General features: G+C 72.3%; 54 protein-coding genes and 1 pseudogene (2 of these 55 running past the window's edge). 29 read left to right on the top strand and 26 right to left on the bottom strand.

Annotation, left to right across the window (positions count from 1 at the left end):
- From ACGFRB_RS14380 to ACGFRB_RS14320, 13 genes are all read left to right on the top strand, one after another.
- Window positions 1-237 carry the 3' portion of a GAF domain-containing protein gene (locus tag ACGFRB_RS14380; protein WP_393242980.1) on the top strand. It extends 1,074 nt beyond the left edge of the window, so the window shows 237 of its 1,311 coding nt (coding positions 1,075-1,311); the start codon falls outside the window, past its left edge; it ends in the stop codon at window positions 235-237.
- A 218-nt stretch (window positions 238-455) separates the two neighbouring features.
- Window positions 456-1,025, top strand: coding sequence for a GNAT family N-acetyltransferase (locus tag ACGFRB_RS14375; RefSeq protein WP_393242978.1), 570 nt, complete (start codon window positions 456-458; stop codon window positions 1,023-1,025).
- Window positions 1,026-1,216: 191 nt separating this feature from the next.
- On the top strand, window positions 1,217-1,300 hold the full coding sequence (locus ACGFRB_RS14370) for a putative leader peptide (RefSeq protein ID WP_361224472.1): 84 nt from the start codon (window positions 1,217-1,219) through the stop codon (window positions 1,298-1,300).
- Between the two features lie 127 nt (window positions 1,301-1,427).
- Window positions 1,428-3,128 (top strand): nitrite/sulfite reductase, encoded by a 1,701-nt coding sequence (locus tag ACGFRB_RS14365; RefSeq protein ID WP_393242976.1) that lies wholly within the window; start codon window positions 1,428-1,430, stop codon window positions 3,126-3,128.
- Window positions 3,125-3,358, top strand: a complete 234-nt coding sequence (locus ACGFRB_RS14360; RefSeq protein ID WP_393243131.1) for a hypothetical protein — start codon at window positions 3,125-3,127, stop codon at window positions 3,356-3,358. Before ACGFRB_RS14365 ends, ACGFRB_RS14360 begins: the two co-directional genes overlap by 4 nt.
- A complete protein-coding gene (locus ACGFRB_RS14355; protein ID WP_393242974.1) occupies window positions 3,355-4,062 on the top strand; it encodes a phosphoadenylyl-sulfate reductase in 708 nt (235 codons plus the stop codon). Before ACGFRB_RS14360 ends, ACGFRB_RS14355 begins: the two co-directional genes overlap by 4 nt.
- Complete coding sequence (cysC, locus tag ACGFRB_RS14350; RefSeq protein WP_393242972.1) at window positions 4,059-4,658, top strand: adenylyl-sulfate kinase; 600 nt, start codon at window positions 4,059-4,061, stop codon at window positions 4,656-4,658. Before ACGFRB_RS14355 ends, cysC begins: the two co-directional genes overlap by 4 nt.
- A complete protein-coding gene (gene cysD, locus ACGFRB_RS14345; RefSeq protein ID WP_393242970.1) occupies window positions 4,655-5,590 on the top strand; it encodes a sulfate adenylyltransferase subunit CysD in 936 nt (311 codons plus the stop codon). Before cysC ends, cysD begins: the two co-directional genes overlap by 4 nt.
- 2 nt (window positions 5,591-5,592) lie before the next feature.
- Window positions 5,593-6,960, top strand: coding sequence for a GTP-binding protein (locus ACGFRB_RS14340; protein ID WP_363007506.1), 1,368 nt, complete (start codon window positions 5,593-5,595; stop codon window positions 6,958-6,960).
- A gap of 228 nt (window positions 6,961-7,188) precedes the next feature.
- On the top strand, window positions 7,189-8,352 hold the full coding sequence (locus ACGFRB_RS14335) for an aliphatic sulfonate ABC transporter substrate-binding protein (protein WP_393242967.1): 1,164 nt from the start codon (window positions 7,189-7,191) through the stop codon (window positions 8,350-8,352).
- 57 nt (window positions 8,353-8,409) lie between these two features.
- Window positions 8,410-9,210 (top strand): ABC transporter ATP-binding protein, encoded by an 801-nt coding sequence (locus ACGFRB_RS14330; protein ID WP_393242965.1) that lies wholly within the window; start codon window positions 8,410-8,412, stop codon window positions 9,208-9,210.
- Entirely contained in the window at window positions 9,197-10,261 is a 1,065-nt protein-coding gene (locus tag ACGFRB_RS14325) for an ABC transporter permease (RefSeq protein ID WP_393242963.1), read from the top strand. The genes ACGFRB_RS14330 and ACGFRB_RS14325 overlap by 14 nt, the downstream gene beginning before the upstream one ends.
- A 14-nt stretch (window positions 10,262-10,275) precedes the next feature.
- A complete protein-coding gene (locus ACGFRB_RS14320; RefSeq protein WP_393243124.1) occupies window positions 10,276-11,064 on the top strand; it encodes a sirohydrochlorin chelatase in 789 nt (262 codons plus the stop codon).
- Between the two features lie 183 nt (window positions 11,065-11,247).
- Here the strand turns inward: ACGFRB_RS14320 and ACGFRB_RS14315 are convergent, their stop codons facing one another.
- The 4 genes from ACGFRB_RS14315 to ACGFRB_RS14300 all read right to left on the bottom strand — a co-directional run bounded on the left by ACGFRB_RS14315 (window position 11,248) and on the right by ACGFRB_RS14300 (window position 13,704).
- The gene (locus tag ACGFRB_RS14315; protein ID WP_363007514.1) at window positions 11,248-11,808 is read right to left on the bottom strand and encodes a DinB family protein; all 561 of its coding nucleotides are present in this window, start codon (window positions 11,806-11,808) and stop codon (window positions 11,248-11,250) included.
- A gap of 73 nt (window positions 11,809-11,881) precedes the next feature.
- On the bottom strand, window positions 11,882-12,451 hold the full coding sequence (locus ACGFRB_RS14310) for a TIGR03086 family metal-binding protein (RefSeq protein WP_393242961.1): 570 nt from the start codon (window positions 12,449-12,451) through the stop codon (window positions 11,882-11,884).
- A gap of 132 nt (window positions 12,452-12,583) precedes the next feature.
- Window positions 12,584-13,189, bottom strand: coding sequence for a DsbA family protein (locus tag ACGFRB_RS14305; protein WP_363007518.1), 606 nt, complete (start codon window positions 13,187-13,189; stop codon window positions 12,584-12,586).
- Window positions 13,190-13,311: 122 nt separating this feature from the next.
- Complete coding sequence (locus ACGFRB_RS14300; protein WP_363007520.1) at window positions 13,312-13,704, bottom strand: nuclear transport factor 2 family protein; 393 nt, start codon at window positions 13,702-13,704, stop codon at window positions 13,312-13,314.
- Window positions 13,705-13,843: 139 nt separating this feature from the next.
- Here ACGFRB_RS14300 and ACGFRB_RS14295 point away from each other — a divergent pair, with 139 nt between their 5' ends.
- Complete coding sequence (locus ACGFRB_RS14295) at window positions 13,844-14,734, top strand: LysR family transcriptional regulator (RefSeq protein ID WP_393242959.1); 891 nt, start codon at window positions 13,844-13,846, stop codon at window positions 14,732-14,734.
- A gap of 97 nt (window positions 14,735-14,831) precedes the next feature.
- Here ACGFRB_RS14295 and ACGFRB_RS14290 read toward each other — a convergent pair whose 3' ends face one another.
- Both ACGFRB_RS14290 and ACGFRB_RS14285 read right to left on the bottom strand, forming a co-directional pair.
- Window positions 14,832-15,404, bottom strand: coding sequence for a TetR/AcrR family transcriptional regulator (locus ACGFRB_RS14290; protein WP_393242957.1), 573 nt, complete (start codon window positions 15,402-15,404; stop codon window positions 14,832-14,834).
- Entirely contained in the window at window positions 15,397-16,242 is an 846-nt protein-coding gene (locus ACGFRB_RS14285; protein WP_393242955.1) for an alpha/beta fold hydrolase, read from the bottom strand. Before ACGFRB_RS14285 ends, ACGFRB_RS14290 begins: the two co-directional genes overlap by 8 nt.
- 220 nt (window positions 16,243-16,462) lie before the next feature.
- On the opposite strand from ACGFRB_RS14285, the gene ACGFRB_RS14280 reads away from it, so the two are divergent.
- Window positions 16,463-16,750 (top strand): hypothetical protein, encoded by a 288-nt coding sequence (locus ACGFRB_RS14280; protein WP_393242953.1) that lies wholly within the window; start codon window positions 16,463-16,465, stop codon window positions 16,748-16,750.
- A gap of 69 nt (window positions 16,751-16,819) precedes the next feature.
- Here the strand turns inward: ACGFRB_RS14280 and ACGFRB_RS14275 are convergent, their stop codons facing one another.
- Window positions 16,820-17,419, bottom strand: a complete 600-nt coding sequence (locus ACGFRB_RS14275; protein WP_393242951.1) for a DUF1697 domain-containing protein — start codon at window positions 17,417-17,419, stop codon at window positions 16,820-16,822.
- A gap of 181 nt (window positions 17,420-17,600) precedes the next feature.
- Window positions 17,601-18,815, bottom strand: a complete 1,215-nt coding sequence (locus ACGFRB_RS14270; RefSeq protein WP_393242949.1) for a S8 family serine peptidase — start codon at window positions 18,813-18,815, stop codon at window positions 17,601-17,603.
- Between the two features lie 457 nt (window positions 18,816-19,272).
- On the opposite strand from ACGFRB_RS14270, the gene ACGFRB_RS14265 reads away from it, so the two are divergent.
- Both ACGFRB_RS14265 and ACGFRB_RS14260 read left to right on the top strand, forming a co-directional pair.
- Window positions 19,273-20,130 (top strand): aminoglycoside phosphotransferase family protein, encoded by an 858-nt coding sequence (locus tag ACGFRB_RS14265; protein WP_363007534.1) that lies wholly within the window; start codon window positions 19,273-19,275, stop codon window positions 20,128-20,130.
- 48 nt (window positions 20,131-20,178) lie between these two features.
- A complete protein-coding gene (locus ACGFRB_RS14260; protein WP_363007536.1) occupies window positions 20,179-21,009 on the top strand; it encodes an alpha/beta fold hydrolase in 831 nt (276 codons plus the stop codon).
- An 85-nt stretch (window positions 21,010-21,094) separates the two neighbouring features.
- On the opposite strand, the gene ACGFRB_RS14255 is transcribed toward ACGFRB_RS14260, so the two are convergent.
- Both ACGFRB_RS14255 and ACGFRB_RS14250 read right to left on the bottom strand, forming a co-directional pair.
- On the bottom strand, window positions 21,095-21,853 hold the full coding sequence (locus ACGFRB_RS14255) for a 3'-5' exonuclease (RefSeq protein ID WP_363007538.1): 759 nt from the start codon (window positions 21,851-21,853) through the stop codon (window positions 21,095-21,097).
- Window positions 21,854-22,044: 191 nt separating this feature from the next.
- A complete protein-coding gene (locus tag ACGFRB_RS14250) occupies window positions 22,045-23,298 on the bottom strand; it encodes an SAV2148 family HEPN domain-containing protein (RefSeq protein ID WP_393242946.1) in 1,254 nt (417 codons plus the stop codon).
- Between the two features lie 590 nt (window positions 23,299-23,888).
- Here ACGFRB_RS14250 and glgX point away from each other — a divergent pair.
- A complete protein-coding gene (glgX, locus tag ACGFRB_RS14245; RefSeq protein ID WP_393242944.1) occupies window positions 23,889-26,009 on the top strand; it encodes a glycogen debranching protein GlgX in 2,121 nt (706 codons plus the stop codon).
- A gap of 169 nt (window positions 26,010-26,178) precedes the next feature.
- Entirely contained in the window at window positions 26,179-28,545 is a 2,367-nt protein-coding gene (gene treY, locus ACGFRB_RS14240) for a malto-oligosyltrehalose synthase (protein WP_393242942.1), read from the top strand.
- Between the two features lie 103 nt (window positions 28,546-28,648).
- On the opposite strand, the gene ACGFRB_RS14235 is transcribed toward treY, so the two are convergent.
- Window positions 28,649-30,856, bottom strand: a complete 2,208-nt coding sequence (locus ACGFRB_RS14235) for a hypothetical protein (protein WP_393243122.1) — start codon at window positions 30,854-30,856, stop codon at window positions 28,649-28,651.
- Window positions 30,857-30,954: 98 nt separating this feature from the next.
- A complete protein-coding gene (locus tag ACGFRB_RS14230) occupies window positions 30,955-32,109 on the bottom strand; it encodes a cytochrome P450 (RefSeq protein WP_393242940.1) in 1,155 nt (384 codons plus the stop codon).
- A 333-nt stretch (window positions 32,110-32,442) separates the two neighbouring features.
- On the opposite strand from ACGFRB_RS14230, the gene ACGFRB_RS14225 reads away from it, so the two are divergent.
- Window positions 32,443-33,342 (top strand): GNAT family N-acetyltransferase, encoded by a 900-nt coding sequence (locus ACGFRB_RS14225; protein ID WP_393242938.1) that lies wholly within the window; start codon window positions 32,443-32,445, stop codon window positions 33,340-33,342.
- Window positions 33,343-33,502: 160 nt separating this feature from the next.
- Here ACGFRB_RS14225 and ACGFRB_RS14220 read toward each other — a convergent pair whose 3' ends face one another.
- The gene (locus ACGFRB_RS14220) at window positions 33,503-34,069 is read right to left on the bottom strand and encodes a DUF1707 and FHA domain-containing protein (protein ID WP_361224341.1); all 567 of its coding nucleotides are present in this window, start codon (window positions 34,067-34,069) and stop codon (window positions 33,503-33,505) included.
- 195 nt (window positions 34,070-34,264) lie between these two features.
- On the opposite strand from ACGFRB_RS14220, the gene ACGFRB_RS14215 reads away from it, so the two are divergent.
- Together ACGFRB_RS14215 and treZ are read left to right on the top strand one after the other, a co-directional pair.
- The gene (locus ACGFRB_RS14215; protein WP_393242936.1) at window positions 34,265-35,338 is read left to right on the top strand and encodes a GNAT family N-acetyltransferase; all 1,074 of its coding nucleotides are present in this window, start codon (window positions 34,265-34,267) and stop codon (window positions 35,336-35,338) included.
- 209 nt (window positions 35,339-35,547) lie between these two features.
- The gene (treZ, locus tag ACGFRB_RS14210) at window positions 35,548-37,299 is read left to right on the top strand and encodes a malto-oligosyltrehalose trehalohydrolase (protein WP_393242934.1); all 1,752 of its coding nucleotides are present in this window, start codon (window positions 35,548-35,550) and stop codon (window positions 37,297-37,299) included.
- Between the two features lie 62 nt (window positions 37,300-37,361).
- Here the strand turns inward: treZ and ACGFRB_RS14205 are convergent, their stop codons facing one another.
- From ACGFRB_RS14205 to ACGFRB_RS14185, 5 genes and pseudogenes are all read right to left on the bottom strand, one after another.
- Window positions 37,362-38,531 (bottom strand): M24 family metallopeptidase, encoded by a 1,170-nt coding sequence (locus ACGFRB_RS14205; protein ID WP_393242932.1) that lies wholly within the window; start codon window positions 38,529-38,531, stop codon window positions 37,362-37,364.
- Between the two features lie 187 nt (window positions 38,532-38,718).
- Window positions 38,719-39,204, bottom strand: a complete 486-nt coding sequence (locus tag ACGFRB_RS14200) for a DUF6924 domain-containing protein (RefSeq protein WP_393242930.1) — start codon at window positions 39,202-39,204, stop codon at window positions 38,719-38,721.
- Between the two features lie 128 nt (window positions 39,205-39,332).
- Window positions 39,333-39,908, bottom strand: a complete 576-nt coding sequence (locus ACGFRB_RS14195; protein WP_393242928.1) for a GNAT family N-acetyltransferase — start codon at window positions 39,906-39,908, stop codon at window positions 39,333-39,335.
- A gap of 55 nt (window positions 39,909-39,963) precedes the next feature.
- A complete protein-coding gene (locus tag ACGFRB_RS14190) occupies window positions 39,964-40,917 on the bottom strand; it encodes a hypothetical protein (RefSeq protein ID WP_363007562.1) in 954 nt (317 codons plus the stop codon).
- A gap of 338 nt (window positions 40,918-41,255) precedes the next feature.
- Window positions 41,256-41,434, bottom strand: a pseudogene (locus ACGFRB_RS14185) (cysteine hydrolase); the annotation flags it as partial.
- A 32-nt stretch (window positions 41,435-41,466) separates the two neighbouring features.
- Between ACGFRB_RS14185 and ACGFRB_RS14180 the strand changes: the two are divergent.
- Entirely contained in the window at window positions 41,467-41,973 is a 507-nt protein-coding gene (locus tag ACGFRB_RS14180) for a hypothetical protein (RefSeq protein WP_393242926.1), read from the top strand.
- 137 nt (window positions 41,974-42,110) lie between these two features.
- Here ACGFRB_RS14180 and ACGFRB_RS14175 read toward each other — a convergent pair whose 3' ends face one another.
- From ACGFRB_RS14175 to ACGFRB_RS14165, 3 genes are all read right to left on the bottom strand, one after another.
- Complete coding sequence (locus ACGFRB_RS14175; protein ID WP_363007566.1) at window positions 42,111-42,488, bottom strand: nuclear transport factor 2 family protein; 378 nt, start codon at window positions 42,486-42,488, stop codon at window positions 42,111-42,113.
- A gap of 224 nt (window positions 42,489-42,712) precedes the next feature.
- Window positions 42,713-43,240 carry a DUF3710 domain-containing protein gene (locus tag ACGFRB_RS14170; RefSeq protein WP_393242924.1) on the bottom strand — a complete coding sequence of 176 codons (528 nt, stop codon included), beginning with the start codon at window positions 43,238-43,240 and terminating at the stop codon, window positions 42,713-42,715.
- Between the two features lie 289 nt (window positions 43,241-43,529).
- Complete coding sequence (locus ACGFRB_RS14165; RefSeq protein ID WP_363007570.1) at window positions 43,530-44,021, bottom strand: helix-turn-helix domain-containing protein; 492 nt, start codon at window positions 44,019-44,021, stop codon at window positions 43,530-43,532.
- 86 nt (window positions 44,022-44,107) lie between these two features.
- Between ACGFRB_RS14165 and ACGFRB_RS14160 the strand changes: the two genes are divergently transcribed.
- The gene (locus ACGFRB_RS14160) at window positions 44,108-44,947 is read left to right on the top strand and encodes an NmrA family NAD(P)-binding protein (RefSeq protein WP_393242922.1); all 840 of its coding nucleotides are present in this window, start codon (window positions 44,108-44,110) and stop codon (window positions 44,945-44,947) included.
- Here the strand turns inward: ACGFRB_RS14160 and ACGFRB_RS14155 are convergent, their stop codons facing one another.
- Both ACGFRB_RS14155 and ACGFRB_RS14150 read right to left on the bottom strand, forming a co-directional pair.
- Window positions 44,948-46,057 carry a hypothetical protein gene (locus tag ACGFRB_RS14155; protein WP_393242920.1) on the bottom strand — a complete coding sequence of 370 codons (1,110 nt, stop codon included), beginning with the start codon at window positions 46,055-46,057 and terminating at the stop codon, window positions 44,948-44,950.
- 214 nt (window positions 46,058-46,271) lie between these two features.
- Window positions 46,272-46,895, bottom strand: a complete 624-nt coding sequence (locus tag ACGFRB_RS14150; protein ID WP_393242918.1) for a nucleoside/nucleotide kinase family protein — start codon at window positions 46,893-46,895, stop codon at window positions 46,272-46,274.
- Window positions 46,896-47,115: 220 nt separating this feature from the next.
- Between ACGFRB_RS14150 and ACGFRB_RS14145 the strand changes: the two genes are divergently transcribed.
- Together ACGFRB_RS14145 and ACGFRB_RS14140 are read left to right on the top strand one after the other, a co-directional pair.
- Complete coding sequence (locus ACGFRB_RS14145) at window positions 47,116-47,475, top strand: hypothetical protein (RefSeq protein ID WP_393243120.1); 360 nt, start codon at window positions 47,116-47,118, stop codon at window positions 47,473-47,475.
- A 174-nt stretch (window positions 47,476-47,649) separates the two neighbouring features.
- Window positions 47,650-47,952 carry a hypothetical protein gene (locus ACGFRB_RS14140; RefSeq protein ID WP_393242916.1) on the top strand — a complete coding sequence of 101 codons (303 nt, stop codon included), beginning with the start codon at window positions 47,650-47,652 and terminating at the stop codon, window positions 47,950-47,952.
- 39 nt (window positions 47,953-47,991) lie between these two features.
- Here the strand turns inward: ACGFRB_RS14140 and ACGFRB_RS14135 are convergent, their stop codons facing one another.
- Both ACGFRB_RS14135 and ACGFRB_RS14130 read right to left on the bottom strand, forming a co-directional pair.
- Window positions 47,992-48,375, bottom strand: coding sequence for a VOC family protein (locus ACGFRB_RS14135; protein ID WP_363007580.1), 384 nt, complete (start codon window positions 48,373-48,375; stop codon window positions 47,992-47,994).
- Window positions 48,376-48,598: 223 nt separating this feature from the next.
- Window positions 48,599-49,996 carry an acyltransferase gene (locus tag ACGFRB_RS14130; RefSeq protein WP_393242914.1) on the bottom strand — a complete coding sequence of 466 codons (1,398 nt, stop codon included), beginning with the start codon at window positions 49,994-49,996 and terminating at the stop codon, window positions 48,599-48,601.
- Window positions 49,997-50,325: 329 nt separating this feature from the next.
- Here ACGFRB_RS14130 and ACGFRB_RS14125 point away from each other — a divergent pair, with 329 nt between their 5' ends.
- Together ACGFRB_RS14125 and ACGFRB_RS14120 are read left to right on the top strand one after the other, a co-directional pair.
- The gene (locus ACGFRB_RS14125; RefSeq protein ID WP_393242912.1) at window positions 50,326-52,113 is read left to right on the top strand and encodes an AMP-dependent synthetase/ligase; all 1,788 of its coding nucleotides are present in this window, start codon (window positions 50,326-50,328) and stop codon (window positions 52,111-52,113) included.
- 176 nt (window positions 52,114-52,289) lie between these two features.
- On the top strand, window positions 52,290-53,411 hold the full coding sequence (locus ACGFRB_RS14120; RefSeq protein ID WP_393242910.1) for an acyltransferase: 1,122 nt from the start codon (window positions 52,290-52,292) through the stop codon (window positions 53,409-53,411).
- A 183-nt stretch (window positions 53,412-53,594) separates the two neighbouring features.
- On the opposite strand, the gene ACGFRB_RS14115 is transcribed toward ACGFRB_RS14120, so the two are convergent.
- Window positions 53,595-54,107 carry a DinB family protein gene (locus ACGFRB_RS14115; RefSeq protein ID WP_393242908.1) on the bottom strand — a complete coding sequence of 171 codons (513 nt, stop codon included), beginning with the start codon at window positions 54,105-54,107 and terminating at the stop codon, window positions 53,595-53,597.
- A 225-nt stretch (window positions 54,108-54,332) separates the two neighbouring features.
- On the opposite strand from ACGFRB_RS14115, the gene ACGFRB_RS14110 reads away from it, so the two are divergent.
- A protein-coding gene (locus tag ACGFRB_RS14110; RefSeq protein ID WP_393242906.1) for a LamG domain-containing protein crosses the window boundary here: on the top strand, window positions 54,333-55,415 show its 5' portion. It continues 1,014 nt past the right edge of the window; only the first 1,083 of its 2,097 coding nucleotides appear in the window; its start codon is at window positions 54,333-54,335; its stop codon lies beyond the right edge, outside the window.

The following is a 55,415-nucleotide window of genomic DNA, read 5'->3' as shown; positions in this document are numbered from 1 at the left end:
GGGCGGACGGCGGCGGAGCTGGCGCGGGACGTGTTCGGCGACCCGGCCCGGACGGTGACGGTACGGGCGGAGCTCTCCCGGATCCGGCGCACCCTCGCGGGGGTCCTCGCCCACCGGCCGTACCGCTTCGGCGAGGAGGTGGAGGTCGAACTGCGCGGCCCTGCCGACCCGGCGGACCTGCTGCCCCGGTCGACCGCCCCGGCGGTCCGCGCGGCCCGCGACCAACCGCCGGATTGAACGGAGGGGCGGCCGGGAGCAAAGAGGGCAGGTACGAGCGGAGGAGCGGGTGGGGCGGCCGACGAGCGGTCAGGCGAGCGGCAGGGCGAGGAGGGGCGAGCGGCAGGGGCGGGCACCCGTCCACGGACTGACCGACTGTCCACATCGTGGACAGAGGTCGCCGGATTCACTGCCCGTCCACCCTGGGAATCCGGCGCTCCGCATGATGCGATAGCCCCATGAGCATCACTCTCACCACCTGGTCCCTGGAACAGACCTCGCCGGACGACCTCCGCCCGTCCCCCGCCCCCGAGGGCCGGGAGCTGCGGATCGCGCGCGTGGGGTTCCCGTCGGCGGAGTTCAGCCGCTTCCTCTACACCGCGGTCGGCGGCGACATCCACTGGGGCGACCGACTGTCCCTGACCCGCGCGCAGTGGCAGGCGATCCTGGAGAAGCCGGGCACCGAGACCTGGGTGGCGTACGAGGACGGGACGCCGGCCGGGTACGTGGAGCTCGACGCGCAGGACGAAGGGGTCGTGGAGATCGTCTACTTCGGCCTGATACCCGCCTTCCGGGGGCGCGGAATCGGCGGCCGGCTGCTGTCGTACGGCGTGGCGCGCGCCTGGGACCTGGCGGAGCGCTGGCCCGAGCGGCCGCCGACCAAGCGGGTCTGGCTGCACACCTGTTCCCTGGACGGGGAGCACGCGATGGCCAACTACGAGCGCCGCGGCTTCCGCCTCTTCGACACGAAGACCGAGCAGATCGAGCCGTCCGAGACCCCCGGATCGTGGCCGGGTCCCGGCGCCTGAGACACCGCGCCGCATCACGCGCACCAGGCCGCACAGCGGCCACAACCGCACCATCCCGCCAGGGAAAAGGGGCCCCGAAAAGGGCCCCTTTTTCTGCGCCTCGATCTCTGCTATCTCGTCATACGAGACCGAATCGTCCACATCCCGGATGTTGGTGGACTGGGTCCAAAGTCCCGTGACACGCTTCCGTCATGCCTGGAACTGGAATTGCCTTGGTGAGTCGGCGGCACGTCGACCTCGGCCGCGTGTCCAGCGCCATTTGTCCGGCGCGCTGAAAGATCCAGCACCGCCGCGTTTCCCCTGACGTCCCGTTTCCCCCGCGCATCGCCGCGCCCTCCCCTGCCCTGCGCGCGAATGTGCAGGTCAGAGCCGCCCTCATTCCGTCCCGAAGGACACATCGCCATGGCCGCCAGCCCAAAATCCCCCACGCCCGCCGCCGCGCCCCGCCGCAAGACCGGGCGTCACCGCGGCGAGGGCCAGTGGGCCGCGGGGCACCTCACCCCGCTCAACGGCAATGAGCAGTTCAAGAAGGACGATGACGGTCTCAATGTGCGGACACGTATTGAGACGATCTACGCCAAGCGCGGATTCGACTCCATCGACCCCAACGACCTGCGGGGACGCATGCGTTGGTGGGGTCTGTACACCCAGCGCCGGGAGGGTCTCGACGGCACCAAGACCGGTGTCCTCGAACCGGAGGAGCTGGACGCCGAGTACTTCATGCTGCGGGTACGGATCGACGGCGGCCGGCTGACGACGCGACAACTACGGGTCATCGGCGAGGTATCCGAGGAGTTCGCGCGCGGCACCGCCGACATCACCGACCGGCAGAACATCCAGTTCCACTGGATCCGCATCGAGGACGTCCCCGAGATCTGGAAGCGGCTGGAGGGCGTCGGCCTGTCCACCACCGAGGCGTGCGGCGACACCCCCCGGACGATCCTCGGCTCGCCGGTCGCCGGGATCGCGGCGGACGAGATAGTCGACGGCACGCCCGCCATCGAGGAGATCCACCGCCGGATCGTCGGCAACAAGGAATTCTCCAACCTCCCCCGGAAGTTCAAGACGGCCGTCTCCGGCTCCCCGCTGCTCGACGTGGCACACGAGATCAACGACGTGGCCTTCGTCGGAGTACGCCACCCCGAGCACGGCCCGGGCTTCGACGTATGGGTCGGCGGTGGTCTGTCCACCAACCCCAAGCTGGGCGTCCGGCTCGGCGCCTGGGTGCCGCTGGAGGAGGTAGCCGACGTCCACGAGGGCGTCATCTCCGTCTTCCGCGACTACGGCTACCGGCGGCTGCGCAACCGGGCCCGGCTGAAGTTCCTGGTCGCCGACTGGGGCCCGGAGAAGTTCCGCCGGGTCCTGGAGGAGGAGTACCTGGGGCGCGCGCTGACCGACGGACCCGCCCCCGAGCAGCCCGCCGGCCGCTGGCGCGACCACGTCGGCGTCCACGCCCAGCGGGACGGCCTCTTCTACGTGGGCTTCGCCCCTCGGGTGGGCCGGGTCGACGGGGCGACCCTGACGAAGATCGCCGACCTCGCGGAGGCGCACGGATCGGGCCGGGTCCGGACGACCGCCGAGCAGAAGATGATCGTCCTGGACGTCACCGAGGAGAAGGTCGACTCGCTCGTCTCCGCCCTGGAGGCGCTGGACCTGCGGGTGGCCCCATCGCCGTTCCGGCGCGGCACGATGGCCTGCACGGGCATCGAGTTCTGCAAGCTGGCGATCGTGGAGACCAAGGCCCGGGGATCGGTCCTGATCGACGAACTGGAGCGCCGTCTCCCGGAGTTCGAGGAGCCGGTGACCATCAACATCAACGGCTGCCCGAACGCCTGCGCCCGGATCCAGGTCGCGGACATCGGCCTCAAGGGTCAGCTGGTCCTCGACGAGGCGGGCAACCGGGTCGAGGGCTACCAGGTGCACCTGGGCGGCGCGCTCGGTCTGGAGGCGGGCTTCGGCCGCAAGGTACGCGGCCTCAAGGTCACCTCGGCCGAACTCCCCGACTACATCGAGCGGTTGCTGAAGCGCTTCCAGGCGGAGCGCGAGGACGGCGAGCGGTTCGCCGCCTGGGCGGCGCGCGCCTCCGAGGAGGCCCTCGCGTGAGCGGCCGGGCCGCCCCCTTCCACTGCCCCTACTGCGGCGACGAGGATCTGCGCCCCGGCGAGCAGGGCCACGGCACCTGGGAGTGCGCGGCGTGCAGCCGGGCCTTCCAGCTGAAGTTCCTGGGCCTGCTGGCCCCCGCGACGCACCGCGCGCCGACCGACACCGGCGCCACCATCGGCACCGGCACCACCGAGTCCACCGACAACACCCCGCGAAAGGAGGAGAGATGACGGACACCCGACACCTGAACGAGGCCGCGCTGAAGGCACTGGCCGAGCGGGCCGGCCGTGAGCTGGAGGACGCTTCGGCGCTGGAGATCGTCCAGTGGGCGGCGGACGCCTTCGGCCCCCGGTTCTGCGTCACCTCCTCGATGGAGGACGCGGTCGTCGCCCATCTCGCGTCGCGGGCGAGGCCCGGCGTGGACGTCGTCTTCCTCGACACGGGCTACCACTTCCCGGAGACCATCGGCACCCGGGACGCGGTCGACGCGGTCATGGACGTCCGAGTGATCACCCTGACCCCGCGCCAGTCGGTGGCGGAGCAGGACGCCGCGTACGGTCCTCGCCTGCACGACCGCGACCCCGACCTGTGCTGCGCGCTGCGCAAGATCCGGCCGCTGACCGAGGGCCTGGCCGGGTACGACGCCTGGGCCACCGGACTGCGCCGCGACGAGTCCCCGAGCCGGGCCGGCACCCCGGTCGTCGACTGGGACGACAAGCGCCGGAAGGTGAAGATCTCTCCCATCGCCCGCTGGACGCAGGACGACGTGGACGCCTACGTCGCGGAGTTCGGCGTGCTCACCAACCCGCTGCTGACGGACGGTTACGCCTCCGTCGGCTGCGCCCCCTGCACCCGCCGGGTGGCGGCGGGCGAGGACGCGCGGGCCGGCCGCTGGGCCGGGCGCGCCAAGACCGAATGCGGGATCCACGGATGACGGCCGGCCGCCCGGACGCGAGCGTCCCGTTCGACGCCCAGGAAGTTCAGGAGACAGACGTGACCACGGGCACCACCATCTGGCTGACCGGCCTGCCCAGCGCGGGGAAGACCACCATCGCGTACGAGCTGGCCGGGCGGCTCGGCGCGCAGGGCCGGCGGGTCGAGATCCTCGACGGCGACGAGATCCGCGAGTTCCTCTCGGCGGGCCTCGGCTTCTCCCGCGAGGACCGGAACGCCAACGTCCAACGGATCGGCTTCGTCGCGGAGTTGCTCGCCTCGCACGGTGTGACGGTCCTGGTGCCGGTCATCGCTCCGTACGCCGACAGCCGGGACGCGGTGCGCGCGCGACACGAGGCCGCGGGCACGCCGTACCTCGAAGTGCATGTGGCCACGCCGGTCGAGGTGTGCTCGGTGCGGGACGTGAAGGGGCTGTACGCCCGACAGGCCGCCGGCGAGATATCCGGGCTCACGGGGGTCGACGACCCGTACGAGGAGCCGAAGGCGCCCGACCTGCGGATCGAGTCCCAGCACCAGACGGTGGCGGAGTCGGCGGCCGCGGTGCACGCGCTGCTCGAAGAGAAGGGTCTGTCATGACGACCGTCGCGCACCCGCACGACACCACCGGCAGCCCGTTCACGCTGTCGCACCTCGACTCGCTGGAGTCGGAGTCCGTGCACATCTTCCGTGAGGTGGCGGGCGAGTTCGAGCGCCCGGTGATCCTGTTCTCCGGCGGCAAGGACTCCATCGTCATGCTGCACCTGGCACTGAAGGCGTTCGCTCCGGCGCCGGTCCCCTTCACCCTGCTGCACGTGGACACCGGCCACAACTTCCCCGAAGTCCTCGCCTATCGCGACCGCGTGGTGGCGGCGCACGGACTGCGGCTCCATGTCGCCTCCGTCCAGGAGTACATCGACGCGGGCACTCTGCGCGAGCGTCCGGACGGCACCCGCAACCCGCTCCAGACGGTGCCGCTGACCGACGCGATCCGGCGGCACCGCTTCGACGCCGTGTTCGGCGGCGGGCGGCGCGACGAGGAGAAGGCCCGCGCCAAGGAACGGGTGTTCAGCCTCCGTGACGAGTTCTCGCAGTGGGATCCGCGCCGCCAGCGTCCCGAGCTGTGGCAGCTGTACAACGGGCGGCACGCCCCCGGCGAACACGTACGGGTTTTCCCGCTGTCCAACTGGACCGAGCTGGACGTGTGGCAGTACATCCAGCGCGAGCGGATCGAACTGCCGGAGATCTACTTCGCACACGAGCGCGAGGTGTTCCGGCGCGACGGCATGTGGCTGACGGCCGGCGACTGGGGCGGTCCGAAGGACTCCGAGACGACCGAGAAGCGGCTGATCCGCTACCGCACGGTCGGCGACATGTCCTGCACGGGTGCCGTCGACTCCGACGCCGCCACGCTCGACGCCGTGATCGCGGAGATCGCCGCGTCCCGGCTGACCGAGCGGGGTGCCACCCGGGCGGACGACAAGCTGTCCGAGGCCGCGATGGAAGACCGTAAGCGCGAGGGGTACTTCTAGCCATGACCACATCCACCACCGGGCCCGCGCCCGAGGCGCACACCGCGCTCGGGACCACCACCCTGCTGCGCTTCGCGACCGCCGGTTCCGTCGACGACGGCAAGTCGACCCTGGTCGGGCGGCTGTTGCACGACTCCAAGTCGGTGCTCGCCGACCAGCTGGAGGCCGTGGAGCACGCCTCGCGCTCGCGCGGCCAGGAGGCGCCGGACCTGGCGCTGCTGACCGACGGCCTGCGGGCCGAGCGGGAGCAGGGCATCACCATCGACGTGGCGTACCGCTACTTCGCGACCGCGCGCCGCCGTTTCATCCTGGCCGACACCCCGGGCCATGTGCAGTACACCCGGAACATGGTGACCGGTGCCTCGACCGCCGAACTGGCCGTGGTGCTGGTCGACGCGCGCAACGGTGTGGTCGAGCAGACCCGCCGGCACGCCGCCGTCGCCGCGCTGCTCCGGGTCCCGCACGTGGTGCTCGCCGTGAACAAGATGGACCTGGTCGGCTACCAGGAGTCCGTCTTCGCCGCGATCGCCGAGGAGTTCACGCGGTACGCGACCCAGCTGGGCGTCTTGGAGGTCACCGCGATCCCGATCTCGGCGCTCGTCGGCGACAACGTCGTGGAGCCGTCCGCGCGGATGGACTGGTACGGCGGCCCGACCGTCCTGGAACACCTGGAGACCGTGCCGGTCAGCCATGACCTGACGGCCTGTCACGCGCGGTTCCCGGTGCAGTACGTGATCCGTCCGCAGACCGCCGAGCACCCCGACTACCGGGGGTACGCGGGCCAGATCGCGGCCGGTGTGTTCCGGGTCGGCGACCGGGTCGCCGTCCTGCCCTCCGGCAGGACCTCCGAGATCACCGCGATCGACGCGCTCGGTGTCTCCGTGGACACCGCCTGGGCCCCTCAGTCGGTCACCCTCCGGCTCGCCGACGACATCGACATCTCGCGTGGCGACCTGATCACCCCGGCCGCCGACGCGCCGCCGACCGGTCAGGACGTCGAGGCGACCGTCTGCCATGTGGCGGACCGGCCGCTGAGCGCGGGTCAGCGGGTGCTGCTGAAGCACACCACCCGTACGGTCAAGGCGATCGTCAAGGAGATCCCGTCCCGGCTCACCCTGGACGACCTCTCCCAGCACCCGGAGCCGGAACGGCTCGTCGCCAACGACATCGGACGGGTGAAGGTCCGTACCGCCGAGCCGCTGGCGCTCGACGCGTACGCCGACTCCCGGCGCACCGGATCGTTTCTGCTGATCGACCCGGCCGACGGCACCACCCTCGCCGCCGGCATGGCGGGCGACTCCTTCGCCTCCGCCGCCCCGGCTCCGGCCGAGGCGCCCTCGGTGGACGACGAGGACGGATGGGATTTCTGATATGAAGCAGGACATCTGGGCCGGATTCGCCAAGGAGGGCGGCCGGGTGGGCTCCGGCGCCCTCGGCGCGGGCCTGGGAGGGGTCGCGCGATGTGCGGCTGACCTCCGTGTGCCGTCGCCGTCCCGGCGGCGCGGCACCGCTCCACCCGTACCACCCGCTCGCACCCGGGCGACGACATCGACATAGGCCCAGCCTCCGCTGAGCTCAGACCGAGGGGACCACCTCCCGTGCCTGCCACGCCTGCCACCACCCCCCGCACCACCCGTACCGCCTTGCGCCGAGGCCTCGCCGCGGCCGCCGCCCTCCCCCTGCTGATCGGAGCGCTCGCCTCCTGCGGCTACGGTTCGCAGGCCGACGGGGCCTCGGACGGCGGGGCGGACAACACGGCGAACGCCGCGAAGAACGCGGCCCCGAAGGGCCCCAAGCTCTCGACCGACACCGTGCGGCTCGGGTACTTCCCCAACCTGACCCACGCCACCGCCCTCGTCGGCGAGCAGGAGGGCATCCTCCAAAAGGAGTTGGGCGGCACCGCGCTGAAGTCCACCACCTTCAACGCCGGCCCGTCCGAGATCGAGGCACTGAACGCGGGCTCGATCGACATCGGCTTCATCGGCCCCTCCCCCGCCATCAACGGGTTCACCAAGTCCAAGGGCACCAGCCTGCGCATCGTGGGCGGTTCGGCCTCCGGCGGCGTGAAGCTGGTGGTGAACCCGGCGAAGATCAAGACGACAGCCGACGTCAAGGGCAAGCGGATCGCCACCCCGCAGCTCGGCAACACCCAGGACGTGGCCTTCCTCAACTGGGCCTCGGAGCAGGGCTGGAAGGTCGACGCGCAGAGCGGCAAGGGCGACGTGTCCGTGGTCCGCACCGACAACAAGGTGACGCCGAACGCCTACACCACCGGCGCCATCGACGGCGCGTGGGTGCCGGAGCCGACCGCGTCGAAGCTGGTCTCCGAGGGCGCGAAGGTGCTGCTCGACGAGCGGGACCTGTGGCCGGACAAGCAGTTCGTCATCACGAACATCATCGTGTCGCAGAAGTTCCTGAAGGAGCACCCGGACGTCGTGGAGGCGGTGCTGCGCGGCTCGGTGAAGACCAACGCGTGGATCAACGCCCATCCCGAGCAGGCGAAGACCTCTGCCAACGACAAGCTGCGGCAGCTCAGCGGCAAGCCGCTGCCCGCCGACGTGCTCGACAGCGCGTGGTCCTCGCTGCGCTTCACCGACGACCCGCTGGCCTCGACGCTGCGCGCCCAGGCCGACCACGCGGTGAAGGCGGGGCTCCTGGCGCAGCCCGACCTGACGGGCATCTACGACCTGCGGCCGCTCGACAAGGTCCTCGCCGCCGCGGGCGGATCCGCGGTCCCCGACGCCGGCCTCGGCGTCAAGTAACCGGGCACAAGCCCGCGTTCAGGTCTCCCGCCCCCCGTCTCCCAGGAGGTGACATCCATGGCTGCTCTCGACACGCTCGCCAAGGCCGAGGATCACGTCGTCGCCACGACCGGTCACGCCGCGCGGCTCAACCACGTCTCGAAGTCCTTCGGCGGCCCTTCCGGCGGCCAGCTCGTCCTCGACGACATCTCGCTCGATGTCGCGCCGGGTGAGTTCGTGACCCTCCTGGGGGCCTCGGGCTGCGGCAAGTCCACCCTGCTCAACCTGGTCGCCGGACTCGACCGGCCGACCCGGGGAAGCATCGACACCCCGGGCGGCCGGCCCGCCCTGATGTTCCAGGAACACGCCCTCTTCCCCTGGCTGACGGCGGGCAAGAACATCGAACTCGCCCTGAAACTGCGGGGGATGCCGAAGCCGGAGCGGCGCCCGGAGGCCGAGCGGCTGCTCTCCCTGGTGCGCCTCGACGGCTCGTACGGCAAGCGGGTGCACGAACTGTCCGGCGGCATGCGGCAGCGGGTGGCACTGGCCCGCGCGCTGGCGCAGGCCGGGGATCTGCTGCTGATGGACGAGCCGTTCGCGGCGCTCGACGCGATCACCCGGGACGTCCTGCACGACGAGCTGACCCGGATCTGGCGCGAGACCCGGCTGTCGGTGCTCTTCGTGACCCACAACGTGCGCGAGGCCGTGCGGCTGGCCGAGCGTGTCGTCCTGCTGTCCTCCCGGCCGGGCCGGATCGCCCGGGAGTGGCACATCGACATCCCGCAGCCGCGCCGTATCGAGGACGCCGCCGTGGCGGAACTGTCCGTCGAGATCACCGAACACCTGCGTGGGGAGATCCGCCGCCATGGCCAGCACTGATACGACGACGGCGACGCCAGGCGGCGACGCCGCCGAGGCCGGGGAGGCCGTCGCGGCCGGGGCGGGGACTGGGAACGGGTCCGATTTCGGGTCCGGGTCCGGGAACGGGTCCGGGAACGGCTCCGATTCCGGGTCCGGGAACGGCTCCGGGAACGGCTCCGGGAACGGCTCCGGGAACGGCTCCGGGAACGGCTCCGCCGACCTGGCGGGCCTCGGAGCCGGTCTCGACGCCCTCGACAGCGTGCAGGTCCGCCGCGCCCCGGTCCGCGAGGTCCTGGTGCGCAAGGTGCTGCCGCCGGCCATCGCCGTCACCGTCGTCCTCGCGGTGTGGCAGCTGCTGGTGTCGGCGCGGGTCGCCGACACCGGCAAGCTCCCCTCGCCGGGCGCGGTGTGGGACAGCCTGACGGCCATGTGGCTGGCGGGCACGCTGTTCGGCGTGCTGTGGACGAGCGTGTCCCGGGCGCTGCTCGGCTTCCTGCTCGCGCTCGCGATCGGCACCCCGCTGGGTCTGCTCGTGGCGCGGGTGAAGCCGGTCCGGGCCGCGATCGGCCCGATCCTGTCCGGTCTGCAGTCGCTGCCGTCGGTCGCCTGGGTGGCGCCCGCGGTCCTCTGGCTGGGCCTGGACGACAGCATGATGTACACGGTGATCCTGCTCGGCGCGGTCCCGTCGATCGCCAACGGTCTGGTGGCGGGCGTGGACCAGGTGCCGCCGCTGTTCCTGCGGGCGGGCCGCACGCTGGGCGCGACCGGCCTGAAGGGCGCCTGGCACATCGTGATGCCGGCGGCGCTGCCGGGCTATCTCGCGGGCCTGAAGCAGGGCTGGGCGTTCTCGTGGCGCTCGCTGATGGCGGCGGAGATCATCGCTTCCTCCCCCGACCTCGGCCTCGGTCTCGGCCAGCTCCTGGAGAACGGCCGGAACAACTTCGACATGCCCGGGATCTTCCTGGCGATCCTGCTGATCCTGCTCGTCGGCATCGCCGTCGACCTGCTGATCTTCAGCCCGTTGGAGCGTACGGTGCTGCGCCGTCGCGGCCTGCTGGTGAAGGGCTGAGCGCCCCCGTGAACATACCTGCCTCCGCCCCCGTGCTGCTCGTCCTCGCCCATGGCAGCCGTGACCCCCGGCACGCGGCGACCGTCCGATCGCTGGTCGACCGTGCCGGGCTGCTGCGGCCGGGGCTGCGGGTGGAGACGGCGTTCCTGGACTTCAACCTGCCGTCCGTTCCCGGGGTGCTGGACCGGCTCGCCGCCGAGGGGGTACGCGAGGTGGTGGCGCTGCCGCTGCTGCTGACCCGCGCCTTCCACGCGAAGGCCGACATCCCCGCCGTCCTGAGCGCGGCCCCGCCCGCGCTCAGGATCCGGCAGGCGGCGGTGCTCGGCCCGTCGCCGCTGCTGCCGGCGGCGGTCGAACGGCGGCTGTACGAGGCGGGTTTGACGCCCGCCGACAAGAGCACGACCGGGGTCGTCCTGGCCTCGGCGGGCTCCTCCGACCCGGAGGCGATCGCGGCGATCGCAAAAACGGCGCGGGAGCTGCGGCGCACCGGTTGGTGCTCCGTGCGGCCCGCGTTCGCCTCCGCTTCCCTTCCCCGCACGGAGGACGCCGTACGGGCCCTGCGCGCCGAGCCGGGAGTGCGGCGGGTGGCGGTCTCCCCGTACGTGATCGCCCCCGGCCGCCTCCCGGACCGCATCGCCGAGGGCGCCGCTGTATCCGGCGCCGACATCCTCGCCGACGTCCTCGGCCCCTGCCCCGAGCTCGCCCGGCTGCTCATCGAGCGGTACGAGACGGCTGCCGGGACGTGGCGACGGCAGCGGGAGCAGGAGCGGGCCGTACTGGCCCTGGTGGCGGCGGCAGGCTGAGGATCCCGCGGCCCGTCGCGATCGAACCGTGGACGGGATGCCGTACGACAGGCCGGGGGCCACTCGGGGCTGCCGCATTCCGGCCCCGGGATCCGCCCTTGGCCACGTCCTGGCACAAGAGCCCCCACGGGATCGGGGCCGGGCGCCCGCGCGGCGCCCGGCCCCTCGCTCACCGCACCACGCTCACTGCCCCACGCGTCCGTCGACGCACTCGCGCAGCAGGTCGGCGTGTCCGCAGTGGCGGGCGTACTCCTCGATGCGGTGCACCAGCAGGCTGCGGATGGAGACGTCGTCCTTGCCGACCCGGGTGCCGAGGTCGGTGAACGCAGCCAACGCGGCGTCGGTGGTGGCCTGTTCGCGTTCCAGGTCGGCGTAGGCGGCGTCGACGAGGGCCTGGTCGGCGCGGGCGCCGTCGAAGTCGGCGTCGCGCGCCCCGTACAGCTTGGGCAGCCGCTCGTCGTGGGTGAGCCAGTTGCGCCAGTCCCGCTCCACCTCGGCGAGGTGCCGGATCAGACCGAGGAGCGACATCGTGGACGGGGGCACCGAGCGGCGGGCCAGCTGCTCCGGGTCCAGACCCTCGCACTTCATGCGCAGGGTGTACCGGTAGTCCGCCAAGTATCCGTCGAGAGTGGCACGTTCGCCCTCGGGGCCGGGCCCCTCACTGTCACGGGGGTCGTCCTTCGGGTCCACCCACATGTCGGGGTAGACGGTCGCCTGGGTCCATCGCTCGGGTTGGTCGCTCATGTCGATCATGGTCGCCGCCGCCTCCCCCGCCCGCCACCGAATTCCCGTGCCCCCGGCGAGCGGGGGCCGCGCGTCAGGGGCGTCGGCCGCTCAGAGCGAGCGCGCGGGTGAACGCGGTGGCGTCGGCGCCGACTTCGGCCACCGGCTCGTCGAATCCCGCGTACTGCCGGTACATCCCCGCGTACCGCTCGACGACCTCCCGCACATACGCACCGGTCTCCTCCGGCAGCTCGAAGGCGCGTCCGGTGCTGTGGGCCAGGTCCCAGCCGTGCAGGGCGAGTTCGAGGATGAGCATGGCGACGATCTCGGCGGCCGGGACCGGGCTGCCGGCCATGTCGACCTCGCCCTCCCACGCCTCGGGCTTCTCCCACGCGGCGAGCGCACGGTCAAGCTGGGCCGCGTACCGCTCGGGCCAGTCGGCGTCGGCGGTGAAGTCGCGCGCGACCGTCTCCTTTGGCAATTCGGTGCGCAGGGCGCGGTGTTCCAGACCGTGGGCGGAGTAGAGGACGAGATGGTTGGCGAGTTCGCGGACCGTCCAGCCGGCGCAGACCGACGGCCCGGCCAGCTGCTCGGGGGTGAGGCCGCGGGTGACCCGGGCGGCTTCGGCGGCGCAGAGGGCGAGGTGGTGGTGGATCGTGTTCATACGGCCGACGCTATGAAGCCCCGGCACGGTGGGTCTTGAAGAATCGCGACACGGCCGGGCGATCCACCCCCTGTCTCCCATGAGCCCGAACGACCGTTCCCGGACCGTGCGGGCCACGACCTCGACCGGAGATCAGCTGTAGTCGAGACCCCCGGTACGGGTGCGCTTCAGCTCGAAGAGGTCGGGGTGGGCGGCGAGGGCGCGGACGTGGTCGAAGAGTTCGGCGGCGGCCTCGCCGCGCGGGATGGCGCGGAGTACCGGGCCGAACCAGGCGGTGCCGTCGATGTGCAGGGTGGGCGTGCCGATGTACGCGTCCGCGCCCGGGTCCCGGCCCGCGTCGTGGCTGCGGCGGACGATCGCGTCGTACGCCGGGTCGTGGGCCGCGGCGGCGAGTTCGGCGGGCAGGCCGAGTTCGGCGAGGGACTCGGCGACGACCGCGTCGACGTCCGTTTCCTTGCGCTCGTGGATACGGGTGCCGTACGCGGTGTAGAGCGGGCGCAGGATCTCCTCGCCGTGCCGCTCGGCCGCCGCGGCGGCGACGCGGACGGGCCGGATGGAGTCGTCTACAAGGGTGCGGTACCAGTCGGGCAGTTCGTTGCCCTCGTTGTGGAAGTACAGGCTCATCACCCGGAAGCGGAGGTCGATGTCACGGTGCCGCTCGACCTCCAGCATCCAGCGTGAGGTGATCCAGGCGAACGGGCAGGCGGGGTCGAAGTAGAAGTCCACAGTGGTCGTCATGCCGGAAAGCCTAGGCGGCGGATGGACCGCGCTCGTGGGCCATTCCCCCGCCACCTGTCTGGGCCAATTCGGCACCCCGCGCGTGCTGTTCAGCGGGGCGGCGCGCTCGGCCGACGCGCACGTCAGCGGCTCGGCGCCGGGGGCTCGACAGTGGTCTCGACCGGGGTGAACTCGGGCTGGTCGAGCACGCGCAGCCAGCTTCCGTCGGGCTGGCGGCGGACGACCTGCGCACGGGCGCCCGCGCCGTCCTTCGGCGCGGTCGACGTGAGGGCGAGCCCGTCGCCGACCAGGGTGGGCAGCGGCGTCTCCGGCGCGAAGCGGGGACGGTTCGCCAGGACCTTCTCCCACAGTGCGCGGATCGCCTCGCGGCCCACCGTTCGCCGGCCGGGCGGATACGCCAGCACCGCGTCCTCCTCGTAGAGCGCGGCGACTCCGGCCGCGTCACCGGCGTTGGACCGCTCGACGAACAGACGGGTGATGTCCTCGGGGCTCATGGCCTTCTCGTACTCCGGCACAGGGGTTCTCCTGACGTGACGCGTGGACGGGCCCCGGCGGGCGGCCGTGCGCGCGGGGCGGCTGGAACACTTCCAAGGCTCGTCTCCCATCGATCAGAAGTCCAACAGATGGTTCTTCTCCTTACTAGAATCCACAGTCATGGAACTGAGGCAGCTGGAGTACTTCGTCGCGGTCGCCGAGGAACGGAACTTCACCCGTGCCGCCGAGCGCGTGCACATCAGCCAGTCCGGTGTCAGCGCACAGATCCGCCAGCTCGAACTCGAGCTGGGTGCCCCGCTGTTCGACCGGTCGGGCCGTACCGTCACCCTCACCGCAGCCGGGACGGCGGCACTCGATCACGCCCGCGCCGCGCTCGCCGCGGCCGGGGCCGTCGGCCAGGCGGTGGGCGAGGTGACCGGGCTGATCCGGGGCAGCCTCACCCTCGGGATGGTCGTCGGCTGCACCCTCACCCCGTTGTTCGACGCGCTCGCCGCGTTCCACCAGGCGCATCCCGGAGTGGAGATCGCGCTGCGCGAGGACGGTTCCGACCGGCTCGTGGAGGGGGTGCGCACCGGCTCCCTGGACCTTGCGGTCATCGGGGCGGCGGGCGCCGCGCCCGCGGATCTGGAGTCGCTGACGATCGTCAGCGAACGGCTCGTCGTCGCGGTCCCCGACGGGCACCCCCTGGCCCGGCGGCGGCGCGTCACCCTGCGCGACCTGGCCCCCCACCCCCTCGCGTGCATGCCGTCCGGGACGGGGCTGCGCACCCTGTTCGACCAGGCCTGCGCCGCGCGGGGCCTGCGTCCCACGATCGCCCTGCAGGCCGGTGCCGCCGACGCGCTCGCCGGCCTCGCCGCGCGCGGGCTCGCCGTGACGGTCCTGAGCGAGTCGATGGCCGCGCGGTACGGGGACCGGCTCACCGTCCGCCCGCTCGACGACATCGAGGAGCCCGCGCTGCTCGCCCTGGTGTGGAAGGGGGCGCACGGGCCGGGCGTACGGGAGTTCCTCACATACGGGCGGCGGGCGTTCACGAGCGGGCCCGCGTCCTGACCGGCGACGCCCCCGCGACGACACCACCCGGCGGCAACCGACGGCGGCACCCGACGGCGGCACCCCGCGACAGGGCTCCGATACACCCCCTCCCCCCTTACCGGACTCCCATGGCCCGCAGGCCCCGGTCGGCGAAGGTGACCAGCCACTCGAAGCTCTCGTCGATGTCGGTGCTCCACTGGAAGCCGTTGGCGGCCTGCAACGTGGCGAACCCGTGGCACAGGCTGCGCAGCATGCGCAGGGCGTGTCCGACCTCCGCCTCGCCGATCGCGTAGCCGCGCAGAACGGCCGCGAACGCACCGAGCAGGCGCTCCCCCGCGAGGGCCAGCGGGTCTTCGGAACTGTTCGGCTCCATGCCGATGGTCGCGGCGTAGCGGCCGGGGTGGGCCACGACGAAGGTACGGAAAGCGCGGGCGGCGGCGGCCAGTGCGTCGCGTTCCGTACGGCCGTCGACCGCGCGCTCGACGGCGTCGGCGGCCTGGCCGAGCGCCAGGGCGGCGATCCGGCGGTTGAGGTCGTCCTGCCCGCCCACGTGTTTGTACAGCGAGGGGGTGCGCACCCCCAGCCGCGCGGCCAGCGAACCCATCGTCAGCTGGGCGAAGCCGACCTCGTCGGCGAGCGCGGCGCCGGCCGCGACGACGGCCGCCGGGTCCAGTCCGGCCCTAGGCACGAGCGGCCTCCATCCGGAGGAAGTCGAGCACGAGGGAGACGACACGGTCGGGGAACTGGTCGTGCGGGTAGTGCCCGGCGCCCTCGATCATCTCCAGACGGCCGAGGCCGGCCGGCAGGTCCGCGACGATCGCCGTCCCCTCGGCGTGCGGGTCGGCCCAGTCGGGGTCGAGGGTGCCCTCCAGGACGAGGACGGGGCAGCGGACGTTGCCGAGCTGCGCGCCGGCGTCGGTCGGGGCGCTCTTGCCCATGTTCCGCAGGGCCTTCATCCGGCCGGGCTCGTTCAGCCGGCGCTCGATGAGGTCGAGCCGCTCGGCCCAGTGGGCGGGCTTGGTTCCGGGGTAGGCCACCTCGAGGTACCGGCGCCACATCGGCAGGCTGCCGAACAGTGCGGCGCCGAGCAGTCTCAGCATGCCTTGGCGGTAGCGGGTGACCCGCAGGTCGCCGAGGCACATGGACTGCTCGCGGGTGAACGGCGCGATCTCGACGACGGCGGTGATCAGCGAGGGGTCCTGCGCGGCGGCGATGGTGGCGGCGCCGCCGGATACCGAGTGTCCGACGAGGACGGCGGGGCCGCCGAGGTGGCGGACGAGGGCGAGCAGATCACCGGCGATGTCGGTACGCGTCCAGGCGGGCCAGTCGACGCTGGACTCGCCGCAGCCCCGCAGGTCGACCGCGGCAACCCGGTAACCCGCCGCCACGAGCCGCGGCATGACGGCGCGGTACGCCTCGCGACTGTCGCCCATGCCGTGCGCGAGCACGATCAGCGGGCCGGATCCCGCGATGTCGTAGGCGAGAGTGCCGCCGCCGTCGACGGTCAGGTACTCGGTCTCGGTCATGTCGTCGTCCCCCAGAGGCTTGGCTAATCTCGTTAGCCAAAAGCTAATACGATTAGCCGAAAGAGTCAACAGCGGAGCCCGGCGGGGCGGCGGAGAGTGCGCGGCCTTCGGGCGGGACCCGCCAGAGGCTCGTGCGAACGCGCCAGAACCCGGCTTCGGCGAAACGGAGTCAGGCGCCGCGGGATTGACCGCGCGAAACCTTCGCAATGATCATGAGGAGGTGGACGCGGAACTTCCCGACGGCTGGACGATCGAGCGCGTGCGCTCCGCCTCGGGCGACGCCGCAGCGGATCCGCTCCCCCTGGAGCGGCTCGTCGTCATCGAGGAGCACGAGGACGGCCGGACCGACTACGCCGTCCTCCAGCCCGACGTCATCATCTCTTTCCACGGACTCTGCCTCGCGCGGGTCGACGGCGACTGGTTCATGGGGCATCTCGAAGCCGACGGCTCGATCGTCTGCTGGGCCTGCTACGGCCCGGGTCTGGGCGAGGCCATCGAAGGGTTGTGAGCCGGGCGCCGCGGCACACCGACGGTCCTCACACCGGCAGGCCCCGCGCCAGCCGCGTACCCGCGCGGCTCAGGCGCCCGCCGTCATCCCGACGAGCTTGCGCACGGTGTTCCAGTTGCGCGCGGTGACCGTGAGGCCCTTGAAGAAGGCCGGTCGGCCCAGGGCGTCGCCGAGCTTCGAACGCCCCAGCCCCTCGGGGGTGTACAGGTACAGCGCGCGGTCGCCGAGCGCGAAGGCCTCGGGGGCGAAGACGGCCGGATCGAGGGCGGCGAAGCGGTCCGCGTCCAGGGGGCCGGAGCAGTAGAAGGCGTGGAGCTGCTTGCCCTCCAGTTCGGCGGCGGGGAAGGGGCAGGCCCGCTCGACGGCCGCCAGATAGGCGTGGTCGCGTACGAGACAGGGGACCGCGAAGCCGAAGTGCCGCTCGATCGCCGCCTCCAGCTCGGCGGCCAGCTCCTCTTCCGCGGCCGCCACTGACCCGGTATCGGCCCCGCCCCCACCCCCGGCCGCCGCGCGGTCGGTGGTGAAGACCGCGTTGCCGCTCTGCAGATAAGTCCGCACGCCGGTGTGGCCGAGCCCTTCGAGGACGGAGACGAGCTCCGCCATGGGGACCCTGTTGCGCCCGCTGACGTTGATGCCGCGCAGCAGGGCGGCCCACGTGGTCCTCGTCATGACCTCACCCTAGGGTCCGCCCCGATCCGCGCCCGACAGCCGCACCCCCCGCAACGCGACGACGGCCGCCGTGCCCCGTGGGGGAGGGCGCGGCGGCCGTCGTCCGGCCGGCCGGGGCCGGTGCCGTACGGGTGCCCGTGTCCGTACGGCACCGGCCGGTCGGCGGCCGGGTCGGTCGGTCCTACTCGACGATCTTCAGGAGCCGGTTGGCGGTGCCGGGGCTCGCGTTGCCGATCGTGTCCGGGGTGGCCCCGTCGACCAGCGCCTCGGCGACCTGGTCGGGTGTGGCGTCCTGGTGCCCGGCGAGGTAGACGGCGGCCGCGCCGACCACGTGCGGGGTGGCCATCGAGGTGCCGGAGATGGTCTTGGTCCCGGTGTCGCTGTCGTTCCAGGCCGAGGTGATGTCCGAGCCCGGGGCGTAGAGGTCCACGACCGAGCCGTAGTTGGAGAACGAGGACTGCTCGTCGTCCTTGGTCGAGGAGGCGACCGTGAGGGCCTCGGTGACCCGGGACGGGGAGCCCTGGCCCGCGTCGGAGGACTCGTTGCCGGCCGCGACGCCGAAGGTGACGCCGGAGGCGATGGCCTGGCGCACCGCGTCATCGAGGGCCGGGTCGGCGCCGCCGCCGAGGCTCATGTTGGCGACGGACGGGCCCTGGTGGTTCTTGGTGACCCAGTCGATGCCGGCGACGACCTGCTCGGTGGTGCCGGAGCCGCTGTCGTCGAGCACCCGGACGGCGACGATCTTCGCCTTCTTCGCGATGCCGTAGGTGGATCCGGCGATGGTGCCCGCGACATGGGTGCCGTGGCCGTTGCCGTCGTCTGCGGTGTCGTCGTTGTCGACGGCGTCGTAGCCGAAGGAGGCGCGACCGCCGAAGTCCTGGTGGGTGATGCGGACTCCGGTGTCGATGACGTACGCGGTGACGCCCTCGCCCGCGCTGTCGGGGTAGTTGTACGCGTCGTCGCCGGCGGTCTCGGTCTGGTCGACCCGGTCCAGGCCCCAGGACGGCGGGTTCTCCTGGGCGGCCTCGATGCCGAACTTCCGGTTCTGGACGACCTTGGCGACGGCCGGGTCGGCGGCGAGACGCTTGGCCTGGGTCTCGCTGAGACCGTTGACCGAGAAGCCGTTGACACGGGAGTCGTAGCTGCGGCGCAGGGTGCCGCCGTACTCCTTGGCCAGCTCGGACTTGCCGGCCCGGCCCTTCTTCTGGTCGAGCAGCACGACATAGCTGCCCGCGACGGCGTCCTTGACGCCGAGACCGTAGACCTTGCCCTCGGCGGGAGCGGGGGCCGCTCCCGCGAACTGACCGGTGAGGACGGTCACTCCGGCAGCCGCCGCGATCGCGGTCGCGACGGCGATGATCCGGGTGCGCTTGCGGTCACGCTTGTGTATTGCCATGAAGAGGAGTCTCCTCGTCAGGATTTGTGGGGGGTTGAGCCGTCGGACGGAACCCTTCCGGCGACTTGCTCGAAACCTTGTCTGATTGACGAGTGCAAATCAAGGCCTTCACGAAGCCCTGACTTTTCCAACAAGCTTCCTTAAAGAGAAAAGGGGCGAGTCGTCTCAACTCGCCTCTCACTTCTCTGGAGTTGTCGCCAACCCCACCCGCCGAGACCGTCCGGCACCACCCGCCGCGGCCCGGCACCACCCGCCGCGGCCCGGCCCCGCCCTCCCCCTCCGGTGCCACGCGCGCTTCGAGCCCTCCTTCCGCGCCCCGGCCACCGCTCCGGCCACTCCCCCGGCCACCACCCCGAGGACCGGACACCCACCCCGCCACCCACCCGGCCGATCACTGCGGCCACCAGCGCGGATGCGAGACTTTGGCGGAAATCGCACCTTCTGTGGGGAGAGAACGATGAACGAGGCGCGGGCCCGGGAGATCCTGGCCGCTGCGGGACTGCGGGCGGACGAGGCGACCCTGCTCGCCCTGGGCGAGAACGCGGTCTTCGCCCTCGGCGACCTGGTGGTCAAGGTCGGCCGGGACGCCGAACTGCTGCCGCGCGCCACGCGCGAGGTGGCCCTGTCCGGCTGGCTGGAATCGGCCGGCATTCCGGCCGTACGGGCGGCGGAGTCCGCGCCCCTCGTCGCCCTGGGACACCCGGTGACCCTCTGGCACCGGCTCCCCGACGCGGTCCGGCCGCCGGAGCCGCGCGATCTCGCGCCGCTGCTGCGAGCCGTCCACGCCCTGCCGGAACCCGAGGACTTCGAGCTGCCCCGCCGCGAACTGCTGGGCGGTGTGGAGCGCTGGCTGCGGCTCGCGGGCGACGCCATCGACCCGGCGGACGCCGCGTTCCTGCGCGAGCGGCGCGACTCCTTCGCGCCGACGGCCGCCGCGCTCACCCCGCACCTGACCCCCGGGCCGATCCACGGCGACGCGCTCCCCCGCAATGTCCACGTCGGCCCCGCCGGCCCGGTCCTGGTCGACCTGGAGACCTTCTCCTCCGACCTGCGCGAGCACGACCTGGTGGTCCTCGCGCTGTCCCGGGACCGCTACGGCCTGGACCCGGCCGCCTACGACGCCTTCACCGAGGCCTACGGCTGGGACGTGCGCGCCTGGGAGGGCTGCGCCGTCCTGCGCGGCGCGCGGGAGACCGCGAGCTGCGCCTGGGTGGCCCAGCACGCGCCGGCGAACCCCAAGGCGCTGGCCGAGTTCGAACGCAGGGTCGCCTCACTGCGCGACGGCGATCCCGAGGTGCGCTGGTACCCGTTCTGACATCATGGCTCCCCGTAACGAACGGACCGGTCGGGACGGGGTGTTGTGATGCGCGTGGAACTGTCGGACGTCACGCTGGACGTCGAGGTGAGCGGCGAGGGACCGGCGGTCCTGCTGGTGCACGGCTTCCCGGACTCGCACCGGTTGTGGCGCCATCAGATCCCGGTCCTGAACGCGGCGGGCTTCCGTACGATCGCGCCGACCCTGCGGGGTTTCGGCGCATCGGACCGTCCGGAGGGCGGCCCGGAGGCGTACTCCCCGGCCGCCTCGGTGGGCGACCTGGTCCAACTGCTCGACCGGCTCGAGGTCGAGCGGGCCCATCTGGTCGGCCACGACTGGGGAGCGGGCATCGTGCAGGGCCTCGCCCAGGGGCTGCCGCACCGGGTGCTGAGCCTCAGCCTCCTGTCCGTCGGTCACATCGCCGCCTATCGGCAGGCGGGCTGGACGCAGAAGCAGCTGTCCTGGTACGTCCTGCTCTTCCAGATCCCGGAGATCGCCGAGAACTGGCTCGCGCACGACGACTTCGCCAACCTGCGCGACATGCTCGCCGAGCACCCGGACGTGGAAGAGGTCCTGGAGCCGCTGCGGGCGCCGGGCGCGCTGACCTCCGCGCTGAACATCTACCGCGCGGGCCTGCCCCCCGAGCTGGTGTTCGCCCCGGAACTTCCGGTGCCGCCGCTGCCCGACGGGTTCCCGGTGCTGGGGATCTGGTCCAGCGGCGACCGTTTCCTCACCGAGTACCAGATGACGGGTACGAGCGAGCGGGTGTCCGGCTCCTGGCAGTACGAGCGCGTCGAGGACGCGGGCCACTGGTTCCCGGTCGAGCGGCCGGAGACGACCGGCGAGCTGCTGCTCTCCTTCCTCAAGTCCAACTCCTGACACCCCTCGGGCAGCTCGCGCCCTCGGCCCGGGGTCCGATTCGGGGTCCGGGAACGACCGCCCCGCCCCCTGACCGCCCCTGCCGCTAGAACGGCGCCCGGGCGGTCACCGGCTCCTCGGACCCGGGCGTGAGCGCGGACAGGCCGCGGATCGGCCAGACCGGGTCGATCACCGCCTCCGCGTCTCCCTTGCGGCGCAGGAAGGCCTGGAAGTCCACGGCCCAGGTCCGGTACCAGCCGATCTGGCTCTCGTGCAGCGCGGCCGGGTCGAGGGCGGCGACGGCCGGGTGCCGCTCGGCTATCGCGATGGCGACCCGGACGGCGGCGAGTGCGTCGGCAGACGCCTGGTGGGCGGCGGTCAGCTCCACCCCGTACTCCCCGCAGACCGCTTCCAGGGTGCGCTTGCCGCGCCGGTAGCGGTCCACGGCCCGGTCGATGGTGTACGGGTCGACGACCGGGCCTATCGCGGCCCCGCCGAGCCGCTCCTCCAGGGAGGGCAGCCCGTGCCGGCGCAGCTCGGCGGCGAGCAGGGTCAGATCGAAGGACGCGTTGTACGCGACGACCGGGACCCCGTCCCGCCAGTACCCGGTGAGGGTCTCGGCGATCTCGTCCGCCACCTCGCGGACCGGACGGCCCTCGGCGGCGGCGCGCTCGTTGCTGATGCCGTGGATCGCCGACGCCTGTTCCGGGATGCGGATGCCCGGGTCGGCGAGCCAGTCCCGCTGCCGGACCACCCGCCCGCCGTGGACGCCGACGACCGAGGCCGTGACGATCCGGGCCTCCAGCGGATCGGTGCCGGTGGTCTCCAGGTCGAAGCCGACCAGTGCTTCCGCATGCCAAGCCATCGGGTCCTCCTTACGTGATCTCCCCCGTGGTGATGTTCACCCTCGCACGCACCACTGACAATCCGCCGCGGGCGACGGCTCGGGCGACGGCTCGGGCGCGGGGTCGGGCGCAGGGCCGGGTACGGCGCCGGGCGTGACACCGACTGTGGGTCGGGTGTGGGTCGGATGTGGACCGGAAGGCGGTCCGGCGGTCAGGAGACCGGCCGGGAGTCGAGCCACACGGACTCGAATTCCTCCCGATATATCGAGAAAAGTCCGTTGTCCTCGTCGGCGTCGGCGGCCCCGCTCGGCCGCACCATGTTCCGTCCGCCGCCCCGCAGCACCAGGACCGGTGCCTCCATCCCGCGCGCCTTGCGCAGGTACGACTGGACGACGGCGACCCCGTCGGGGCCGTCCCCGTCGACGAGGTACGCGGTGAAGCGCGGGGTCTCGTCGAAGACGTGGATCTGGAAGGCGCCGGGGTCGCGCAGCCGGGAGCGGACCCGCCGCATGTGCAGGATGTTCATCTCGACCGCGCGGCTCAGCTCACCCTTCTTCAGGCCCAGCTCGCGTTCGCGCCGCTTGACGGCGCTGCTGGCCGGATTGAGGAACAGCAGCCTTATCCGGCAGCCCGACTCGGCCAGCCGGACCATCCGGCGCCCGGAGAAGTTCTGCACGAGCAGATTGAGACCTATGCCGGTGGCGTCGAGCCGGCGCGCCCCGCCGAACAGGTCCTCGGCCGGGAGCTGCCGCTGGAGCCGGACCCGGTCGGGGTGGACGGAGACCACGTCCGCGTACCGGTCGCCCACCAGGTCCTCGACCGCGTCGACCGGCAGCCGGTCCGCCGAGGGCACCCCGGCGCCGCTGCCCAGGATCTCCAGGAGGCGGGCGGAGGCCCGCTCGGACTGGGCGAGCACGGTCAGCGACAGGGCCCGGTTACGGGAGACGACATTGCGCGTCACCTCCAGCTCGTCGAGGGCCAGCTCGACCTCGCGCCGGTCGTCGAAGTACGGCTCGAAGCACGGCCAGTGCTGCACCATCAGCTCGCGCAGCTGGGGGAGGGTGAGGAAGCTGAGGACGTTGTCGTCGGCCGGGTCGAGCAGATAGCCCTTGCGCCGTGAGACCTCGCGGACCGCCACGGCCCGCTGGACCCACTCCTGCCCGGCGGGTCCGGCGGCGGCGACCACCCAGTCGTCACCGTGCACCGGTTCGTAGACGGGGCGCAGCACCGCCGCGACGACGGCCCGCAGCCGCTGCTCGACGAGATTGAGCCAGATGTACGCGCGGCCGGCCCGCTGGGCCCGGGTGCGCACCTCGCTCCACGCCTCGGCGCCCCACTCCAGCTCGGCCCCGATCTCCACCGGCCGGGCGACAGAGACCGCGCCGGGCGGCACCGTCGCGGGCTCGGCCGCCCCGCCGTCGCCGCCCGCCTCGCCTGGGGGCAGCTCCAGCTCTCCCGAGCTCACCCGCGCACCGCCTTCTGCTCCCGGACATCCGATCCGGCCCACCGGCCGGACAACCCGCCACTACCACCTGACAACGATCAAGGAAGGGTACTCCGGGACCGGGAGCCGACGCAGCAGGATCGTCCGGGGCTTTGCCCAACTGCCCCGATCCGGGCCCAGGTTCCCGGGGTCAAGATCGTCCGGAGTGAGCGGATTCATAGGGGTACGCCCCACTGTCGCACCGCTCCGCCCCGCCGGACCCGCCCCGCGCGGCACGGCCTCCCACCGAGGGGCGACGGCGAGGAACCCGATGTTGACCGCCGGGAACGGACCGGCCGGGATCCCCCGATTCACCGGGCTTCCCGGCGCGTATTCAGGCCGGCCGCGCATCCGGGCCGTCCGCGCCCACGGCGGCCATCCTCCCGCGATCACCCATCCGGAGGAATCAACCTCCTAGGAGCTTGTCCGCTTTTCGGGCAGGATCGGCCTTTCGGACCGGGTCGGCCCGTAGTGCGGTCTCCCCGCCGCGTCCGGCTCGTGCCGTTGCCGTTGGCGTGCGGTCGCCGTGTGCCGTTGCCCGCCCCCGGATCAGAAGTGGGAGAGGTTCGCCTATGCAGGTCTGGCCGGGACAGGCGTATCCCCTGGGCGCCACCTACGACGGCGCCGGTACGAACTTCGTGGTCTTCTCCGAGGCCGCCGACCGTGTCGAGCTGTGCCTCCTCGACGACGACGGGACGGAGACGACGGTCGAGCTGCGCGAGACGGACGCCTTCGTCCGCCACGCCTATCTGCCGGGGGTGATGCCGGGGCAGCGGTACGGCTTCCGGGCCCATGGTCCGTACGCGCCGGAGCGCGGGCTGCGCTGCAATCCGGCGAAGCTGCTCCTCGACCCGTACGCGCGGGCGATCTCGGGCTCGGTCGCATGGGGGGAGGCGGTGTACGGCTACCCGTTCGGACGTCCGGACGCGCGCGACGACCGCGACTCGGCACCGCACACGATGACCTCGGTGGTGGTGAACCCGTACTTCGACTGGGGCGACGACCGCAGACCGCGCACGGAGTACCACCACACCGTCATCTACGAGGCGCATGTGAAGGGCCTGACCATGCGTCACCCGGATCTGCCGGAGGAGCTGCGCGGGACGTACGCGGGGCTCGCGCATCCGGCGGTGATCGGACACCTGAGGGAACTGGGGGTCACGGCCTTGGAGTTGATGCCCGTCCACCAGTTCGTGAACGACCACCGGCTGGTGGACTCGGGGCTCTCGAACTACTGGGGCTACAACACGATCGGCTTCTTCGCCCCGCACAACGCCTACGCCTCCTGGGGCGACCGGGGCCAGCAGGTCCTGGAGTTCAAGGCGGCGGTCCGGGCACTGCACCAGGCGGGCATCGAGGTGATCCTCGACGTGGTCTACAACCACACCGCCGAGGGCAACCATCTGGGTCCGACGCTGTCGTTCCGGGGCCTGGACAACCCTTCCTACTACCGGCTCGCGGAGGACCAGCGCTACTACATGGACACCACCGGCACCGGGAACTCGCTGCTCATGCGCTCCCCGCACGTCCTTCAGATGATCATGGACAGTCTGCGGTACTGGGTGACCGAGATGCATGTGGACGGCTTCCGCTTCGATCTGGCGGCCACGCTGGCCCGCCAGTTCCACGAGGTGGACCGGCTGTCGTCGTTCTTCGACCTGGTGCAGCAGGATCCGGTGGTCAGTCAGGTGAAGCTGATCGCGGAGCCGTGGGACCTGGGCGAGGGCGGCTATCAGGTGGGCAACTTCCCGCCGCAGTGGGCCGAATGGAACGGCAAGTACCGGGACTGCGTCCGCGATCTGTGGCGCGGCGAGCCGCAGACGCTCGCCGAGTTCGCCTCGCGGCTGACCGGCTCCTCGGATCTCTACCAGGACGACGGACGGCGACCGCTCGCCTCGGTCAACTTCGTGACCTGCCACGACGGTTTCACGCTGCGCGACCTCGTCTCGTACAACGAGAAGCACAACGAGGCCAACGGCGAGGGCAACCAGGACGGCGAGAGCCACAACCGCTCCTGGAACTGCGGGGTGGAGGGCGAGACCGACGACATCGGGATCCGGGAACTGCGGGCCCGCCAGACCCGTAACTTCCTCGCCACCCTGCTGCTTTCGCAGGGCGTGCCGATGCTCAGCCACGGCGACGAGTTCGGCCGCACCCAGGGCGGCAACAACAACGCGTACTGCCAGGACAGCGAGGTCTCCTGGGTCGACTGGCCCAAGCCTGGGGCCGAACCGGAGGCCACGCTGCTGGAGTTCACCCGGGCGATGGTGCGGCTGCGGCGCGAGCATCCGGTGTTCCGGCGCCGGCGCTTCTTCCACGGCCGGCCAGTCGAGGGCACCCACGACGAGCTCACGGACATCGCCTGGTTCACCCCGGAGGGCGAGGAGATGACCGCCCGGGACTGGCAGGCGGCGCACGCCAAGGCGCTGACGGTCTTCCTCAACGGCGACGCCATCTCCGAGCCGGGCACCCAGGGCGAGCGGATCACCGACGACTCCTTCCTGCTGATGTTCAACGCCGAGTCGGAGCACCTGGACTTCGAGGTGCCGGACACGCACGGCGAGCGCTGGCAGGTCGTCGTGGACACCTCCCACCCGGAGGGCATGCCCCCGGAGCGCGGGCCGGAGGTCACGGCGGGCGAGCGGGTGACGCTCGCACCGCTGACCCTGACGGTGCTGCGCCGCCCCGCCTGACCCGTACGGACCCCCGATGCTCGTCGCGCGGGGCGGCCGACCGAGTGAGCCGAACGGGTGAGCCGGGACGGCCGCGCGGGTCCGGGCCACCCCGGCCAAGGGCGTCGACACCCGATCGGACGCGGGCCGGGATGACAGGGAAGGCGTGCGGCGGGGTACGTACGTTCCCATGACGTCCCCCTCGCAGCGGGCGCTGCCCACCGCCACCTACCGGCTCCAGCTCGGGCCGGACTTCCCCTTCACCGCTGCCGCGCGCGCCGTGCCGCACCTGGCCGGGCTCGGCATCTCGCATCTGCATCTGTCGCCGGTATGGGAGGCCGTGCCCGGTTCGGCGCACGGCTACGACGTGACCGACCCCCGGCGGGTCCGGGCCGAGCTGGGCGGCGAGGACGGGCTGCGGGCCCTCGCGGCGACGGCGCGGGAGCACGGCCTCGGGCTGGTCCTGGACGTGGTGCCGAACCACATGGCGGCCTCGCCCCGGCACAACCGCCCCCTGTGGGAGGCGCTGCGGGAGGGGCCGGGGTCGCCGTACGCCCGCTGGTTCGACATCGACTGGGCGGCGGGCGACGGGCGGGTCCTGATGCCGGTGCTGCCGGCGCGCCTGCCGGACGTCCGGGGCCGGCTGCGGGTGACGGACGGGATGCTCGCGCTCGACGGGGCGGACGGGGCGGACGGTCCGGTGTTCCCGCTGCGGGCCGGTACGGAGGGACTGCCCCTGGACGAGCTGCTCGACGCCCAGTTCTACCGGCTCGGCTGGTGGCGGCTGGCCCGCACCGAGCTGAACTACCGGCGCTTTTTCACCGTCGCGGATCTCATCGGGGTGCGGATGGAGGACCCGGAGGTGTTCGCGGCCACCCACGCGAAGGTGCGGGAGCTGGTGGCGGACGGGGTGGTGGAGGGGCTGCGGATCGACCACCCGGACGGGCTCGCCGACCCCGAGGACTATCTGGCCCGCCTTCAGGAGGCGACCGGCGGGCGGTGCTGGATCGTGGTGGAGAAGATCCTCACGGGGGACGAGTGCCTTCCCGGGGCGTGGCCGGTGGCGGGCACGACCGGCTACGACGCGCTGCGGCGGGTGGACGGCCTGTTCACGGATCCGCTCGGCGCCGAGGAACTTGCCGATCTGTACCGGGAGTTCACCGGCCGGGCGGGTGACCGGGGCGGCTACTGGGAGGCGACGGCCCGGCGGGCCGCGTACAAGGTGGTGACCCATGAACTGACCTCCGAGGTCGTCGCGCTGACCCGCTCGGCGGCCCGGATCTGCGCGGCCGAGCCCCCCTTGCGCGATCACGCGCCCTGGGCGCTGCACACGGCGATCCGTGAACTCCTGGTCCGGATGCCGGTCTACCGCCCCTATCGCGCGGGCGGCGAGCGGGTTCTCACGGCGGAGGCGGTACAGGGCGCGAAGGCGGCGTTCGCGGTACCGGAGGAGGCGACGGCGGTGGACGTCGTGCGCGGCCTGGCCCTCGGCGCGTACGGGGACGGCCCCGGACAGCGGGCCTTCCGCGCCCGGTTCGCGCAGACCTCGTCGGCACTGCGGGCCAAGTCCGTGGAGGACACGGCCTTCTACCGCTACACCCCGCTACTCAGCGCCAACGAGGTGGGCGGCGATCCGGGCCGTCCGGCGGTCTCGCCGGAGGAGTTCCACGCCTTCTGCGCCCGGCTCGCCCGGGACTGGCCCGCGACGGGGACGGTGCTGAGCACGCACGACACCAAGCGCAGCGCGGATGTGCGGGCCGCGATCGCGGTGCTGTCCCAGTGCCCGGGCCGCTGGGCGGAACTGTTCGCCGAGGTGACCGCCCGGACCTCGGACGTCCCCGCGCCGGATCCGCATCTGGCGTGGACGGCGTGGCAGACCGCGTTCGGCTTCGGAGCCCCGGACGCGGAGCGGCTGGGACCGGCGGTGCTGAAGTCCGTTCGGGAGGCCGGGCTGCACACCAACTGGACGGAGCCTGACGCCGGTTACGAGCGGACGGTGGCCGACTTCGTCGCGGCGGGGCCCGGCCGGATCCCGCTGCGCGGCCCCGCCGGGCCGGCGGCCGGTCTCGAATCGCACATCCGGACCCAGATCCTGGGCGCCACGCTGGTCCAGCTGACGATGCCAGGGGTGCCGGAGCTGTACCAGAACACCGAGCGGGAGTACCGGGCCCTGGTGGACCCCGACAACCGGGCACCGTTCGCGGCCGGTCCGGACGACGACAAGACGGCGGTGGTACGGGCCGCGCTGCGGCTGCGCCGCGACCGCCCGGAACTCTTCGGCCCGGCGGGCACGTACACCCCGCTGACCGCGACCGGTCCGGCCGCCCGGCACTGTGTCGCCTTCGCCCGCACCGGGCAGGTCCTGACCGCCGTCACCCGGCTGTCGCTGCGGCTCGCGGAGACGGGCGGCTGGCAGGACACCACGCTGGTGCTGCCGGAGGGCCGTTGGTCCGATCTCCTGGACGGAGTACGGGAGTTCACGGGCGGCCCCGACACTCCGGTGAAACTGGCGGAGCTGTTCGAGGCCCGGCCGGTGGCGCTGTTCGCGCGGGCGTGAGAAGAGAAAGTGGGGGACGAGGAGAGCGAGAGGACTATCAGACGAAGGGAATCGTTAAGAAGGAAGCCCTCTCATGGCCTCGCCCCGGGACCGACCGTAACACTCAGGCGGGGATCAGGTCGCGCAGATTTCCGGGGGTGATCACCCGCGAGCCCGGCGCCAGGCCGTCGAGCGGCTCCAGACCGAGGTAGACGACCGGCTCGTCCGGCACGGTCCGCCCGTCCGCCACCGTGATCCGGGCGCCTTTCCCGGCCATCAGGTCCAGGAGGTAGCGGAGCGTCAGCGGGGTGCGCTCGACCAGACCGCGGACCAGGATCGCGAAGGACACCCGGTTCCTCTCGGCGGTGTTCGCCGCCGGGCTGCCCTTGAGATACAGGTGCAGCCAGCGGGCCTGCCAGCCGCCCTCGTCGCCGCGCTCGAAGACGAGCGGCAGCGCGATCCGGCCGGGGCCGCGCAGATCGGACTTCATCCGCACGGTCCGCGGCTCATAGGGCCGCCCTCCCTGGGCGGCGTCGCGCAGCATGAAGCCGAAGAACGACTCGGCGACCTCGTCGAACCCCTCGCCGGAGTAGATGTTCACGTGCGGCACGATGAACCGGCCGTCCACCGCACCGAGCCAGAGATCGATGAACTCCGAGGCGCCGTCCGGCGCTTCGGTGACATCGCCCGAGTGCGTGCCCGCCACGGACCGGAGGTTGGTGTACGACAGCCAGGTCTCGGTCGCATAGTCGTCGCGCAGGACCAGCGCGGACAGGTCGTAGTCGGTGGTGCGCGCCGCCTCCTTCCAGTAGGTGAAGAAGCGCAGGAGCTCACCGTCGACCGGGGAGAGCGAGCCGCGCGGCAGGGTGCCGAGCCCGGCCGCCGCCGCCCGGCCGCTCAGCGGCAGCGCCACGTCCAGGATGTCCGGGTCGACCAGCAGGTGCGCGGGCGCGTCGAGCCGGCGCCGGATCTCGGCGTCGAGCACGGCGAGGACCCGCTCGCATACGGCGGACGGGATCGGCGCGCGGGTGTCGTCGGCCACCCAGGCCCCGCCCGCGCGGTTCACGAACACCCGCTGGGGCACGGTCTGTTCAGCACGATTCTGGAGGTGCTCGCGCACGGAGAGCAGAACCCGTCCCGACCCGCCGGGCACGGCCCTCTCGACGGCGGCGAGTACGGCCTCGCGCTCCCCGTCCCCGGCGGCGGTGCGCAGCAGCCGGTCCAGGGAGCGCAGCAGCAGGCCGGGCGCCTCGCGGGCGAGCAGTCCGGCGGCCTCGGCGACCTCGCCTCGGCCCAGCAGTTCCTCGACAACGGCGGCGAGCGAGGGCACCTTGCGCTCACCGCGCGCGATCGCGAACACCTCGGCCGCGTGCGGCCACTGGGGGTACTCGTGCGGGTGCAGCCGCTCGCCGAGCCGCTTCCACTGCTCGCGGTACGGCGCCACGTCGGCGTACTTGCCGGGGGCTTCGGCGAGCACCGCGTCGAGCCCGGCGAGCAAGGCCCGCCGGTGCGGCCGGGACAGAGCGCGGAAGCGGGTGCGTTCGCGCAGGGTGACATCACCGTCCGCGAGCGCGCAGGCCAGCCGGAGCACATCCGTCACGGTGTCGAGGAGCGGCGCGCAACCGGCCATCAGCCGTGCCTTGTTGACGACCGCGCGGCTCTCCCGGATCGGGATCGTGTCCGGCTGGGGGCCGTCGGCGCAGTGCGTGGCGAGCACGGCGAGGTCGGCGAGGTGTTCCGGGCCGAGCGGAGTGGTGCTGCCGGCCAGCGCGCGGTAGAGGTCCGCGACCTCGTCCTCCAGGGGTCCCCCGAGACCGAGGACGGTCACCCGGTCCCGGGCGGAGGCGGTCAACTCGTCGTGGGCGGCGAGCATGTCCTCGTAGGTGTGCTGGTAACGGCCGTACGTGGGCAAGCTCAGCAGGTCGAGGTGGCCGTGACGGAGCTGATCGAGGACCCGGGTCCGGGTCTCCTCGTCGGCGGCCAACGCCTGGGCGACGCACGCGGCCCAGAAGTCCAGGGTGTCGGGCACCCCGGCGGGGAAGTCCTTGAAGTAGACGTTGTGGCCGACGTGGTCGCCGACCAGTTCGCGGACCGTGGCGAGAGCGCGAGCGGCGATCGTCTCGACCGCCGGCCGGTCGAGCCCGCCGAGCGCGGCCATGAGCCCGCCGGACAGCTTGAACCCCACGGACATCAGAGCGACGTCGAACTGCCGGACCGCGTCGGCCCCTTGCCAAGCGCTTCCTTCCGGGGCGTTCCGCTCAAGGGCCTTTCCCTCGGGGGCGGGGACGCGAAGGGTGTGCCGGACGACCAGTCGTTCGAGTGTGTGCGCTATGGGGTGTTCCATGGCGGCATGTTCGCAGGCCCCCGCACCCGCCCGCACACCCATTTCATCCGGCCCCCGTTTCTCGGCGCGGGTCGACGTCCGTCCTGCTATCCGCCCGGACGGACGACGAGGCTGCGGGGCGCGCGGGTGACGACTCCGGCGCGTACCGGGCGGAAGCCGTCGGCGAGCCGGAGCCGGGGCATGGCCGAGAACAGGGCACGCAGCGCGTACTCGGCTTCCAGGGCGGCGAGGGTGACGGCGGGGCACGGACCGGAGCCGTAGGTCAGTTGGGCGGGGTCGGCGCGGTCCGGGTCGAAGCGGTCGGGGTGCCGGAAGCGTTCCGGGTCGCGGCCGGCCGCGCCGAGCAGCAGCGCGACGGGCGCGCCGGACGGCAGCACGCCCCCGCTGACGTGGATCTCGCCGCGCGTACGGCGCAGCACGATCTGCACCGGTGGCTCACGCCGCAGGGATTCGGCCCAGGCCCGGGCGATGAGGTCGGAGGGCGCGTCGCGCAGCGCCGCGGTCTGCTCGGGGTCGGTGAGGACGTCGGCGAGGAACCCGGCCAGAGCTTTCTCCCGGACGCCGATCTGTCCGGTGCACTGGCCGGCGAGAGCGGCGGCGGCACGGCCCCGGACCAGCCGCATCATGTCGCGGTACGGGACGCCGACGGCGGCGGCGACGGTGCCGGCGGGCAGCCAGCGGCAGAAGTCGGCGACGAGGTCGACGAGCGGCCGGCCGACGAGACGGTGGGCGAGGACGAAGGCGGTGCGTTCGGCGACGGCCCGCAGTTCGGCCTCGTCGACGTCCGTGTGGGTCTGGGCGCAGGGCGGATCGCCGGGCCGGTGCCCGTGGGTGAACCGGGAGTCGGTCAGCGCGCCCGCCACGTCCGCGTACCGGCTGAGCACCCAGGCTCGCAGCAGCGGGTCGTGGGTGAGCGGGAACTCCTCGCGCAGGACCCGGTACGTGCGGTACGGATCGCGCGCCGCCCCCGGCGCGAGCGGACTCGGCGGCACTCGGCGCGCACCGGGCCGCAGGGCCCTCTCTGCGGGACGGGCCGCCGGCGCCATGGTGGGCAGCCGGGCCCAGAGGTCCCGCCAGGGCGCGCGGTCGTTCCGATGCCCGAGGGTACTGCGGCCCGGCCCGCCGTCCGGCCGACCGGACGGCATTGCCTCGGCCGCACCGCCGGGCAAGTCTTCGGCCCCGTCGCCGGGCGTGCCGCCGGGCACTTCGTCGGGCACGCCACCCGTCTGCCGCTCGCTCATCTCGCCCCCTCACCGGATCCGCGCCGCCCATCACCTTCCCCTCACAGCACCACCGGCCCCACCCGACCGCAGCAGATATACCGCCGGCCGGGTGAAATGGCCCTACCGCCACGCCTGGGTACGAGCCCCCAACTGCCGCGCTCACGTGCGGGCCCCTTCTCGGAGGCACCGTGAGCGCGGGCCACCCACCTGACGACGCCAGCAGCTTGGCTCATATCGTCGACTGGGTGATCGAGACGCGGTCTGGCATCCGCCTTCTCGAACGTCGGTCAACTTCTTGGTAAGGGCTGAAGCCTCTGACCCCGCACATGATTCTCTGACTAAGGTCAGAGAATGGACACGACGCAGATCGACCAGGTGCGGCAGTTCAACCGCACCGTCACCGAACGTGTGGGCGTACTCCACGACCGCTACCTAGGCCGCGATCGGCCCATCGGTGAAGCCCGGCTGCTCTGGGAGATCGGTGAGGAGGGCCGGGACGTGCGGCAGCTGCGCGAGCACCTCGCGCTCGACTCCGGGTACGTCAGCCGGCTGCTGCGCTCCCTGGAAGCCGACGGCCTGGTGACGGTAGAGCCGCAGCCCCGGGACAGGCGGGTGCGCACCATCAGGCTCACCGATGCGGGCCGCGCCGAGCGCGCGGTGCTCGATGGCCGCAGCGACGAGTTGGCCGGCTCTCTCCTGGAGCCGCTCAACACGGCCCAGCGCGCCCGGCTGACCGCCGCCATGGCTGAGGTCGAACGGTTGCTGACCGCTGCGACGGTCACGCTGGACGCGGTCGACCCGGACCACCCCGACGCCCAGCACTGCCTGCGGTCGTACTTCGCCGAGATTCAGGCACGCTTTGAGACCGGCTTCGACCCCGCGCGGAGCCTGCTGCCTGACGCGGGCGAACTCCGGCCACCACGCGGCCTGTTCCTGGTTGCCCGGCTACACGGAGAGCCCGTCGGCTGCGCCGGCCTGAAGTTGCCCCCCGGCGCCCCGGCCGAGATCAAACGCATGTGGGTCGCGCCCCGCACCCGGGGCCTCGGTCTCGGCCGCCGGTTCCTGACCGAGCTGGAGACTCAAGCCGCCCGGCAAGGCTGCGAGGTACTCCGCCTGGACACCAACAAGGCGCTCACCGCGGCGATTGGCCTCTACCACTCCAGCGGCTTCCAGGAGGTCGCCGCCTTCAACGATGAGCCGTATGCCCACCACTGGTTCGAGAAGCGGATCAGCACACCACCGTTCGGATGAGGGCCCAGGTGGACTGGCGGCTTGTCAGGCGGCTCTGGCCGGGTAATCGGTCCCTGATCGGGTCGCCGAGTCGGGCGCGAACGGCCGAGCACGATCGATGCTGTGAGTCCGACTCCGGCACCCCGGAGGAGAACCGAGGCACAAAAGAGAGGCCCACTCCTCAGTCTCCCGAAAGCCGGTACGCCACCTGTCCGAAGCCGACCTGGTCTCCGGGCCGGACCGCCACCGCGCCCACGACGCGGCGGCCGTTCACGGTGGTGCCGTTGGTCGAGCCGAGGTCGCGCAGGACCCAGGTTCCACCCTGGCAGGAGAGTTCGGCGTGCATGCGGGAGACGGTCTCGTGGGTGAGCCGGAGCCCGTTCAGGGGGTCGCGTCCTATGCGCAGCGGGTACGGGCCGGGCGGCGGGAGGAGGAGTTTGGGCAGGCGTTCGGCGTGCCAGGTGCGGCTGAGTTTCGCCGTGAACGCCGACATGCGGCCGACCGCGCCCATCACCCGGCGGCTCCAGCCCGACTCGGTGGCGAGGTCGGAGGTGAGTACGACGAGTTCTTCGGGCCGCCGGGCGGCCAGGACGCGTTCCATCCGGAAGAGGAACGTGTCGTGCGAGAGCCGTCCTTGCGCGACTCCCTCGCGCAGCACCGCGAGCGCCTGTTCCCGCTCGGCGTCGCCGAGGCGGGGGGCACGGTCCGGCGGGGGCGCCGGGAGCGGGTACGGGTGAGGGGTCGTCACGCTCGTGATTGTCCGCCGGAAGGCCCCGAGGTGTCCAGAACGGCCGTCAGGAGCTGTCCGGCGGATCTCGGTCGGGGCCATGACGCCTGGCACGGCCTATCCGCCCCTGATCCACCGGACACCCCCTAAATCGCGTGCCACCCTGCCGCTTCGTTGTTACGGTCGGCCCGCTTCGACCACTTGGAGGACACCCGTATGACCTCACCCGAGTCACCCGACTCGTACACCCGGCACGCCCCGCACGACCCACAAGCCCCGCTTGTCGTACGGCCGCTGGCCGGCCCCGGGGAGTTGGATCTCTTCAACCGTCTCGACTACGTCCTGGACCACGAACTCGCCGACGACCTCGCCACCGGCCGCCGCCGCCCCGAGTGGCTGTGGGTGGCGCTGCGCGGGGAGCGGCTGGTCGGGCGGATCGGCTGGTGGACCGGCCGGCCCGGCGCGGAGCCCCAGTATCTGGACTTCTTCGATCTGGACCCCGCCCTGCCCGCCGGCGAGGCCGCCGCCATCGGGACGCGGCTGCTGGAGACGGCGAGCGCGGCGGTCGTCGGGGACGGCCCGCGCCCCGAGTACGGACGCTACATACCGCCGGACTGGCAGGACGTACCGGAGACGCGTGCGCATCTGGAGACCCTGTTCGGCGTTCTCGCTGCCTCCGGTGCCCGGCCCCTGGTCGAGCGTCTTCGCTTGGAGTGGCGCCGCGAGCCGGCGGCACCCGCGCCCCTGTCCCCGCCCACTCCCGCGTCCGCGTCCACTCCCCCGCCCGCGCCCACCGGCCGACTGGTCTTCCGCCCCGTCCGAGACCGTGAGGATCTGCTCGCGCTCATGACCCCGGTCATGGAGGGCACGCTGGACGCCCACGGCCAGGCCGATCTGGCGTCCGGGCTCTCGCTGCGCGAGGCCGCCGAACTCCACTACGACGACGAGCTGGCGCACTACACGACGCCCCGCTCGTGGTGGCGGATCGCGGAGCTCGCCACGACCGGGGAGCCGGTCGGCTTCGTCGTGCCCGCGCGCAACAACTACCACGCGATCATCGCGTACCTCGGGGTGCTGCCCGCCCACCGCGGCCGGGGCCACATCGACGAGATCCTCGCCGAGGGCACCCGGATCCTCGCCGAGGAGGGCGTGCCGCGGATCCGCGCGGCGACGGACGTCGGCAATGTGCCGATGGCGCGTTCCTTCGCGCGGGCCGGTTACGTCACCTTCGAGCGGCAGATCAATTACGTGTGGGACGCGCCGGAGGTAGCGGGCGGGCAGGGCGACTGACTGCCAGGATGGTCCCGTAGCCGTGGATCGGGCGTGTGGACACGGGCGCGGTCACAGGGGTAATAGGGGCAACAGGTCCACTCGGCCATATGACGACACGACCGAGTGGTCTTCGACCGAACCCGGCGGTTCCGGCGGCTCCGGTGCCCCGGCCCGCCCCCGACCCGCCCCGTGTCCGCGCGCCCTCGACGAGACGAGGGGACCGTCACGTGCTGTTCGAGGTATGGGCGCCACAAGCCCGCGACCGGGTGACGCTGGAGCTGGCCGGTGCCGCGCACCCGCTCACGCGGGACGCCGAGCGGGCCGGCTGGTGGACGGGTACCGCTCCGGCGGCCGACGGCGACCGGTACGGCTTCGCCCTGGACGACGGCCCCGTGCTGCCCGATCCGCGCGCCCGCCGTCTCCCCGACGGCCCGGACGGTCTCGCCGCCGTCGTCGACCACGACACGTACGTCTGGCGGCACGACACCCCGCGGCTACGGCTGCGGGCCGGTGTCGTGTACGAGCTGCACATCGGCACCTTCACTCCCGAGGGCACGCTCGACGCGGCGGCGGCGCGGCTCGGCGAACTGGCGGGGCTCGGGGTCACCCATGTGGAGCTGATGCCGCTGTGCCCGTTCCCGGGAACGCGCGGCTGGGGGTACGACGGGGTCGCGCCATGGGCGGTGCACGAGCCGTACGGCGGGCCGGAGGCGCTGAAGCGGTTCGTGGACGCGGCGCACGGGCTCGGGCTCGGGGTGGTCCTGGACGTGGTGCACAACCACCTGGGCCCGTCCGGCAACCATCTGCCGTCCTTCGGGCCGTACTTCACCGACACCCACACCACGCCCTGGGGTCCGGCGGTGAACCTGGACGCGCCGGGTTCGGACGAGGTCCGGGCGTACTTCCTGGGCAGCGCGCTGGCCTGGCTGCGCGACTACCGGATCGACGGGCTGCGGCTGGACGCCGTGCACGCGCTCGTCGACACCCGGGCGCTCACCTTCCTGGAGGAGCTGTCGGCGGCGGTCGACGAACTCTCCGCCGAGCAGGGCCGCCGGCACTTCCTGGTCGCCGAGTCCGACCGGTGCGACCCGCGGACGACCGCCCCTCGCGGGTCCGGCGGCCTGGGGCTGCACGCCCAGTGGAACGACGACTTCCACCATGCCCTGCACACCGCGCTGACCGGTGAGTCCCAGGGGTATTACGCCGACTTCGCGCGCGCCCCGATGGCCGCGCTGGCGAAGACGCTCACGCGGGTCTTCTTCCACGACGGCACGTACTCGAGCATTCGGGGCCGCAAGCACGGCCGGCCGGTGGACCGGGCGCGTACCTCGGCGCACCGGTTCCTCGGTTACGCCCAGACCCACGACCAGATCGGCAACCGGGCCACCGGCGACCGGCTCTCCGCCACCCTCTCCCCCGGGCTGCTGGCCTGCGCGGCGGCGCTGGTGCTGACCGGTCCGGCGGTGCCGATGCTGTTCATGGGCGAGGAGTGGGGGGCGCGGACGCCGTGGATGTACTTCACCGACCACACCGATCCGCAGCTCGCCGAGGCCGTACGACAGGGGCGGCGGCGGGAGTTCGCGGCGTTCGGCTGGGCGGAGGAAGAGATTCCGGATCCACAGGATCCGGCCACCCGGGACCGCTCCGTGCTCGACCGCGCCGAGCGCGGGCGCGATCCGCACAAGCGGCTGTTGACCTGGCACCGCGAGCTGATCGCGCTGCGCCGTACCCTGCCGGACCTCACCGATCCGGACCTGGCGGCGGTGCGGGTGGCGTACGACGAGGAGGCGCGCTGGCTGGTGTTCCGGCGCGGGGACGTACGGGTGGCGGTGAACCTGGGGGCGAAACCGGCGGAGATCGCGCTCGGTTCGAACGGCCGCGACCGGGTGCTCGCCGCGTGGGAGCGGACGGAGGCACCCGGCCGGGACGGGATGCTGCGGCTGCCGGCGGAGTCGGCGGCGGTCTTCACGGACGGGTGACGGGCGGTGGCTGCCGGCGTCTTGCGGTGCCGGTCCCGCGGTCCGCCTCCCCCGCTGTGCGACTACTCGACGAGGGCCATCTCGCGCGGGGTGTTGTTGAAGCGGCGGCCGGTACCGTCCTCCGTCAAGGTCACGATGTCCTCGATGCGCACGCCGAAGCGGCCGGGCAGATAGACGCCCGGCTCGATGGAGAAGCACATGCCGGGGACGATCGGCCGCTCCTCGCCCTCGATCATGTACGGGGGTTCGTGCGTGGTGACGCCGATGCCGTGGCCGGTGCGGTGGATGAAGTACTCGCCGTAGCCCGCGTCGGCGATCACCCGGCGCGCGGCCCGGTCCACGTCCTGGCAGGCGGCCCCGGTCCGGACCGCCTCGAACCCGGCCTGCTGCGCTTCCCGTACGAGGTCGTGGACGCGCCGCTCCTCGGCGGTGGGCTCGCCGACGTGGACGGTACGGGTGGTGTCGGAGCCGTAGCCGTGCTTGAGGCCGCCGAAGTCGAGGACGACCATGTCGCCGTGCTCGATCGTCCGGTCGCCGGCCTCGTGGTGCGGGTTGGCGCCGTTGGGGCCGGAGCCGACGACGGTGAAGTCGACCTGGGAGTGCCCGAAGCCCAGCAGTAGGGCGGCCAGGTCGGCGGCGACGTCGCTCTCCTTCCGGCCGGCGAAGCGGACCTTCAGGATCTCGCCGTACGTCCGGTCGGCGGCGGCCCCGGCGGCGGCGATCCGGGCCAGTTCGTGGGTGTCCTTGACGGCGCGGAGCATCGGCAGGGAATCGGTGAGCGCGGTGTACGAGGTCCCCGGCAGGGCCTGCTGGAGGCCGAGCAGGTGCAGGGCCCAGGCGTTGTCGCTGACGCCGAAGCGGCCGGAGGCGTCGAGCAGGGGCGCGGTGACGGCGTACGGGTCCTTGCCGTCGGTCCAGTCGCGCAGGGTGAGCGCGGCGGCGCCGGCGGCCTTCGCCGCGTCCGGGGCCTCCAGGGTGGGGACGACGAGGACGGGGTCCCGGCCGGGGACGAGGACGAGGACGGTGAGCCGTTCGGTGCTCGCGGTCGGCTGGTAGCCGGTGAGGTACGTGAGGTCGGGGCCGGGTGCGACGAGCAGTCCGGCGAGTCCGGCCGCGGCGGCGGATTCGGCGGCGCGGGCCATCCGGGCCCGGTAGTCGTCGGCGGTGAAGGGGGCGGGGGCGCTCTCGGGATCCTCGGGGGTGGTGCTCCGGGGCTCGGGGCTCTGGGTCATGGGTGATCTCCTCCTCGACGTACAGCATCCTGCCCCGGGGCGGCAGCGTCCCGCGACCGCGCGCGGGCGGACCGGCGGACGGTCACTGGACAGTCGTCGTGCGGACGCCGGAACCGCCGTCCGGCGGGAGCCGCGGCGGCACCCGGCCGGCGCCCTCCTCGCCGTCCGGGCCCACGCCCCGGCACCGTCAGAAGACGGGTTCCCGGCAGATGCCTTCCGGGTCCTCTCTGGCCGTCTCCGCGAACTCGCGGAAGCTCAGGTTGGCGATGATCAGGTTCGCGTTCATCTCGTGGACGACGGGCGGCGTGACGCGGAACGACCCGGCCCACTCCTCGAAGTGTTCAGGGTCCTCGGCGTGATCCTCGCTCAGCAAGGACAGGGCCAGCAGTGTCATGGGAGTGCCCGTCATCGTGACGCCGTCGGCGAGATACGCCTCGTGGTCCTGTTCCCCGGCCGAGGAGGCCATCGCGAGCATCCGATCGGGAGTCACACCCGCCCACGCCGGATCGTCGACGATGTGGAGGTACGACTCGTAGTCGTCGCCCCATTTCTCCGGGAGCTTCCTCAACTCCGCCAACACCGCCTCCCACGCCTGGTCGTCGGAATAGTCCGTCCTCACGATCAGCGCGGCGTCGGCGTCCCGCTCGACCGGCCACTCCACACCGTCACTCATGTCCCCGCCCCTCCACCCGCGCGTCCGCCGCGCTGTCGAGCACTGTCCGCTCACGCTAGGGGGCGGCACTGACAATCCGGTGATCAGCCGTGTGAAGCCGGGGCAGGGGCAGGGGCCGGGGCCGGGGCTTACGCGTGGGCCGGACGTACGCCGGACCACTGCTCGGCACCGTATGCCTCGAAGCGCTCGACCTCCGTGAAGCCGAGCTTCGACGCGAGACGCATCGCGCGGGCGTTGGCGGTCTGGGTGCGGAGGGTCACCGGTTCGCCGGGAAGTGCGGCGGCCAGCCACGCGAGTGCCGCTTCGCTCGCTTCGGCGGCGTAACCGTTTCCCCATGCCTGCGGAAGGAGCAGGAAGCCGAGTTCGACCGGCCCGGCGGTCGCAGGGGTGTGCCCCGGACGCTCCTCGCGTTCCTGACCCTCGCCGGGCTCCGCGTCGCGCCGGTCGAGGGTGACCGCGCCGATCATCTCACCGTCGAGGTCGATCACGAAGAAGCCGGGGCGCTGTCCGGGCGTCTCGGGCATCACGCGCGCGAGGTGGTCGCGCGGCTGGGCGCCGCCTATGTAGGTGCCCACCTCGGGCGACGCGAACAGATCGACGAACGCCGCCCGGTCCCGGGCCTCGGCTGCCCGGAGCACGAGCCGCTCGGTGCGGAGGGGGACGGGTGGCCAGGCGACGGGGCCGAGATCGGTCGTGGCAGTCATGGCGGTCACCATAGCCCCGCTTGGCCCCGTGCCGAGGTCCGCTGCCCGAGCTCCGCTACCCGGGGTCCCGGACGATGAGGCGTTCGAGCAGATCCTGGAACTCGTCGCCGACGACGATCCTCAACTGGCCGTCGTCCTCGCTGTGTTCGCTGAGCTGGGTGAGGGTGCCGGAGTGCCACCAGAAGACGTACGGGCTGATGGCACCGGGGGTGTCCTCGTATCCGGAGGCGGCGAAGGAGGCCATGGCGCCGAGGGCGGGGACGATGGTGGTGTCGCGGATGACGTGGAAGGCGAGCTGGTGCCGGAAGGGCAGGGCGACGAGCGCGCCATCGGGGGTGAGCGGGCGGCCGGTGACGCGACGGACGACGGCATCGAGGTCCAGGACGCGGCTGGCGGTGTAGAAGGAGTCGCCGAGGATGACCTCGAAGCTCATGCCGTCGGCGTCCTTGACGGTCTCGTGGCCTTCGAGGGGCAGTCCGCGCAGGTTGTCGAGCGCCCGGGCGCGCAGCCGGGCCGGGTCGCCGAGCCGTTCGAGTGCCTCGTCGGTGAGGGTCATGACGCTCTCTGGCAGGTCGAGCGCCAGGACTTCGTAGAGCCCGGGGGCGACGCTGCGGGCGTAGCCGAACGCGCCGGGGTCGATGCCCTCGCCGCTGACGACACGGGGGTAGAGCTGGGAGCGGATCTGCTCGGGCGGCAGGGTGTCGAGGGCGGAGGGCCCTTCGAGGGCGCGGACCACGAGTCCGACGTGACGGTTGACGAGCTGATGCCAGACACGGGGGCCGCGCGGGTCGTGATGGCAGACGGCGGCGAGATTGGCCAGCCCGAAGCGGCGGCCCGAGTCGTCCGTCACATGGTCGGCGTAGACGGTGACCTCCAGTCCGAGTTCGGCGAAGGTCTCCCGGACCCGGCTGCGGAAGAGCGCGGCCTCGCGCTCGGAGAAGTACGTGAACTCCGGGTCCCGTGGCGCGCCTTCGCCATCCCGTCGGGGTCCTCGCCGGAACCACCCCACGTCGTCCCGCCTTTCGTCGGCCGTTCTCGCCAGGTTACCCACCCGCCTGGGGCGCGGACGGCGCATTGGCGGCGCGCTCCGGTCAACCCGGGGGCCGTACGGACGGGTTGGCCGCCCGGGGGCGCCTCGCCACGCGCGTCGACACGGGCCCGCACGCCGAAGGCGCCGGGGCGCGCGTGTCCGTCTCGCGCCCGGAGACCGGACATCAGTTCATCAGGTAGTCGCCCACGGACCGGCTCACCCGGCGCGGGGACTCTCCGAGCCGTTCCTCAGCGGGACATCCCGGCCGTGCGTCCCGGCCTCAGGTCTCGGCCGCACCTCGTATGCCCTAATCCGGCTCAACGGCGGCCGGTTGCCGCGAAGTCCACGCCGACGGGGGCAGGACGCGGATCGACCGGCCGGGGAAGTCGAGGTTGCGGAAGATCTCGTTGTGGTGGGCGAGGGAGACGTCCGGCGCGGCGTAGGGGCCGTCGTCCTCGCGTACGGAGGTGGTGTGGCCGTCCTCGACGAGTACGAGGCCGGCCGGGAGCCATCGGTAGTCTGCCCGGCATGACCTTTCCCTGGAAGACCGGCGCCGCGGCGTTCGAGCGGATCCTGGACCGGCACACGGCCGCCCCGGGCGGCGGTGTCATGGCGGCGGCGTGGGCCGCCTTCGAGGAGTTCGCTCAGGTTCCGGTCGAGGGGCTCGCCGGCCTTGAGGACGACGGGGACGACAAGGACGGCTTCATCGTCGAGTGGGGAGCCTGGAGCTGGAACGGGTATCGCCCCGCGCTGACCCTCGGCCGGCAACTGACCGTCGAAGGGGACGGCCACCCGGACGATCTCCAGCTCTGGATGGTGGAGTTCCAGGCGGTCTTCGCCGAGAATCCCGCCTGGGCGGGTCTGCTCGGTTCCGACGGCGGCGGAGACACCGGCTTCGACTTCGCTCCCCTCGGCAGCCCGCGAGCGGAGGCCCTCGCGGACACCCGCCGTTTCATCGACGGGCACCCGGTGCTGAGCGTGATGTGGCGCTCGACTCCGGTCGAGACCGGCGTCAGCCTCGGCCGGGCCGACTAGCACTCTGACCGGGAAGGTCCACCGGGTTGGTGGTCGTCCCCTCGGCACCGCAGCCTGACCAACCGTGAACGCCGGCTCCTGAACGCCGAAGGGACAAGTTCAGGAGGGGGAGGAAAGCGGCGGAAGGACGACTCGGGTCAGGAGGCGGACGGCTCGATCTCCCCCGCGAAGACGATGACCTGGTCGATGAGGCTCCGCCGCAGATGGACGACGTCCGTTCCCGCCAGGCGGGGGCCTCCCTCAGGCATGGTGAAGACCCACTGGTACCGGGCCCATTCGTCAGGCATGTCCACCGCCGAGCAGCGCACCATCGTGCCGGTCCCCGCCGGGTGGTGCCGGATGTCCAGCACGAACCGCTCGACCGCCGCGATTCCTTCGCTGCGGCCCAACGGTCCCCAGAAGACCACGTCCGAGGTCAGGGCCTGGGAGAGCAGGTCGGTCACATAGTTGTCGTCCGAGGCGTTGAACGCGGAGATGAATGTGTCGATCGCGGAGCGTGCGGTCTCTTCCTGCATGCCTCAGTAATACCAGCCGGTTCGCGTGCGCTCGGCCCCCGAGCCGCCTGCCGGTCACGGTGAACCATCCCGGCCGCAGCACCGCGCTGGATGCCGTCCGACGGCTCCTGAGGGTACGGCGTCGGTGGGCGCACCCACCGGCGCCGGATCGGCCGCCCCACCACCGCGCGCCTCACCCACCGTGAACCCGCCCACCGCACGTCCCACCCGCTGTGCCCGTCGTGTCAGACAGGGAACCGGAGGGGGATCAAGCCCGTGGCGCGGGCGCGGCCGAGTACGGCGGACAGCGAGGCCGCTCGGCCGCGTCCGAAGCCGGGGACCACCACGACCCGGGTGAAGTAGTCGTACGCCCAGTCCTCACCGCCGCGGACGGGGTCGACGTCCGACCCCGTGACCGTGCCCCGCAGCAGCCATCCCGGGCCTTCCCGCCCCAGCATCCGCACGTCCGTGTCGGTGCGGCGGCCTTCGTAGGACTCGGCGGCCAGGGCGCACCGGACCTCGGTCCCGCCCGGTCCTGGCCGCTCCCAGGCGGTGCCGCCCCGGTCCTCGACGCCCTCGATCAGCTCGGCCCGCACGGCCGCCCAGCGCACGTCGGGGCCTCGGTACGCCTGGAGTTGCAGCGCCGATGCCTCGTGGAGCACCGTGGCCGCCAGCAGGCGGGCGGGAACTCCCCCGCTCTCCAGCCTGACTTCGATTCCCGGCCCCTGCGGTATCCGCAGCCCGCCGAGATCCAGCATGTCGGTTTCCGGCATCGGTTCCCCCCGTCGCCTCGCGCACCGGCCCGCCGCGCTCTGCCGAGGCTAACCGCCGGAGCTGGAGGCGGCCAGGGACGGGACGACACGGAACGGCGGCGGAACGGAGACGGAACAACGACCGAGCCGGAGGAGTGGAACGGGGTAAAGGAGGTGAAGTAGCCGTAGGAGCAAGGCCGTTCCTACGCCGGGGTCCACCGCGCCGGGATACCCGGCCTGTTCGCCGACATGCGCGCGGGCGACCAGGTCTGGCGCGGAGAGATCGGTCCGATCAGTTCAATCAGTCCGATCAATGGATGTCGTTACCGGGGTGGGTCTCGTCGTACGCGTGCCGCGCCTCGGCGATGACGGCTCGGTGCGCGAGCGACCAGTCGGCGAGCGCCTTCACCAGATGGGTGAGACCGGCTCCGGTCTCGGTCAGGCGGTAGTCGACCTGCGCCGGGACGGTCGGGTACACGGTACGCAGGACGAGTCCGTCACGTTCGAGCCTGCGGACGGTCAGGGTGAGCATGCGCTGCGAGATGCCGTCGATCGCCCGCTGGAGTTCGCGGAACCGGCGCGGCCCGCCCGCGAGTTCGACGATCACGAGCACCGACCACTTGTCGCCGATGCGGTCCAGGACATCACGGATGCCGCAGTCGGGGTGGTCTTCGCGCCCGCAGGCCTCCAGTTCGGCGGGCGCGGTCACCCCGGCATCGGCGAGGACGGCCACCCCGGCGTCGGTAGGGACGATGACACCCGCATCGGCGGGGGTGGTTACTTCGGTGTGCGTGAGTGACATCAAACTGCCTTCTTGTCGTCGGGGTTCACGCGTTCGAGGATCAAGCGTAGTTACCGAAGAGAACCACGACGGAAGACGCGATTGACATGATCTTGGTGACAGGAGCGAACGGGCACCTCGGCTCGGCCACCCTCGCGGCGCTGCGCGCCCGAGGCGCCGACGCGACGGGCGGCAGCCGCACACCGGGCGAGGGGACCCGGCGTCTCGACTTCGACGACCCCGCGAGCCTCGATCTCACCGGAGTGGCGACCCTGGTCCTGGTCTCCGCCGGGTACGGAGAGGACGACCTGGTCGTGGCGCGGCACGCGGCGGTCCTGGACGCCGCCGTGCGCGACGGCGTCGGTCATGTCGTCTACACGAGCCTGACCACGGCCGGCGACCACCTCGCCTTCGCCCCGGCCCACCGCGCCACCGAGCGCCTGGTCCGGGCGAGCGGACTGCCATGGACGATCCTGCGCAACGGCCTGTACGCCGAACTCTTCGGCGGCCTGCTGATGTGGGCGGGGACGGACGCGGGCGCGGGCACGGGCGTGGAGTCCGCGTTCGGGGACGGCGCCCTGACGGCGGTCGCGCGGGAGGACCTCGCCGAGGCCGCGGCGGTCGTCGCGGAGGATCCGGCCCGGCACGACGGCCGGGTCTACGACCTCGTCGGCACGCCGATCACGGCGGACCAGGTGGCGGCCCGGCTCGGGGTCCCGCACCGCTCCATCGGCCTGGGCGAGTACCGGGGCAGGCTCCTCGACGAGGCGTCGGGGCTGCTGCCGTTCCAGCCGCCCATGCTCGTCTCGATCGCCACCGCCGTCCGGCACGGCTTCCTGGACGGCAGCACGTCCGACCTCACGGATCTCCTCGGCCGCCCGGCCCGCGACCCGCTGGCCGTGGCAGTCGCTGCCGCGTCCGCCACCCGCCCGGGGGCGGACGGGTAGTCAGCGCCCCATGCCGTGGGTCGGCGGCGGAGGCGGCAGGGGACGGGGCCGGGAGAGCTGCGCGGCCTTGCGCCGGGCCGCTTCGAAGCCCAGGACCGCGTTGCCGTTCTCGCGCCAGACCTGGGCGCCGCACCACACGCCGATCAGCCGGAACTGCTTCAGGGCGGGCCCGTACAGCATCGATCGCAGCATGGCGTGCGCCAGCAGATGGCGCAGGTAGGGCAGGCGCTCGTCGTCGGGCTCGACCGTGTCGAGCGTGGCCGCGATCCGCTTCAGCCGGCTCCGCGTCATGGGGGTGACGGGCGGCAGCAGGCCGGCCGGGCGGTCGGCCAGTTCGCTCAGCGCGTGCAGATAGATCCCGGCGAGCGGGCTGCCGGGCGGGGCCTTGCGGACCGCCTCACGGCCGAACCGCATCATCTCCCGGTCGCTGCCGAACCACTTGGCGCACCAGTACTGGAGCGCCTGCCAGTGCCCCTCGTAGTGGTACGGCGCGCGGGCGACGAGTCCGTCCCAGAGCGGCCTGAACCGGGCGTGGTCGTACTTCGCCCCTCGCGCCGCCGTGATCATGACGACCCAGGGGCCCGGGTTGGCGGGGTCGAGCAGCGCGGCCCGCCGCGCCTCCTCGATCGCGGCCGGAAGCAGGGAAACGAATTGATTCATGGCCGAGGCGCTGACCTCGTGGGCGTACCCGCGGCCCCGGATCTTCCAGGCGCGGTGGACCATCAGGCTCGCGTGCAGGGTGGCCGCGTCGCAGTCGCCGGGCTCGGCGGCGCGCCAGGCGTCCAGCCAGGCGTCGTCCTCCGCGGCGACGTGCCGCAGGATCTCCAGCCGGCTCCAGCGCTCGTCCCAGTCCTCGCCCGCCGCCCGGACGTACCGCGCGGCGGACTGCCAGTGCCCTGCCCACGCGGCGTCGGCGACGGCCTGCCGCTCCTTCATCCGGTGGGGCGGCGGGGGCGGACCGGGGTGCTCCGGGTCGAGCAGTTCGCGAGGCGGCAGACCGTAGGCGGCCGCCTCGAAGACCTGCTTGTCGGCGCGGGCCGGTCTGAGGAACAAGTGGTAGAGCACGGGGAGGGACGCGCCGAATACGACGACGAGGACGAAGGTGATCACAGCGGGGAATCCTCTCCGAAACGATCACCCTCCGCAATACCTCAAGCCAGGGAAAACTCCTGGTCAGAGTGGGTCCGGGCGACCGTTCCCGCGACCGGGACGACGGTCACCTGTCCGACACCGCCCCATCGCTTCCACCACTCGCGCCGCGTCCGTCACAGCCGTCACAGCCGCCGCTCCCGCCGCTCCCGCCGCTCTCGCCGCGTCCGTCGCGTCACGGCATGGGGACGACGCGATGGGCGCGGGCCCTGCCGCGCGCCACCAGGCGGGCGTTGGGCTCGTCGGAGTCGGCGACCCAGCGTTCGGCGTACGCCGGGTCCTTGCCGAAGCGGATGTGCCGCGCGACGAGCCGGGCGACCCGGGTGCGGTCGTCGAGATCCGTGTACCAGGCCTCGTCGAGCAGAGGCAGTACGGCGGCCCAGCGGCCCTCGTCGTGCAGGAGGTAGTTCCCCTCGGTGATCACCAGCGGGATCTCCGGCGATACGGGGATCGCCCCGGCCACCGGCTCCTCCAAGTCCCGGTCGAAGGCGGGCGCGTACACGGTGACGCCGGGTTCGGCGGCACGCAGCCGGGTGAGCAGAGTGGTGTAACCGGCGGCGTCGAAGGTGTCGGGCGCGCCCTTCCGGCTCGCGCGGCCGAGGCGTTCCAGTTCGGCCTGGGCGAGGTGGAAGCCGTCCATGGGTACGAGGACGGCCGCGCCGTCGAGTCGCGCGACGAGTGCGGCGGCGAGCGTCGACTTCCCGGCGCCGGGCGGCCCCGCGATACCGAGCACGCGCCGCCGGCCGTCCCGGGCAAGCTCCCGGGTCCGCTCGACGAGGGGTTCGAGTCGTCCGTCCATGCCCGCCATTGTCACCGACCGGCCCTCGGCCCGAGGCCCGCGCCGGCCACGACCTCCATCCCGCACCCGGCTTCGTCCCCGGCCCGCCCCCGGCCCGGAATTCCGTGGCCGGCGCCCGGGGCCCGCCGGTAGCGTCGCGTCTCCACCCCCGTACACACGAGCACGTCAGAGAAAGACCGCGAGCATGTCCAGCAGGCCCACGACCAGCACCGCAAGCCCCATGACCGCCGCGAGCACCGCGAGCACCACCACTCTCTGGCGTCCCACGGGACCCGAGGAGCTGAAGCTCGTGCGCGCTTCCGGATGGCGGGCGTGGCCGCCGCGGCTGCCGGAGCAGCCGATCTTCTATCCGGTCCTGAACGAGGACTACGCGATCCGGATCGCGCGGGACTGGAACGTCCCGCACAGCGGCGTCGGTTACGTGACCCGCTTCGAGGTCGAGAGCGACTTCCTGTCCCGCTACCCCGTGCGACAGGCCGGGGGCGAGACGATTCTGGAGCTGTGGGTACCGGCGGAGGAACTGGACGAGTTCAACGCGCACATCGTCGGCACGATCGAGGTCGTCCGCGAGTTCCGCTGAGCCGACAGGCGGGGACCGGTCCGACGGCGGGGGGGGGCGGCCAGGAGCAGAGCGCGTGGCGGGAAGCGTCACGACCCCCGCCTGTCCACTCCCCCCTCTCCCCCTGCCGCCCGACTGCCTGCCCAGCGCCGGTCTCTCGGCGGAGGCAGCCTCCGCCTCCCTTATCCTCCCCGCATGGCGAATTGGCGACGATCTCTGGCGAACGCGTTCTGGGCTTGGGACAAGTCCCTGGGCGGGCAGCGGCGTCCCACCACGATCCAGAAATGGGTGGCCCGCCACCCGATCGGCACCGGCCTCTGTGTCGCGGTGCCCGCCACCCTTGTCCTCTTGCTGCTGGCGCGCGAGGACGAACCGCGTGATCCCCTGTTCGCCGTGATCTTCGGGCTGCTCCTGGGGCTTGTCTATGGCCTCACGGCCGTCTCGGAGCGGCTTCGGCAGCGCCGGCTCAAGCGCCTGGGGATCTGGAACGGATCGTGAGGTCGAGCGAGTGAGCCGCCCCGCGGCCGGCTCCCGCGCTCAGAGCGGTGCGAGGCGGCGCTGCAGGAGGCAGAATTCATTGCCCTCGGGGTCCGTCAGCACATGCCACGAGGCCGACTCGCCCTGGCCGATGTCGACCGGCTTCGCGCCGAGGGCGAGCAGTCGCTCCAGTTCGGCGTCCTGATCGCGGTCGGTGGCGTTGACGTCGAAGTGCAGACGGAGCTTGCCCGCGCGCGGGGCGTCGTTGCGGAGAAAGAGGAGCGTGGGCTGCGGGCCGCCGAACCCGGCGTCGGACGGACCGATTTCGATGAGGACGTCTCCCTCACGGTCGATCTCGACGAAGCCGAGCACCTCGCTCCAGAAGGCGGCGAGACGCTCGGGGTCGACGCATTCGATGACCAGTTCACTGATACGGCATGCCATGCGCCGCAGTGTAGGGGGACAACGGACCTGCCCCTCAAGATTTTTCACGCGCGCCCGAGGTCGACAGGGGTCGGCACCCCGCGCCCCCTTTCCCATGCCCCCACGCCCCGCACACGCCGGAAACTCCCGAGCCCCTCCCAACACCCCGAAAACTCCAAGGCATTGGAGGCGGCACTGTCCGGGGACAACGGCGGCACCCTCGTTGGACGCGGCACGGCCCCGGTCACGCGTCCCGCCCTGCGGCGTCGGGAGCCGGCCGTGAGGTCCGTACACGGCCTGCCGCCCAGAAGGCGAACAGCCCCGCCAGATAGATCAGCAGGGCCGCCAGGGGGATGCCCGCCGGCCCCGCGCCCTGGAAGCCTCCGATGGTGAGCCGGATGATGCCGACGCTGCTCGCGGCCGTGCCGACCAGTGTCAGGGCGACGGCGAGACGCCCCGCGGTTCCACCGGCGCCGGGGGCCATCCGGCCGGCGGAACGGGGGGCGGCAGAGGTGGCGGTACGGGTCCCCGTCGCCCTCTTGCGGCGCGGACGTTCGAAACGTACGAACACCGTGACGAAGCCCGCGAGCAGCAGGGCGCAGATCGCCACCCACACCGGCCGCCAGGCGAACCAGCTCGCCGACCCGACCTCCGGTCGGGGCATGATGCCGGTCGGGTAGAGCGCGAGCGCGGCCACGAGCACCGGGACCATGTGCCACAGGAACAGCGTCATGATCCCCGCGTTGACGGCGATCACCGTCATCCAGACCCGTTCGCGACGCAGCCAGGCGCGCAACGGCTCGGCGAGCAGCAGGGCCAGACCGGTCTGGGCCACGGCCAGGGAGAGCAGCGCGATCGTCGGCGGCGAGGTGTTCTGCAGCTCGGCCCCGGGCACGCCGACCATGCTGACCGGATACGGCCCGATCGTCGTCAGTACGACCAGCGCGGCCGACCCACCGAGGAACAGCAGCCAGGGCCGGGCGGAGCGGGTCAGGGTGCCGTCGCGCCAGGCGAAGCCGAGTTGGGGAAGGGTCAGCCAGACGAGCAGATAGTTGGCGGCGGCCAGGCCGGCGTCGCCTGTGCTCAGCCGCAGGACGTCGAAGCCCGCGGCGGCCGCGGTGAGAACCGCCGGAACGGCCAGGCCCCAGCGCCGGTGGGCGGCCAGCATCGCCGGGGTCACGGCGACGACCACCAGATAGACGGCGAGGAACCACAGCGAGATGGCCACCACCCAGGCGGCCAGCCGCACCAGCCCCGGATCGGCGCCCGCCAGCCGGGCGATCGCGGAGGCGGCGACCCCGATCACGATGAACACCGTCGTCGGCCGCAGCAGCCGCTGCGCGCGCGACCCCATCCAGGCGGCGTATCCGTCCCCGCGCCCGCGGGCCGAGGTCCAGGACGCGGCGTTGGCGTAGCCGCCGACCAGGAAGAAGATCCCCATCACCTGGAACACCCAGGTGAGCCACCGTGTCCAGGGCTGGACGGCGAGCATGTGCTCGCCGTCCAGCCGGCCGTCCTGGAAGGTGATCACCACGGCGAGCCAGTGGCCGATCACCACCATGACGATGGCGAACGCCCGGAGGAAGTCGACACAGCGATCACGGCGCGCGGGAGTAGCGGCGGCGAGCTCCCGAATCCGCACCCGGTCCTCACTCTCTCGCACGACCGCACGTCCGCACGACCGCACGTCCGCACGGCCGCCGGGCCCGCTGGCCCGTCCTCCCCGGCCTCCCCGGCCTCCGGGCGCGTCACCACACCGGGAACCTGTCCTAGAGAAGTGAACGCACCCTGGCATGTCACCGCAATCCGGCCAAGCGTCCGGCCCACGCCCTGGACGCGTCGTATCCGTACCCACGCCCGTGCATCCCTGTCCGACCCACGTCCGCACCCACGTCCGGAAGCCGGCGAGGAGCCTCGCACATACGGCCGCAGCGGATCGTGCGCGTCTCGATCTCGCCGGAGACTGGCACCATGCGCACGTACGAGAGTCCGTCCTCGATCCGGATCGCTCCCCAGGAACAGCTGGCCGACACGGTGTTCCGGAGCGACCGGGCGAAAGCCGTCCTGTTCGACCGGCCGACGGGCAGCGGCTGGGAGCCCGTGACGGCCGCGCGGTTCGCGAGCGATGTGCACTCCCTCGCGGCGGGATTCCTCGCCGCCGGGATCCGGACCGGCGACAGGGTCGCCCTGCTGGCCGCGACCAGCTACGAGTGGACCGTGACCGACTACGCCCTGTGGACGGTCGGGGCCGTGCCGGTGCCGGTCTACGACACCGCCTCGGCCGAGCAGATCCAATGGGTGCTGGAGGATTCGCAGGCCGTCGCGACCGTGGTCGAGACATCGGACCACCGCCGCCGGATGGCGGACATCCAGGTGGATCTTCCCGGGCTGCGGCAGGTGTGGCAGATCGACGCCGGCGACCTCGCCCGGCTGCGACGGGAGGGCGAGGGGGTTCCCGGCTCCCGGGTCGACGAGCGCCGCGACGCGGTCCGCGCGGACGACACCGCCACCATCAACTACACCTCCGGAACCACCGGCCGCCCCAAGGGGTGCGTCCTCACCCACGCCAACCTGCTCCACGACGCCCGTGCCTCGATCGAGGCACTGCGGGAGATCTTCGGCCGCGACGCCTCGACCGTGCTATTCCTGCCGCTGGCGCACGTGTTCGCCCGGGTGATCCAGGTGGCCTGTGTCGAGCACGGCGTACGGCTGGCCCACACGTCCGACGTCGCCCGGCTGCCGGACCACCTGGCGGCGCTGCGGCCGACGTTCATCCTGTCGGTGCCCAGGGTGCTGGAGAAGGTCTACGCCCGTGCGCGGCAGCGCGCCGAGGAGCAGGGCCGAGGCGGCGTCTTCCGGCGTGCCGAGCGGGTCGCCGTCCGCTACAGCCAGGCGCTGGACCGCAAACGCCCCAGCCTGCGACTGACGCTGGCCCACCGCCTGTTCGACCGGCTGGTCTACCGCAAGCTGCGGGCGGCGCTCGGCGGACGGGTCACCCATGCCATCAGCGGCGGCGCTCCGCTCGGCACCCGGCTCGGCCACTTCTACCGGGGCATCGGCGTGACCGTGCTGGAGGGGTACGGCCTGACCGAGACCAGCGCCGCCGCCACCGTCAACACGCCTTTCGCGATCAAGATCGGTTCGGTGGGGAAGCCGTTGCCCGGCGTCACGGTCCGCATCGCCGAGGACGGCGAGATCCTGCTCCGCGGCCCCGTGGTCTTCCCGGGCTACTGGCGAAACGAGCAGGTCACGAAGGAGACCCTGACCGCCGATGGCTGGCTGTACACCGGCGATGTCGGCACCCTGGACGACAACGGGTTCCTGACCATCTCGGGCCGCAAGAAGGAGCTCATCGTCACCGCCGGAGGCAAGAACGTCCTGCCCGCGGAGCTGGAGGACCGGCTGCGCGCCCACCCTCTGATCAGCCAGGTGGTGGCCGTCGGCGACCAGCGTCCGTTCATCGCCGGCCTGATCACGCTCGACGAGGAGGGGCTGGCGGCCTGGAAGAAGAGCGCCGGCAAGCCGGCGTCCGCCACCCCCGCGCAGCTCCGCGACGACCCCGCCCTGATCGCCCAGGTGCAGCAGGCGGTCGACGAGGTCAACGCGACCGTCAGCCGGGCCGAGCGGATGCGCAGATTCAGAGTCCTGCCCGGTGACCTGACCGAGGCGCACGGCTATCTCACCCCGACCTTGAAGGTCCGGCGCGCCCGGGTACTCAAGGACTTCGCCGCGGATGTCGAAGCGCTGTACCGGGCATGATCCCGCGTCGGCACCAGGGGTCTCGTGACCCCGGGGCCAGCGAAGCCCGTGGGGCACGCGGGGCCGGTGGGGCGCACGGGGCCGGCAAAGCGCACGGAGTCGGTGGGGCACGCGGGGCCGGTGGGGCGCACGGGGCCGGCAAAGCGCACGGAGCCGGTGGCGCTCTGGACCGGCTGGTGCGGGCCACGCCGGAGACCCGGGACCGTGTCGTCGACGCCGCCCGCGTGCTCAGCATCGTGGTGGTCACCCTGTGGCACTGGACGCTGTCGGTCACCTACCGCAACGCTGACGGCGTCCTCGTCATGTCCAACCCGATCGACGCCGTCCCCGGTGGATGGCTGGCCACCTGGGTTCTGCAGATCATGCCGGTGTTCTTCCTGGTCGGCGGCTACGCGAACCTGGCCGGCTGGCAGCGGACACAGGCGAACAAGGATCCCGCCGGCCGGTTCGTCACCGACCGGCTCCGCAGACTGTCGGTGCCCACCGCCGTCTGGGCGGGGGTATGGCTGGCCGGCGAGCTGATCGCCGCGGCCCTGCCGGGGCCCCACCGCTGGATGTGGCAGTGGTTCCCCGGTTACCTGACGCCCTTGTGGTTTCTCGGGGTGTACGGCCTGCTGATCGTCGCCGTACCGGTGACGGCTTCCCTGCACGCCCGCCACGCCGTCGGCACCCTGGCCGCGCTCGTCGTACTGATCGCCGTCGGCAGTGTGCTCGGCCGAGGCGTCGGGCTGGAGTGGGCCGACTGGGTCACCCTCGCGCTGGTGTGGCTGTTCTGTCACCAACTCGGCTACGCCTGGCGCACCTGGAACCCCGGCCGGCGGCCGTTGGTCCAGCGGCTGGCGGTCACCGGGGCCGGTCTGCTGGCCTTGATCGTGCTGACGGTCTTCGCCGGGTACCCCCGCTCGATGGTCGGTACGGTGGGCGACACCGAGTCGAACATTTTCCCGACCAACGCGGCCATCGCGGCGCTCGCCGTCTTCCAGCTCGGGCTACTGGCCCTGATCACCCCGGCCACGGCACGCCTCCTGCGCCACCCCCGTGTGTGGAAGCCCGTGGTGGCGCTCAACCTGGTAGCGATCACCGTGTTCCTGTGGCACATGACCGCCTATGTCGTCACGGTGTGGATCTACGAGGGTCTGGGCCACACGCTCCTGGCCGAGCCGACCGCCCAGTGGTGGGAGCAGCGCTGGTTCTGGCTGCCGGCCCCCCTGGCCGTACTCGTCGCTCTGGTCGCTGTGTTCGCCCCGGTCGAGTTCAAGGTCCGGCGCCGCGGGAGAAGGTCCGCGGGCGGCAAGTGACGATCGCCTTCGGTCTGACCAACACAGCCGGCAGCCGCGTCGCCCTCGCGATCGGGTGACAAGCCGGGGCGGCCCGCCAAGCACCCGGTCAGCGGTCAGCGGTCAGGGGTCAGGGGTCAGGGACCCTGTACTCCCTACTCCGCGCTCCGCCCTGTCCGGCCCCGTACGTCGCGAAGGCGGCGCCTACACGCCCGTGGTGCCGTCGATACGTTCGCGCAGCAGGTCGGCGTGGCCGTTGTGGCGGGCGTACTCCTCGATCATGTGGACGTGGATCCAGCGGAGGCTGACGTCCTGCCCCTGGAAGCGGCCGGTGTCGGTGAGGGCGCGGCCGGCGCAGCACGCGCGGGCGCGGTCGATCTCCGCGCGCCAAGTCGCGAGAGCCTGGCCCAGGGTGGCGCCCTCGACCGGCTCGAAGCCACCGTCGGGGCCGTCCGGGTCGGCCGCCGGGTCATGGATCGGCGGGGCGTCCTCGCCGGCGAAGACCCGCCGGTACCAGTTCCGTTCCACCTCCGCCATGTGCCGGACGAGTCCGGTCAGGGTGAGTCCGGACGGTGGAGCGGACGCGAGGGCGGCCTGCCGGTCGTCCAGGCCCTCGCACTTCAGGGCGAGGGTGGCGCGGTGGAAGTCGAGCCAGCTTTCGAGCGTGGTGCGCTCGTCGGCGTTCAGTGGCGGTAGGGGGCGATCGACGGTGCTCATCGGCCGATTGTCGCCGGTGGCCAACAGTCATGCCACTCTTCCCACTTCCCGGCCTCAACCTTCAACTCGACTTTGCTTGCCCTTTGTTGACCATAGATCCGAACCACAAGAGGCCAACACACTCCAGACGGCCCGTCATATCCATTAGCCGAGGTCAGAGGCCACTTGTTAACCTCCCGGCGTCTGATCATCGGTCGGACACATTTCCAGGGGAGGGATTCACTCATGTCTGGACGACTCGCAAGACGGGGCATGCTGCTGGGCAGCTGCCTCGCCGCGGTGGTGGGGGCCGCCGCACCCGGTACGGCGTACGCGGCGGGGGCGGCGAACATTCCGCCCACCGTGAAGAACCTTCAGACCGAGGGCAGAGACTGCCTGACCGACGCCGAGCCGATGTACCTCAGGCAGCGACCGACGCTCTCCGCCGAGTTCACGGACCCGGACGCCAACGGCTCCGGCACTGCCGAGTTCGAGATCTGGTGGACGGACACGGACGGCGCCGAGCAGCGCCGCACTCTCTCCGCGCAGTGGCCCCTGAACGGGCGCCGCGGCCTCCCGGTGAACTTCGACCTCCCGGCCGACACCGTCATCTCCTGGCGAGTCCGGGCCAATGACGGCATCGCGAACTCCGAGTGGAGCCCGGCAGGTCCCGGCGCGGCCTGCCGCTTCGTCTACGACGACCAGGCCCCGGAGACCCCCGTCGTCACCTCGTCGGACTTTCCCGAGGAGACGTACTGGGGCGCCGGGGTCGGTATCTACGGCAGCTTCACCGTGGACTCGCCTTCCCCGGACGTCGTCGAGTACCGGTACACGTTCAACGGTGGCTCCTCCGGCTCCGTTCGCCCCGCTGAGATGGGCGGTCCGGCCACCATTCGTTACGTCCCGCTGAGCAGCGGCACCAAGGTCCTCGCCGTGAGCGCGCTCGACCGCGCCGGACAGCAAAGCGCGCCCCGGAACTACACGTTCATCCCGAAGTCCGCGAGCGCTCCGGTCTCCCAGTGGAAGCTCGCGGACCCGGCCGGCTCCACCACGGCCGCGGCCGAGACGGGCCAGGCGGCCCGCGCCGGAAGCGGTGTGACCTTCGGCGCCTCCGCGCCCGCGGGCACCCCGCTCACCGCCACGGCCACCCTGGACGGCAGCGACCACGGTTACCTCACCACCGACACCCCGGCGGTCGACAGCGGCCGGACCTTCGGCGTCGGCGCGTGGGTGCGTCCGGCGGAGACCGGCCGCTCCATGACCGTGCTCAGCCAGGACACGGCGACCGGCTCGGCGTACTCCCTCGGCCTGGACAGCGCGGCGGACGGC

The organism is Streptomyces sp. NPDC048718, from assembly GCF_043198875.1.
In the GTDB taxonomy this organism is placed as follows: Bacteria; Actinomycetota; Actinomycetes; order Streptomycetales; family Streptomycetaceae; genus Streptomyces.
Note: the sequence above shows the minus strand (reverse complement) of the source record. Positions and strands in the feature narration are given on the sequence as shown.

What these genes read in the sequence shown, in the direction of transcription:
- cysD (WP_393242970.1), top strand. Translation starts at nt 4,655, where the DNA reads ATGACGACCGTCGCGCACCCGCACGACACCACCGGCAGCCCGTTCACG.
- ACGFRB_RS14145 (WP_393243120.1), top strand. Translation starts at nt 47,116, where the DNA reads ATGACCGCCGCGAGCACCGCGAGCACCACCACTCTCTGGCGTCCCACG.
- ACGFRB_RS14135 (WP_363007580.1), bottom strand. Translation starts at nt 48,375, where the DNA reads ATGGCATGCCGTATCAGTGAACTGGTCATCGAATGCGTCGACCCCGAG.
- ACGFRB_RS14115 (WP_393242908.1), bottom strand. Translation starts at nt 54,107, where the DNA reads ATGAGCACCGTCGATCGCCCCCTACCGCCACTGAACGCCGACGAGCGC.
- glgX (WP_393242944.1), top strand. Translation starts at nt 23,889, where the DNA reads ATGCAGGTCTGGCCGGGACAGGCGTATCCCCTGGGCGCCACCTACGAC.
- ACGFRB_RS14140 (WP_393242916.1), top strand. Translation starts at nt 47,650, where the DNA reads ATGGCGAATTGGCGACGATCTCTGGCGAACGCGTTCTGGGCTTGGGAC.
- ACGFRB_RS14125 (WP_393242912.1), top strand. Translation starts at nt 50,326, where the DNA reads ATGCGCACGTACGAGAGTCCGTCCTCGATCCGGATCGCTCCCCAGGAA.
- ACGFRB_RS14295 (WP_393242959.1), top strand. Translation starts at nt 13,844, where the DNA reads ATGGAACTGAGGCAGCTGGAGTACTTCGTCGCGGTCGCCGAGGAACGG.
- ACGFRB_RS14285 (WP_393242955.1), bottom strand. Translation starts at nt 16,242, where the DNA reads ATGACCGAGACCGAGTACCTGACCGTCGACGGCGGCGGCACTCTCGCC.
- ACGFRB_RS14215 (WP_393242936.1), top strand. Translation starts at nt 34,265, where the DNA reads ATGACCTCACCCGAGTCACCCGACTCGTACACCCGGCACGCCCCGCAC.
- ACGFRB_RS14305 (WP_363007518.1), bottom strand. Translation starts at nt 13,189, where the DNA reads ATGACGACCACTGTGGACTTCTACTTCGACCCCGCCTGCCCGTTCGCC.
- ACGFRB_RS14205 (WP_393242932.1), bottom strand. Translation starts at nt 38,531, where the DNA reads ATGACCCAGAGCCCCGAGCCCCGGAGCACCACCCCCGAGGATCCCGAG.
- ACGFRB_RS14150 (WP_393242918.1), bottom strand. Translation starts at nt 46,895, where the DNA reads ATGGACGGACGACTCGAACCCCTCGTCGAGCGGACCCGGGAGCTTGCC.
- ACGFRB_RS14230 (WP_393242940.1), bottom strand. Translation starts at nt 32,109, where the DNA reads ATGAGCGAGCGGCAGACGGGTGGCGTGCCCGACGAAGTGCCCGGCGGC.
- ACGFRB_RS14315 (WP_363007514.1), bottom strand. Translation starts at nt 11,808, where the DNA reads ATGAGCGACCAACCCGAGCGATGGACCCAGGCGACCGTCTACCCCGAC.
- ACGFRB_RS14260 (WP_363007536.1), top strand. Translation starts at nt 20,179, where the DNA reads ATGCGCGTGGAACTGTCGGACGTCACGCTGGACGTCGAGGTGAGCGGC.
- ACGFRB_RS14170 (WP_393242924.1), bottom strand. Translation starts at nt 43,240, where the DNA reads ATGCCGGAAACCGACATGCTGGATCTCGGCGGGCTGCGGATACCGCAG.
- ACGFRB_RS14365 (WP_393242976.1), top strand. Translation starts at nt 1,428, where the DNA reads ATGGCCGCCAGCCCAAAATCCCCCACGCCCGCCGCCGCGCCCCGCCGC.
- ACGFRB_RS14370 (WP_361224472.1), top strand. Translation starts at nt 1,217, where the DNA reads ATGCCTGGAACTGGAATTGCCTTGGTGAGTCGGCGGCACGTCGACCTC.
- ACGFRB_RS14200 (WP_393242930.1), bottom strand. Translation starts at nt 39,204, where the DNA reads ATGAGTGACGGTGTGGAGTGGCCGGTCGAGCGGGACGCCGACGCCGCG.
- ACGFRB_RS14355 (WP_393242974.1), top strand. Translation starts at nt 3,355, where the DNA reads ATGACGGACACCCGACACCTGAACGAGGCCGCGCTGAAGGCACTGGCC.
- ACGFRB_RS14180 (WP_393242926.1), top strand. Translation starts at nt 41,467, where the DNA reads ATGACCTTTCCCTGGAAGACCGGCGCCGCGGCGTTCGAGCGGATCCTG.
- ACGFRB_RS14175 (WP_363007566.1), bottom strand. Translation starts at nt 42,488, where the DNA reads ATGCAGGAAGAGACCGCACGCTCCGCGATCGACACATTCATCTCCGCG.
- ACGFRB_RS14325 (WP_393242963.1), top strand. Translation starts at nt 9,197, where the DNA reads ATGGCCAGCACTGATACGACGACGGCGACGCCAGGCGGCGACGCCGCC.
- ACGFRB_RS14160 (WP_393242922.1), top strand. Translation starts at nt 44,108, where the DNA reads ATGATCTTGGTGACAGGAGCGAACGGGCACCTCGGCTCGGCCACCCTC.
- ACGFRB_RS14310 (WP_393242961.1), bottom strand. Translation starts at nt 12,451, where the DNA reads ATGAACACGATCCACCACCACCTCGCCCTCTGCGCCGCCGAAGCCGCC.
- ACGFRB_RS14330 (WP_393242965.1), top strand. Translation starts at nt 8,410, where the DNA reads ATGGCTGCTCTCGACACGCTCGCCAAGGCCGAGGATCACGTCGTCGCC.
- cysC (WP_393242972.1), top strand. Translation starts at nt 4,059, where the DNA reads ATGACGGCCGGCCGCCCGGACGCGAGCGTCCCGTTCGACGCCCAGGAA.
- ACGFRB_RS14195 (WP_393242928.1), bottom strand. Translation starts at nt 39,908, where the DNA reads ATGACTGCCACGACCGATCTCGGCCCCGTCGCCTGGCCACCCGTCCCC.
- ACGFRB_RS14265 (WP_363007534.1), top strand. Translation starts at nt 19,273, where the DNA reads ATGAACGAGGCGCGGGCCCGGGAGATCCTGGCCGCTGCGGGACTGCGG.
- ACGFRB_RS14255 (WP_363007538.1), bottom strand. Translation starts at nt 21,853, where the DNA reads ATGGCTTGGCATGCGGAAGCACTGGTCGGCTTCGACCTGGAGACCACC.
- ACGFRB_RS14165 (WP_363007570.1), bottom strand. Translation starts at nt 44,021, where the DNA reads ATGTCACTCACGCACACCGAAGTAACCACCCCCGCCGATGCGGGTGTC.
- treY (WP_393242942.1), top strand. Translation starts at nt 26,179, where the DNA reads ATGACGTCCCCCTCGCAGCGGGCGCTGCCCACCGCCACCTACCGGCTC.
- ACGFRB_RS14375 (WP_393242978.1), top strand. Translation starts at nt 456, where the DNA reads ATGAGCATCACTCTCACCACCTGGTCCCTGGAACAGACCTCGCCGGAC.
- ACGFRB_RS14340 (WP_363007506.1), top strand. Translation starts at nt 5,593, where the DNA reads ATGACCACATCCACCACCGGGCCCGCGCCCGAGGCGCACACCGCGCTC.
- ACGFRB_RS14270 (WP_393242949.1), bottom strand. Translation starts at nt 18,815, where the DNA reads ATGGCAATACACAAGCGTGACCGCAAGCGCACCCGGATCATCGCCGTC.
- ACGFRB_RS14225 (WP_393242938.1), top strand. Translation starts at nt 32,443, where the DNA reads ATGGACACGACGCAGATCGACCAGGTGCGGCAGTTCAACCGCACCGTC.
- ACGFRB_RS14275 (WP_393242951.1), bottom strand. Translation starts at nt 17,419, where the DNA reads ATGACGAGGACCACGTGGGCCGCCCTGCTGCGCGGCATCAACGTCAGC.